Below are 54943 nucleotides of genomic sequence, written 5' to 3'. Positions count from 1 at the left end.
CACGCTTCGTCGACGTCCACGATGCCCTGGTAATCCTGCAGCGACAGCAGCAGGCCGCTGGTGGCCACGATCGGCGTGAACGAGTGCCCCGATCCGGAGCAGCGGACATGCTTGCCCTGCCGCGTCGCGGCATGCACCCGCTCCGCGATCTCGGCCTCGCTGGTCGGCGATGCCAGGTGCGCGGCCACGCACGACTGGTTGCCGACCCAGTTTCTCCAGAATCCGCCACGGGGAAGTTCCATCGACGTCGCTCCGGCGTTGTAGTCATGCCAAAGGTAGGCCGTCGAAACGCTTTTCACTATCGGATTTCGGCAAGTTAGGGTTTTGACGAGGCGGCGCCGGCACGGTTTTTTGACCGGCGTGCCAAGCGGCTACAATGAATCGATCCGGCCATCCCCTTCCCGCCCCCGATGACGCCGCCTGCCCACTCGAGCGATTTCTCCCGCGATCCGCTGTTCGCGCGCACGGTCGCGTTCTGCGCGTTCACCGACGTGGAGGAACAAGCGCGCTCGTTCGACGGCTGGAACATGAACTACACGCAGATCTCCGGCGGGCTGTTTCACGGCTCGTCGTCGATCATGTCGTTGGGCGGCATCAAGCTGCTGGTCGAGGATCTCGACAAGGTCATCCTGCAACAAGGCGCCGTGCCGTCGGAGCGGATCGCCGTGGCCGTGCCGCTGGAACTGGAAGGCCACGCGCGCCTGTGCGGCGAGAAGAGCGGGCGCGACAGCCTGCACGTGTTTTCGAGCCAGCCGGCATTCGAGTTCTATTCGCCCGACCGGCATCTGCTCGTGAATGTCGAGATCGAGCCCGAGAAACTGTCGACGCAGGCGCTGCGCACGGTGGCCGCGTCGCTGCGCGCGCAAACCCATGCGCCGGTGATCCCGATGGCGACCGGTATGGCCGACCATCTGCGCGACCTGCTGCGCCAGACGCTGGCCGCTGCGGCAAAAGCCACGCGCATCGACGACGTGGCGACGCAGGACCGGATCGAACTGCTCGAGCGCACCGTGCTGTACGCGATCTCGGAAGTGATGACGGCCGCCAGGCCGGACGCCGGCGCACAGATCGTGCGCCCGACGAAGTACTGGTCGCTGGTCAATGCGGTGCGGGAGCGGCTGCAGGACGCCTCGACCTGCCCGCTGTCGATCGCCGAACTGTGCGTGCAGCTCGGCGTCAGCCGGCGCACCGCGCAATACGCGTTCCACGATACGTTGAACCTGAACCCGATCGCCTACCTGCGGGCCGTGCGGCTGAATCACGTGCGCCGCGAGCTTCGGCTCGGCGACTCCGTGACGTCCGCCGCCACCAAGTGGGGCTTCTGGCACCTGAGCAGCTTTGCGCAGGACTATCGTGCGATGTTCGGCGAGCTGCCGTCGGCCACCGCGAAGCGCTACGCGCGCCAGGCCCGCTAGCGCCTGCCGCTCACCTTCCGGCAGCCGGTGCGAAGAATTCCGCACCGGCCGCCGCCCTGCCTGCTACGTCACTCGTCCTGCTGTTCCTGCTGCGCCTGCACCTGACGCTGCTGGATGAACTGCCGCACATCGCTCATCGTCACGCGGCCGGTGTGCTTCGTGTCGATCTCGTCGAAGTGCTTCGACACGAAGCCGAGACCGCTGCTCTGCGCCTGCGCCTTCGTCACGGCCGCGCCGTTGCTCAGCACCGTATTGGCGCCGAGCCGCGCGTCGACACGCTGCTGCGCCTGCTGCTGCAAGGTCGCGCCGGTCGACGGCAATACCGGCGCCGCCCGCGTGGCAGGAAAGAACGGACCGTCGACACCGCGCCCGCCGTGCGGCAGCTTCACCGGCGCCACCGCCTGTGGCGGCAACGCATAGGCACTGCTCGTCACGGCACCGAGGACGATCAACGGAAACATACGCCGCATCAATTTGATTAGGGACATGATCACTCGCATTCAATGGATGAACAGAGGGTTCCTTTGACAAGGAGTCCGTCGCTCAGCGTCGCTCAAGGGGCCGCCGCCAGCGTCGCCGCGGCTGTCGCGGCTGTCGCGCCCGGTGCGCTGCCGGTCGGTACGCTGGGCGGGTTTTCATCCGGCCACGGCGGCGGCAGTGTGTGCAGCGTCAGCGCCGTCGGAATCCGCGCGCCCTTGTAGAACGTCTTCAGGTCCCGCTTCATCTGCGGACGGGCGACGTCGTCCAGGTAGGTCATGTGGCCGCCCTGGAAGAAGTTCACCTGCAGCTTCGGATTCAGGCCCTTCACCGTCTGCAGCCGCGCGAGTTGCTTCTCGGTGTTGAAGAACGGCGTCGCGAGATCGTGGAGGCCATTCTCCGCGAGCACGCGAAGCTTCGGGTTGAGCTGCAGCGCACCGAGCAGATCGGGGATCGTATCGGGCATCGGCTGGCCGTCGTGCGTGAAGTCCCAGACGCCGATGATGTTGTCGTTCAGTGGCAGGTAGGTCGCATTCGGTGCGGTGTAGCCGAGGTAGTCCGGCATCTGCGTCGCGAGCGCGTTCGTGAACGGCTGCGAAATCAGGATGTCGGACGGGTCGCCGTCGTTCTGCAGCCGCGGATCCGAGTTCGGCAACGACACGCGTCCGTCATACCGGCCGATCGTCGTGCCGGGCAGCAGGCTCGTGCCGAACGGATTCGCGTTGAAGTAGCCGCGCAGCGCCTGTTGCGTGAGGCTCGACGGGATCGACCACAGCCTGAGCGTCGCATCGCTCGGGAACACCGGCGTGCCGAGCGCATCCGGAATGCCGAGCTGGCTCAGCACCCACGACTGCGAGTACTTCTGCAGCTGGTTGTAGATCAGCGTCGTGAACAGTTCCGTCTGCAGTGCGTACAGATCCGGGTTCACCGGTGCCGGCGAAACCTGGTTGAAGTACGCCGCGACCGCCGCATAGCCCGGCAGGTAGCCGGCCACGGTATCGGTTTCGAGCAGCAGCCCCTCCGTCGACTGCGTGATCGCCACGGCTTCCACCGCGTCCGCGAAGTAATTCAGGATTGCCGACTGCAGCACGATGCCCGTCAGGTGCACGCCGGCCGATTCGAGCGCCAGCGCGAGCATGTCGGTACGCGGCGTGCCGTACGACTCGCCGTACAGGTAGATCGGCGACGTGCTGCGGCTGTTGACGTTCAGGTAGCGCTGGATGAAGTCGCGCATGATGTTCACGTCCGCATCGGAACCCCAGTACTTCTGGTTGGTGTTCGGCAGCACGGCTTCCGACAGCCCGGTGCCGGGCGGGTCGATGAACACGAGGTCGGTGGTGTCGATCAGGCTCTCCGCGTTGTCGACGAGCGGGTAGTTCGGCCAGTTGCTGCCGAACAGCGGATCGGGCGTGGCCACGCGGGTCGGCGCGAACGAGCCGAGCCGCAGCCAGATCGACGACGAGCCGGGGCCGCCGTTATAGACGAACGTGACGGGGCGCGGCTTGCCGTTGGTGCTCGGCGCGGTGTACGCGACATACGACATCGACGCTTCCGCATTGCCGTTCGCGTCCTGCGCGGTCAGGTGGCCGGTGGTCGTCGTGTAGTTGACGGACGTGCCGCCGTTTTTCCACTGGTAATGCATGACGGCCGCTTGCTCGGACACCTGCGCGGGCGCGAGGCCGTCGGTCGCGTTCATCGAATACGCGACCAGGTCGACGTAAGGCTGGTTGGCCGGCGTCGGGCTACCGGCTGCTTGTTGCGCGCCGGCCTGCTGGCTGGCGGTGGCCTGCGCGAGGCTCGATGCGCCGACGGACGACGAATCGTCGCCGCCGCATGCCGCGAGCGCCAGCGTCATGACGGTCAATGCACCTAGCCCGGCCCACCGGCCGTGACGGCCACGGCGGCTGCCGGTACAGCTCCTGTCTGGTTTCATCTCTGTCCTTTGATTCGGATACCGCTTCACAAAGGCCGCCAATGCCTGCGAAACGCGCAGGCCGACCCGCCACTCGCGTTGCACGGTCGGCAGTCGGCGGTTGGGGATTGGACTTCTAAGAGACTGAACTTGATACAGACACAGCAAACTGCCGGCGAGAATGGTGCTTGGACGCCCCCTGCAGTCTGGACAACTTTTGTATAACCAAAATTTACGACAACACAAAAATAGGCGGTGCTGCGCCGCGTTGTCAAAGATCATTCGGATATTAAAAATCCCGCAATGATGCTAACGGCGGACAGTGTCTGGCAATTGAAAGAGAACGGGATTATTCGTTTAATGAACGCCTTGCCGGCAATAATCCGCTGGATATCCAGCCTTTCTCGTACAACCAGGAATCCTTTCCTGCATGGATGCCACGTCTTGAAAGCCTTCAGATCGCCGGAATTTTTCTTTCATTTTAATTATTCGCGATCGATTAATGCGGCGCGATGGCACGCATAGTCCGTCACTCGATGACTCGATTCACTTCAATCATGCTTCAATCGATGTTTTTATCCGCGCTGCACGATCCATAAAATACCGATTCCGTTAATTCGCGAAATTTTGACGGAACTATTTACCAGAATCAAGCCGGCTTTACCGGATGAAGCGAAGCGCGGCGTGCAGCCTCGCCGCACGCCGCGCCTCACCCGTGTTCAATCCGCGTTCAATCCGCCATCAATGCCCGCCGCCCGGCAGCGCGATATCGATCAGCACCGGATCGTGATCCGACGAACGATACGCATCCGGCGCATAGAACGTCTTCTGCTGCTCCGCCGATTTGTACGCGAGCGTGTACTGCAGCGCGAGCGGCTCGTCCGCGTTGATGTGCCATTCGTGCACGGCCTTCACGTGCGACGCGAGCGGCAGCGTCGCGAGCGCGTGATCGAGATAGCCGGCTTCGCCGTTGTACACGTAGCTGTACGCATTCGCGCCGATCCAGCGCGCGACGAGGTTGCGGTAGCCGCGCGCTTCGAGCGTGCGGATCGGGTCTTCGTACGTGTAGCTGTTGAAGTCGCCGATCAGCAGCACGCCCTGGCCCGCGACGCCCGTCGGGTTGCCGGCGAGCCAGTCGGCCACCTTCGCCGCCGCGCGCGTGCGCGTCGGGTTCCAGCAGCCCTGGCCGTCGCCCTGGTCGAGATCGTCGTTCGTCGCGTCCGGGCAGTTCTTCGACTTCAGGTGGTTGACCGCGACCGTCAGCGACTGCTTGTTGCCGCCGGTCAGCCTGAACGACTGCGCGAGCGGCTGGCGGTTCTTGTCGTCGATCGCGAGCGTCGCCGCGCGGCCGACCGGTTCGACCTTGCGGCTGTCGTAGATCATCGCGACCGTGATCGCATCGCCGCCGAGGCGCGACACGCCCGGATCGACGACGCGCCACTGATTGCCGAGCTTCGCCGCGAGCTGGCGCACCGCGCTCAGTTCGCCGTAGCCGTTGTTCTGGATTTCCATCAGGCCGATCACGTCCGCATCGATCGCCTTCAGCGCGCTGACGATCTTCGCTTCCTGGCGCTGGAATTCCTGGTCGTTCTTCGCGCCGCGGTTGTTCGGATCGTCGAAGCCGCCGCCGAGACCGTTGCCGTTGAAGTAGTTCAGGACGTTGAACGACGCGACACGCAGGTTCGATTTCGGATCGCGCGCCGGTGCGCGGGTGCGCGGGTTCGTGCGCGCGTCGAATGCCGGCGCGGCCGCACCCGGCAGCGGTTGCACGCGCCATGCGCCGTAACGCACTTCGAGCACGCCTTCGACGTCGCGCACCGTGTAGCCCGCGCGCAGCGTATTCGCGGCCGACAGGCCCGGCGCCGGATACGGCACGGTCGCGGGGTTCTGCTTGTTCGAGCCGTCGTCGAGGACCAGGCGGTTGCGTGCGTTCGCATCGATCTGCGTCTGCGCCTGCGCGGGCGGCACGACGCTCGTCGGCGTGCGCAGGCGGCCGTTGCTGAGCATCACGCTGCCGTAGCGGCCGAGTTCGTAGTTGTCGGTGACGTTCAGCGTCTGCGGCAGGCGCACCCGCATCCCTTCATACGCGGCGAACGCGTTCGGGCTGTCGACCGGCAGCGTGAGCGTCGCGGGCGTGACGGTCTGGTTGTTCGCGCACACCGCGATCGCGCCCGACAGCGTGAGTTGCGTCTGCCCGTATTTCTCCTCGACCTTGCCCGTCACGTGCACGAGATCGCCCGCTGTCGCACGCACTTTCGGCGCGTAGACGAACAGGCCTTCGGACACCCCCGGCTGGTTGCGGCGCTGCGCGTCGGCCTGCTGGACGAAGAAGCCGCCGAAGCCGTCCGTGCCGCCGAAATCGGCGGTGACGACGGCTTCGATCGACACGTTCTGGCCGGCGAGCGGCGACGGCGCGCCCGGCCCCTGGATGTCGGCGATCGGCGTCGTGCTGCCGCCGCAGTTCGGGCTGACGGGTGCGGCCGTGGCGGCGAAAACCGGCGCGGCAAGCGTCGGAAGCAGCAATAGCGGGGTGAGGAGGCGGATTGTCGAGCGCATGACGGGGAATCCCGGTTGTGAGGGTGGCGAAAGCTTAGCGGCGCTCAATGACAGTTTTTGGTAATCGAAAGACAGGCCGATGTAATTGTCGTTATCGCGCCGCGATCGCCATCGAGCACGCATTTACGCGTGAAAAAGCGGGGGAGTCGTCTGATGAAACTCCGCCGAGCCCTTGGCGATTCCCCCGCGAGCCCTCACTGCCGCAGCGTCGCGCCGTCGCGCTACGCCGTGCCCGGCAACGCGCTCGACACGAGCACGGCTGCGACCATCAGCACGCCGCCGAGCACGACCGCCTCCACCCGCAACACGGTGCCGAACCGTTTCAACGAGCCGGCCGGCAGCGCGGCCGCCGGATCCTTCAGCGCCGCCAGCAACTTCGGCATCCCGAAGAAGCGGTTGTGTCCGCCGAGCGCCGCCGCGATCAGCACGAGCGCGAGCTTCAGCAGCAGGATCTGCCCGTACGTCGACGCGAGCAGGTTGCCGGGCGTATCGACGCCGCGCCAGCCGTTGTACGCGCCGGTCGCGAACAGCACGATCAATGCGTAGGTCGACGCATCGGAAAGCGACTGCACGAACGACGCCCCCGTCGCGCGTTCGCTCGCCGGCATGCCGGCGAGCCGCGGCATCACGCCGAATGCCGTCACGAGCACGAGCCCGACCCACGCGCTGATCGCCAGCAGATGCAGCCAGTCGACCCACACCGGCACGCTGAACAGCCCGGCATCCACCGGATGCCCGCCATTGCTGCGCGCGAGCGCGACGCAGGCAAGCGCGGCCCCTATCGCGAACGGCACGCGCGTATCGTTCGCGCGCCTGACGAACGACAGCACCACGACGACGAGCATGAACACCGCACCGGCCAGCCACGCATGACCGAACCCCGTGCCCGCGAGCATCGCGCGGACGGCCGGCCCCGCTTCGCGCAACGACACCTCGCTCATCAACGCGCAGTGCGCCCAGAACGCGGTGACGCTCGCGACCAGCGACACGACGGACGCGATGCGCAGCGTCGCGACGAGCCGCCGCCCGATGCCGTGCTGCCATGCCGACGCGCCCCGCGCGAGCCAGTGGCTGCCGAGCAGCGCACCGACGACGACGGCAAACCCGGCGTTCTGGATCGCCACCGACACGAGCCGCAGGAGACCGACGAAGCCCTCGTTCACCCCTTCACCCTGAACGTATAGGTGCCCTTCGTGCGATGCGCGTCGGCCGTCATCGCCACCCACTGCACCGTGTACGCGCCGGGCGCGAGCTTCGGCATCGCGACGGTCATCACACGCGGGCTCGCCGCATCGACCTTCGCCTTTTCCTGCGTGACGGCATTGCCGTTCGCATCCGACACCTTCACCGAGCTGAATGCCGGCTCGAGATCTTCGTTGAAGGTGAGCCGCAACGTGTCGGGCGCCGTGTCGACCGTGCTGCCCGTCGCCGGTGCGGCGCTTTCCAGCTTGCCGTGCGCGGAGGCCGCGACCGGTGCGGCCGCGAGGATCGCACCGGTCGCGACGATCGCGGCCAGCCGGGTCAGGTTCGTGATCTTCATGTTCTCGCTCCGCGTCACGGCTTCTTCAGCTCGACGACGGTCAGCGCGCCGTCCACGTCTTCCGCGACGAAGTCGACCCTGTCGCCCGCCTTGACCTGCGACAGCATCGCCGGGTTCTTCACCTTGAACACCATCGTCATCGCGTCCATCCCGAGGTTTTCCAGCGGGCCGTGCTTGATCGTCAGCTTGCCGGCGGCCGTGTCGACCTTGCGGATTTCACCGTGCGACATGCCCTGCTTCGCCGCGGCTGCCTGCTTCGCGCCGCCGCTCATGTCCATGCCGGCCATGTCGCCGGCCGCGTACGACGCGGCGGAAAACGCCAGCGCACCACCCATTGCCATCGAAACCAGTCCCTTCTTCATCATGTCGACTCCCGAGTCAATGAAACGAAACCGGCGGCCGCACCGCGCAGCCGCCGCATGCTGCTCAGCCGTCCGGCAGTTCGCCGGTGTACTCGTACGCGACGGTGCCCTTCGGATGCCGGAACCAGCCCGGATCGCGATAGTCGTTGCGGCCGAGCCCCTGCCGCACCTTGCAGACCGTGAACATGCCGCCCATCTCCAGCGGCCCGAACGGGCCCGTGCCCGTCATCATCGGCAGCGTGTTGTCGGGCAGCGGCATCTCCATGCCGCCCATCGCGCCGCCCGTGCTGCCCATCGCCATGTAGTCGGGCACCAGCTTGCCGATGCGCTGCGCGAGATCCTTCTGCGGCACCCCGATCAGGTTCGGCACCTGGTGGCCCATCGCATTCATCGTGTGATGCGACTTGTGGCAGTGGAACGCCCAGTCGCCCGGACGATCGGCGGTGAACTCGATCGCGCGCATCTGGCCCACCGCGACATCGGCCGTCACTTCCGGCCAGCGCGCGGCCGGCGGAATCCAGCCGCCGTCGGTGCCCGCGACTTCGAAGCTGTAGCCGTGCAGGTGGATCGGATGGTTCGTCATCGTCAGGTTGCCGAAACGAATCCGCACCCGGTCGCCCGCGCGCACCGGCAGCGGATCGATGCCCGGAAACACGCGCGAGTTGAACGTCCACATGTTGAAGTCGGTCATCTCGTTCACGCGCGGCGTGAAGCTGCCCGGATCGATGTCGTAGGCGGCGAGCAGGAACACGAAGTCGCGATCGACCGGCATCGTGCCGCGGTCCTTCGGATGCACGATGAACATGCCCATCATCCCCATCGCCATCTGCACCATCTCGTCGGCGTGCGGGTGATACATGAACGTGCCGTGCGATTCGAGCTGGAACTCGTAGACGAAGGTCTTGCCGGGCGGGATATGCGGCTGCGTGAGGCCGCCGACGCCGTCCATCCCGTTCGGCAGCCGCAGCCCGTGCCAGTGGATCGTCGTGTGCTCCGGTAGCCGGTTGGTCACGAAGATGCGGACCTTGTCGCCTTCGACGGCCTCGATCGTCGGGCCCGGCGACTGGCCGTTGTAGCCCCACAGGTTCGCGTTCATGCCGGGCGCCATCTCGCGCACGACGGGCTCGGCCGTCAGGTGGAATTCCTTCCAGCCGTTCTTCATCCGCCACGGCAGCGTCCAGCCGTTCAGCGTCGCGACGGGCGTGTACGGGCGGCCGTTCGGCGGCACGAGCGGCGGCTGCGTGCCGGTTTTCGCCATCGTGGGCGCTTCGGGCAGCGATGCGGCGCCGGCCTTGCTGACCATCGCGGCGCCCAGCAGCGCGGCGCCCGAGCCGCTGAGAAATTGTCGACGGGACACCATGTCAATGACCTTCCTGATGCGTTTGCGTCGCGGGCGCCGGTTGCGCCGCGGGCGTGGACGCCGGCTGCGGCGCAGCGTCGGCGTTTGAAGTGGATTCGGGCTGGGTGGATTGCGCGGCGTGCGGCACGGCGCCCTCGGACGGCAGCCGGCCCCCGACCGCCATTTGCAGATCGGTTTCGGCAAGCCAGTAGTCCTTCAGCGCATCGATGTAGCCGTTGACCGCGCCGACCTGTTCGCGCGCATCGGCCAGCAGCTCGAACACGCTCGCGAGCATCCCGTTGTAGCGCAGCAGCAGCTCGTCCGAGATCGTCTTGCGCAGCGGCACGACTTCGTCGCGATAGTGCGTCGCGACGTCGTAGCTCGTCACGTACGCCCCATACGATTCGCGCACTTCGGAGCGCGCGTCGATGGCCGTCTTCGCGAGCCGGTTCGCCGACTGCATGTAGACGGCCTCGGCCCGCGCAACCTTCGCGCCGCCCCAGTCGAACAGTGGAATCTCGACGCTGATCTCGTAGCCGTGCTCGTGCCCCTTGCCGGTCTCGTAGTTGTTCACGTAGCCGAGCTCGACCGCATTGACGAAGCGCGTCGCCTTGCTGAGGCCGAGCGACGACGCAACGCCCTGCGTCTGCAGCTTGGCGGCCTGGATGTCGAAGCGGTTGCTCATCGCGAACCGTTCGAGATCGGGCAGGTTCGGCCGCGCTTTCGGCAGGTCGGGCAAGCGCTCAGGCAGCGCGTACTGCGTGCGTTCGCCCCACAGCCCCATCGCGCGCGTGAGCTTCTCGCGGGCAGCGACGGCCTGCTGGCGCGCCTTCGCATGCTGCGCGACCGCATCGGCATGGAACGCCTGTTCGCGCGCGTAATCGAGGCGGCTGAAGTTGCCGGCCTGCCGCATGCGCAGCGCGAGTTCGGCAGCCGCGCTCCCGGCATCGCGCACCTGTTGCGCATAGTTCGCGGCCTGCTCGGCAGCGACGGCCTCGACATACGCGCGGCGCGCGTCCGCTGCCACCTTCAGCATCGCGTCGGCCGTTTCGAGCTGGGTCTGCTCGAAGCGGCGGCGTTCGATGTTCGTCGCGAGCGGCATCGTCAGCAGCGCGAACACGTTCGCCGAAAACGTGCGGCCGAGGGTCAGCTCGCCGTCGCCGGCGCGTGTGCGGCTGAACGCGAAACGCGGGTTCGGCAGCCGGCCGGCCTGGACGAGATCGGCCTCCGACAGCCCCAGTTCCGCGTACGACGCCTGCAGGCCACGGTTGTTCAGCAGCGCGACCTGCACCGCGTCGTCCATCGACAGCGGCCTGGCCAGCAGTTCCTTCGTGCGCTTGTCGACGGCTTCGCGGTCGGCGTCGGTCCTGACCACGACCGCGTCTTTCCCGATGCGTTCCGACGCGGCGGTCGACACCGCGTCGAAGCCGCCGTCCTTCGAAAACGTCGTGCACCCCGCGAGGAAGGCCAGCACGGCCGCAGCCGCGCCGATCCTCGGCGATATCGCAAGCATCGTCATTGCGCGGCCCCCCCGTGCATCGAATGGGTACCGCCGCCAGTCGCGCGACCGGTCGTGCGTCCCTTCGCAGGCCGTTCCATCACGTCGCGGTTCAGTTGTTTCCAGCCCGGGCCTTCGTCGTCCCGATACGGCCGGTAGCCGTCGAATGCGGACGTCACGGTGACGTCCGGCACCGATGCGGCGGCGTCCGCCGGATCGGGCAGCGTGGTTTGCGCAGGCGCGAGCGACGGCACGAGGGCCGCCGCGCCAAGCAGCGCCGCAGTGATCAATCGCATGAATGGGTCTCGTCGTGAGTCGCCCGGCGGCACGGATGCCGCCGCCGGAGCGGATTGCAGAGCGCGGCCGGTCGGGGCCGCGGGCAGGGTCTAGACGAGCATCCGGCGCGGCGGCCTGTCGATGCCGCCGGTCAGGAACGACACGACCACGGCCGCAGGCGGGGACGACGCGATCGCCACGCGGATGTCCACCGCAGCGGATACCGCGGGTATGCCCGACATGCCGGCGCCGAAGCAGCAGGACACGCACGCGGAACACGACGGCGCATGCCGGGCGTGGCTGCCCGCGTCGCGATGGCCATCCTGCGCGACCGGCATCGTGTGCGACGCCTCGTCCGCGTACGGCGCGACAGCCGCCGTGCACGGCATCGACACGGTCGCGAACGACTGGATCGGCAGGCTCAGCGCCAGCAGCACGACGACGAGGAATTTGCGCCAGTACGACATGGATGCGGAATCAGGCAGGCAACGACCGGATAGGCCGGCGCAGCGCCGCGACGGCGCGCTCCGGGGACACGACGGCCGCAGCTTATCGCCGCCGCGGTGACGACGACATGGCCGAAACATGACCGGGGTTTCATGAAATTTCCGTCATCCGGTGGTCATCTTTCGCGCACGCACGGCGCCGTAAGCTCACGCGTTACACTGACCGGCTGGAATCACGGATGAATCACGGACAGCCTGCCTCACCATGCGGATACTGATAGTCGAAGACGAACCCAAGATGGCGTCGTACCTCCGGAAAGGGCTGATGGAGGCGAGCTACACGGTCGACGTCGCGGAAAACGGCAAGGACGGGCTGTTCCTCGCGCTGCACGAGGATTTCGATCTCGTCGTGCTCGACGTGATGCTGCCGGAAATGGATGGCTTCGAGGTGCTCCGGCGGCTGCGCGCGCAGAAGCAGACGCCCGTGCTGCTGCTCACGGCGCGCGAGGCGATCGAGGACAAGGTCGCCGGGCTCGAGCTGGGCGCCGACGACTACCTGCTCAAGCCGTTCGCGTATGCCGAGTTCCTCGCGCGCATCCGTTCGCTGCTGCGGCGCGCGCCGCGCAACGTGCGCGACATCCTGCACGTCGCCGATCTCGAAGTCGACCTGATCCGCCGCCGCGTGCGGCGCGCCGACACCCGCATCGACCTGACCGCGCAGGAATTCGCGCTGCTGCAGCTGCTCGCCGAACGCGAGGGCGAGGTGCTGACACGCACCTTCATCACGTCGCAGATCTGGGACATGAATTTCGACAGCGACACGAACGTCGTCGATGCGGCGATCAAGCGCCTGCGCGCGAAGATCGACAACGCGTACGACAGGAAGCTGATCCACACGATCCGCGGCATGGGCTACGTGCTCGAGGATCGTTCGTGACGCGCCACCCGGCCTCGTATTCGCTGCTGCAGCGCCTGACGCTCGCGTTCGCCGTCGTTGCCGCGCTCGTGTTCGCGCTGACCGGTGCGTACCTGTATCGCTCGCTGTCCGCCGAGCTGACGCGGCGCGACGACATCGAGATCTCCGGCAAGCTCAACCAGTTCCTGCAGCTCGCGCACGCGAGCGGGTCGATCGCCGCGCTGCGTGCCGATCCGGCCGTGTTTCATGAGGTGCTGCTGTCGCATCCGGGCGTCTATCTCGGCATCTACGACGCGCAGAACCGTGCGCTCGTCGAGCATTCCGACGAAGCCGGCAACACGCTGGCGTCGGTGATCGCCGCGCCGCATCCGGCCAGTGCAGCCGGTACCCCGTTCATGTGCGCGCCGCCCGGCATCGGCACGTCGCGCTGCGTGTATGCGCGCGCAACGCTGCCGTCCGGCGACGCGATCCAGGTCGCGCTCGCGCGCACGGCGACCGATCGCCAGTCGCTGCTCGAAAGCTATCGCGTCGACATCTGGCTCGCGGCGGCCGCCGGCGCGCTGCTGGTCGGCGCGCTCGGCTACGCAGTTGCGTCGCGCGGCCTGCGCCCGGTCGAGAGCCTCGGCCGGCAGACGTCGCGCATCGAGGCGCACAACCTGAACGCGCGGCTCGACGCGCGCGGCGGCCCGGTCGAGCTGCGTGAACTCGCGACCTCGGTCAACCGGATGCTCGACCGCCTCGAACGTGCGTTCGTGCGGCTGTCGCAATTCTCGTCCGATCTCGCGCACGACATGCGCACGCCGCTCGCCAACATGATCAGCTCGTCGCAGGTCACGCTGTCGCGCGCGCGCACGACCGAGGAATACGAAGCGCTGATCGATTCGAACATCGAGGAATGCGAACGGTTGCAGCGGATGATCGAGAACATGCTGTTTCTCGCGCGCACCGACAATGCGCGGCAGCACCTGAAGACCGCCGAGCTCGACGCGGGCAGCGAGCTGCGCCGGCTCGCGTCGTATTTCCAGGCGCTGGCCGACGAAGCCGGCGTGCGCATCGACGTGCACGGCGAAGCGCCGGTCGTCGCCGATGCAACGCTGTTCCGGCGCGCGGTGAGCAACCTCGCGTCGAACGCGCTCGAACATGCGGAAGCCGCGTCGACGATCGAGCTCGCGGTTTCCGCACAAGCCGGTTATGCGGTCGTCGAAGTCACGAATCGCGGCGCCGCGATTCCGCCCGAACAGGTCGAACGGATCTTCGAGCGCTTCTACCGCATCGATTCGTCGCGGCACGGCGCGGCGCGCAACGCGGGGCTCGGGCTCGCGATCGTGAAGTCGATCATGGAGCTGCATCGCGGCAAGGTCGAGGTGACCAGCCGCGACGGGTGCACGACGTTCGCGCTTTATTTTCCGCGCGGCACGGACCGTTAGACCGCTCGCGGCCTTCCGGCTAGCGATCCTGCGCGGCGCCGAACGACGTTCGAATGCAGGCGAGCAGCACGATGGTCGCCGCACTGAACACGGCCCCGGCGTAGAACGTGGCCGCAGCGCCCACCCGATCCCACAGGATGCCGGCGACGACACTCGACACGAGCGTCACCACGCCGCCGAGCAGGTTGAATACGCCGAACGCCGTCCCTCTCAACTCGGCCGGCGCGACATGCGCGACCATCGTCGCGAGCAGCCCCTGCGTCATCCCCATATGGAGCCCCCACAGCGCGACGCCGACGAGTACGGCGCCCCAGTGCGTGCCGTGTGCAAGCACGAGATCGGCGGCGATCAGCAGGACGAGCCCGGCCGCCATCAGCTTCTTATGGCTCGTCGTGTCGGCGAGCTTGCCGAACGGGTAGGCCGACAACGCGTACACGACGTTCATCGCCACCATCACGAGCGGCACGAGCGCGACGGGTACGCCGCCGCCCATCGCGCGCAGCACCAGGAACGCCTCGCTGAAGCGGGCCAGCGCGAACATGGCGCCCACGGCGACGACCCACCAGTAGCGGGCGCCGAGCTGCGCGACGACATCGCGGCGGATCGGGTTGACGCGCGGCTCGCCCGGCGCGCGCGCCGGCTCGTCGATACCGAACGCGAGCAGCGCCACAGCCAGCACGCCGGGGATCACGGCCAGCCAGAATGCGAGGCGGAAGTCGTCGTGCCACGCCAGCATGATGATGACGGCCAGCAGCGGTCCGAGGAATGCGCCCACCGTGTCGAGCGACTGCCGCAGCCCGTAGGCGGCGCCGCGCAGGTGGACCGGCGTGACGTCGGCCACCAGCGCATCGCGCGGCGCGCCGCGGATCCCCTTGCCGATCCGGTCGACGATTCGCGCCGTCACGACGACGCCGATCGTCGGCGCGAGCGCGAACAGCGGCTTGCTGAGCGCGCCGAGCCCGTATCCGGCGACCGCCAGCCATTTGCGATTGCGCAGGTAGTCGCTCAGCGTGCCGGAGAACACCTTCACGACCGGCGACGTCGCCTCGGCGATCCCCTCGATGACGCCGATCGCGGTCGCGCTCGCGCCGAGCCCGGCCATCAGGAACATCGGCAACAGGCTGTGGATGATTTCCGACGATACGTCCATCAGCAGGCTGACGCAGCCCAGCACCCAGACGCTGCGTGGAATCTGGCGAAGAATGCCGGTCGGCGATTCGGTCTGCATGGGCTGCCCCCGGTTCAGGCGTCCTGACGCTGGATGCCGATACCCGTCATCCTACTGCCGGCCCGTGACGAGATCGCACGTTCCGGTTGTCGCGCGCTCGCCTTCACTCCCCCGGCTCGCGCCGGATCTTCGCTTGCCGGCGCGTGCGGTCGTTCAGTATCTGGTGCCGGCGATGGTCGGTCATCTTCCTCCAGTCGCGCGCCTCGTCGCGCGTGCGCAGGCAGCCCACGCAGAATCCGGTGCGGCCGTCGAATGCGCACAGCTCGATACACGGCGATTTCACGGCCACGGTCAGGCCGCCTTCGCCGGCGCCATCACTTCGACGGTCACGTGAGAAACGCCGTCGAAGCGCGCGACGAGCGCATGGTAGAAGCGCGCATCACGCGCCGCGTCGGCGGTCTCGACCGACACGATCGCGCTCATGTGGCCTGGGCCGACGCGCCACACGTGAAGGTCGTTGACCTTGTCGCCCAGCGCCTCGATCGCATGGCGCACGCGCTCCGCCAGCTTGCGATCGACGTTGACGTCGAGCAGGATGCCGCCCGTATCGCGCATCAGCCCGTACGACCAGTTCGCGATGACGAGCGCGCCGATGATGCCCGCGAGCGGATCCATCCAGACCCAGCCGAAGGCGCGTGCGAGCAGCAGGCCGACGATGGCCAGCACCGACACGGCCGCGTCGGCGATCACGTGAACGTAGGCCGACCGGATGTTGTGGTCGCGATGGGCCACCGCGCGCGAACCGTGATCGTGATCCGCGTGATGGTCATCGTCGTGATCGTGGTCGTGGTCATGCCCGTGATGATGACCGTGCCCGTGGCCATGCCCGTGGTGGTGATCGCCGCTCAGCAGCCACACACTGGCGAGGTTGACCGCGAGCCCCAGCACGGCAATCGGAATCGCTTCGCCGAAATGAATGGGAACGGGAGACAGCAGACGCGCAATCGCCTCGTAACCGATCAGGATCGCGATCATCGCGAGCACGATCGCGCTCGTGAATCCGGCCAGGTCGCCCAGCTTGCCGGTGCCGAACACGAAGCGCGGATCGTCGGCATGCCTGCGCGCATAGGTATAGGCCAGTGCGGCGATCAGCATCGCGCCCGCGTGCGTCGACATGTGCAGCCCGTCGGCGACGAGCGCCAGCGATCCGAACAGCGTGCCGCCGACGATCTCGGCCACCATCATCGCCGCGCACAGGCCGATGACCAACCATGTCTTCCGTTCGTTCTGCTCGTGCGCAGCGCCGAGAAAGATGTGATCGTGCCCCGCGCCAAACGCGTCATCCGTGAAATTGCGCATGCTCGCCCCGATTACTTGAAATAGCTGTGCACCACGTCGATCAGCTGCTCGGTCGCGCTGCCTTCATGCGCATCCGGCCCGTGCGCATCGACCAGATGCTCGCGGATGTGGTCTTCCAGCACGACGGCCAGCAGCCCGTTCATCGCGCCGCGGCAACTCGTGATCAATTGCAGGACTTCGTTGCAGCCGCGCTCTTCCCCGAGCGCGCGCTCGATGGCCTCGACCTGGCCCTTGATCCGGCGCACGCGGTTCAGCAGCTTCTGTTTTTCACGAACGGTATGACTCATCGATGACTGACTCCTGCATAGGGAGGGGGAGTATATATCCGGAAGGCTTTCCCTATAGGGGAGAGGGGTATTTTTCCCATTGACAGGTTTTCGCCTCAGATACCCGTTTGACAGAGAGGGCCACCCCGCATGGTTCCGTACCGGCCCTCTTATATCTCGAGCGCCATCTGTCTATACCCGCCCTATCTTTCGCCATAAAGTGGGAGACGTTCCCGTACTTCCCACTGGTGCTCAATACCGATGGATCCCCATGGGCTCCTGCCTGCATAGGGTTGTTTAATCGTGCGCGGGCCAGGCCACATAAGGTGCTTTCACTGAATCCCGTTGCGCAGGGAGCGCGATGTGTTTCGGCGCTCGGATCAGCGCAGCGAAATCGGAATTCTCGCCGCGACCCAATCTATCGTGGTAGGTGGCATCGAGATCGTCCGCGTGCTGTCGTACGCATCCGATGCGTCGCGAAATTTCAGTGCCCAACCCAGGGAAACCGTCGTGTCATCGAGCGGCTGTACAGCGTTGAGGTCGTTGTTATAGATGTGTCTTGGGCTCGCAAGCCATTCTCGCGCAAGCTTGGCCGAGATTGGCCAGCCCATCTTATCCATCGCTTTGGGGATGTCCTGCAGATCGAACTCGGGCAGTTTGTCGGCTTGCTCTGCATCTCGAGGCTTATCGCTCGGTTCGGCGCTGCGAAGGGCTTCATTCACGGCGTGGAAGGCGTGTCGCATGTGCTCGGCGTGTCGGCACTGCTGCTGTCGCTGATCATCGTGCCGATCGCGACGGAATTGCCGGAGAAGGTCAACAGCGTGCTGTGGATCCGCCGCAGGAAGGACACGCTCGCGTTCGGCAACATCACCGGCGCGATGGTGTTCCAGGGCACGCTGCTGCCGGCGATCGGCATCATGCTGACGCCGTGGGAGCCGCGCCCCGAAGTGCTGACCGGCGTGATCGTCACGCTCGCGGCCGCGGCATGGCTGCGCGTCAATGCACGCACCCGCGGCCTCGCGATCTGGGCATTGCTCGCGAACGGCGCGGGTTACGCGGGGTATCTGTTCCTGACGCTGGCCCGCTGACCCCGCGCGCCCGGCATGCCGGGGCACGATGCCGGAGCCCCGGCGCGAACGAAGCCTCATCGCACCGGCCGCCGGCCAGCGGCTCAGATGCGCGTCTGGTTCACCCGCTGCGACAGTTGTTCGGCGCTTTCCTTGCGCTCGCTGTACCGGTCCGTCAGGTACGCGCCGACGTCGCGCGTCAGCAGCGTGAACTTGACCAGTTCCTCCATCACGTCGACGACGCGGTCGAAATACGCGGACGGCTTCATCCGGTCGTCGTCTCCGAATTCCATGAACGCCTTCGCGACGGACGACTGGTTCGGAATGGTCAGCATGCGCATCCAGCGCCCGAGCACGCGCATCTGGTTGACCGCGTTGAACGACTGCGATCCGCCACTGACCTGCATGACCGCCAGCGTCTTGCCCTGCGTCGGCCGTACCGCGCCGACCGACAGCGGAATCCAGTCGATCTGCGATTTCATCACGCCGGTCATCGCGCCGTGCCGCTCGGGCGAGCACCACACCATGCCCTCCGACCATTGCACGAGCTCGCGCAACTCGGCCACTTTCGGGTGATCGTCGGGCGCACCGTCGGGCAACGGCAATCCGGCCGGATTGAAGATCCGGACGTCGGCGCCCATCGCCGTCAGCAGCCGCGCCGCCTCCTCGACCAGCAGCCGGCTGAACGAACGCGCGCGCAACGACCCGTAGAGCAGCACGATGCGAGGCGGATGCGTCGACGGCGCGGCCGGCTGCAGCCGGCTTGCATCCGGTACGCGAAAGCGCGCGGCATCGAGTTGCGGCAGATCGTTCAGGCGCTCAGACACGCTTGCCCTCCGCATCGATCACGATTTCGCCGTCTTCCTTCGCGAACGGCCCCTTCTGCGGATCGGGCAGGATATCGAGCACCTGCTCGGACGGGCGGCACAGCCGCGTGCCCAGCGGAGTGACGACGATCGGGCGATTGATCAGCATCGGGTGAGCGGCCATGAAGCCGATCAGGTCGTCGTCGCTCCACTTCGGATTGTCGAGATCGAGCGTGTCGTAGGGTGTCCCCTTGCGACGCAGCACGTCGCGCACGGGCACGCCCATCGCCGCGATCAGCACGCGCAATGTCTCGCGGTCGGGCGGCGTTTCCAGATAAAGCACGACGCGGGGCTCGACGCCGGTGTTGCGGATCATCGCCAGCGTGTTGCGCGACGTGCCGCAATCGGGGTTGTGATAGATCGTGATGTCGGTCATTTCCGGATTCCTGAAGAATTTCACGCGCGCTCGTACCAGCCCTTCGACCGGTTGACGACGCGCACGACGAGCAGCATGACCGGTACTTCGATGAGCACGCCGACGACGGTCGCAAGCGCCGCGCCGGAGTGGAAGCCGAACAGGCTGATGGCGGCCGCCACGGCCAGTTCGAAGAAATTGGACGCGCCGATCAGCGCCGACGGACACGCGACGCTGTGCTTCTCGCCGACGATGCGATTGAGCCCGTACGCCAGCGCCGCGTTGAAGAACACCTGGATCAGGATCGGCACCGCGAGCAGCGCGATCACCAGCGGCTGCTTCAGGATCGCCTCGCCCTGGAACGCGAACAGCAGCACCAGCGTGGCCAGCAGCGCGGCGATGGACCAGGGGCCGATCTTCGCCATCGCCGCATCGAACGCCGCCTGCCCGTTCGCGAGCAGCCACCTGCGCCACGCTTGCGCGAGGAGCACCGGTATCACGATGTAGAGCACGACCGACGTGAGCAGCGTCGCCCACGGCACCGTGATCGCGGACATCCCCAGCAGCAGGCCGACCAGCGGCGCGAACGCGATCACCATGATGCTGTCGTTCAGCGCGACCTGCGACAGCGTGAACAGCGGATCGCCGCCCGTCAGCCGGCTCCACACGAACACCATCGCCGTGCACGGCGCGGCGGCCAGCAGGATCAGGCCGGCGATATAGCTGTCGATCTCGCCGGCCGGCAGCATCGGCGCGAACAGCTGCCGGATGAACAGCCAGCCGAGCAAGGCCATCGAGAACGGCTTGACGAGCCAGTTCACGACGAGCGTGACGCCGATCCCCCGGATGTGCTGCCGAACCTCATGCAACGCGCCGAAGTCGACCTTGACGAGCATCGGCACGATCATCACCCAGATCAGCAGCCCGACGGGCAGGTTGACCTGCGCGTATTCCATGCGGCCGATGCGCTGGAAGAGCCCGGGCAGCGCCTGGCCCAGCGCGATGCCGAGCACGATGCACAGCGCCACCCAGACGCTCAGGTAGCGCTCGAAGAAACCGATGGCGGGCCGGACCGCCGCGGCTGGCGACGGGGCAGCGTTCGAGCCGGTCATGTGCGATCCCCGCAGCAAGCGGGCGCCGCCGGCACGCCGCACGCAGCGCCGGCGCAGCAGTTCTCGGTCAGGAACCCGACGAGTCCGCTCATCGATTCGAAATTCGCCGCGTAATAGATGAACCGGCCGTCCTGGCGCGCGGTGACCAGTTCGGCATGCGACAAATCCTTCAGATGAAACGACAGGCTCGATGGCGACAACCCGATCTGCTGCGCGATTGCGCCGGCCGGTAGCCCTTCGGGCCCGGCCACGACCAGCGCGCGAAAGATGGCCAGGCGCGCTTCATGAGCAAGCGCGCCCAAGGCGCGCACGACGAGATTGGAGTCCATGGCGCAAAGGATAACGTCGTCATTTCAACATTTCAAGTATCGTTGAAATAAAGATGCCGGCTCGCTTTCGGGCTCCGTTCTCCCCGACTCGCGCAGTCGAACGCCGCCGGGCGACGCGCACCCGGCCCGAACGGATATTCACGTCGCCGGTGCAGCCGCCCGCCTCGCGGACGGGCGGCGCACCGGCACGCCGTCAGGTCAGGACGCCTTCACCAGCTTGACGATCGTCAGCGTGCCGTCGACCTTCTCGATCCGCACCTTGACCTTGTCGCCCGCATGCGCGTGCTCGAGCATCGCGGCGTCCTTCGCCTTGAACGCCATCGTCATCGGCGGCATCCCGACGTTCTCGAGCGCGCCGTGCTTCAGCGTGATCTTGCCGCTCGCGGCATCGACCTTCTTCACTTCGGCGTCGGTCAGCGCACCATTCGATTCGCTTGCGCCGCCCGACGCCATCTTCATGCCGGACATGTCCATGCCCGCCATGTCGCCGGCAGCAAAGGCGGGGGCGGCGAACGTGCCGATCGCAAGAACGGCGGCAGCAGCAACGGTGACGGTAATCAACTTCTTCATCGGGATTCTCCGGTTGGGATGGATGGCACGTTCGTGCCGTGAGGAACTGCATCGGAAAGCCGCACACGGCCCGCGCTTCGCGCATGACGGCGCTGAAGCAGGAGCCAGGCGGCGGGAATGACGAACATCGACAGCAGCGGCGCCGTGACCATGCCGCCGACCATCGGCGCGGCGATGCGCTGCATGACTTCGGAACCGGCGCCGTGCCCGACCATGATCGGCACGAGGCCGGCGAGCACGACCGCGACCGTCATCGCCTTGGGCCGCACGCGCAGCACCGCGCCTTCGCGGATCGCATCGAGCAGCAATGCATCGGTCAGCGGTTCGCCGGCGTCGAGCCGGCGCTGCAGCGCACCCTTCAGGTACAGCAGCATCACGACGCCGAATTCGGCCGCCACGCCCGCGAGCGCGATGAAGCCCACCGACGTCGCGACGGACACCGCATGGCCGAGCGCCCACACGAGCCAGAAGCCGCCGACGAGCGCGAACGGCACCGTCGACATCAGCAGCAGCGCATCGGCCGCCGAGCCGAACGTGAGGAACAGCAGCACGAAGATCACGACGAGCGTCACCGGCACCACGGTACGCAGCTTGGCCGCCGCGCGTTCGAGATACTCGAACTGCCCCGACCACGCGATCGAATAGCCGGGCGGCAACGCGACCTGCCGCGCAACGGCCTGCTGCATCGCGCGCACGGCGCTCTGCAGATCGGTGCCGCGGATGTCGACGTACACGTAGCCGGACAGTCGTGCGTTCTCGCTGCGAATCATCGGCGGGCCGTCGGCAATCGCGATGCGTGCGACGTCGCCGAGGCGGATCTGCGCGCCGCGCGCCGTGACCACCGGCAGTTGCCGCAGGTTCTCGACCGAATCGCGCACCTCGCGCGGGTAGCGGATGTTGATCGGGAAGCGCTCGCGCCCCGCGATCACTTCGCCGACGTCGTCGCCGCCGATCGCCGACGACACGACCGACTGGATGTCGGCCACCGACAGCCCGTAGCGCGCGGCGGCGAGCCGGTCGATGTCGACGTCGATGTAGCGGCCGCCGTTCAGCCGCTCCGCGAGCGCGGACGTGACGCCCGGCACGGGTTTCACCGCGGCCTCGACCTGCTTCGCGATCGCGTCGATCCCGGCCAGGTCGGGCCCGGAAATCTTCACGCCGACCGGCGTCTTGATGCCGGTGGACAGCATGTCGAGCCGGTTGCGGATCGGCGGCACCCACACGTTCGACAGGCCCGGCACCTTCACCGTCCGATCGAGTTCGTCGACGAGCTTCTCGGGCGTCATGCCGGGCCGCCATGCGCTGCGCGGCTTGAACCGGATCGTCGTCTCGAACATCTCGAGCGGCGCGGGATCGGTCGCGGTATCGGCGCGGCCCGATTTGCCGAACACCGTGTCGACTTCGGGCACGGTCTTGATCAGCCGGTCGGTCTGCTGCAGCAGCTCGCTCGCCTTGTCGGCCGAGATGCCCGGCAGCGCGGTCGGCATGTACAGCAGGTCGCCTTCGTCGAGCGGCGGCATGAATTCGCCGCCGAGTCGCGACAACGGCACGGCCGTCAACATGAGCGCGGCCACCGCGACGCCGATCGCGAACCACGGGCGCCGCAGCGTCGCCTCGAGCAGCGGCCGGTACAGGCGGATCAACACACGGTTGATCGGATTCGCGTGCTCGTGCGGAATGCGGCCGCGCACCAGATAGCCCATCAGCACCGGCACCAGCGTCACCGACAGCCCGGCGGCGGCGGCGATCGTGTAGGTCTTCGTGAACGCCAGCGGCGCGAACAGCTTGCCTTCCTGCCCTTCCAGCGAAAACACCGGGATGAACGACAGCGTGATGATCAGCAGCGAGAAGAACAGCGCAGGCCCGACCTCCGCGGCCGACGTCGCGACGAGCGCCCATCGTCGCGCCGGCGTGATCGGTTCGCCGGGATGCGCGTGGTCGTACGCTTCGAGATGCTTGTGCGCGTTCTCGATCATCACGATCGCCGCGTCGATCATCGCGCCGATCGCGATCGCGATCCCGCCGAGCGACATCAGGTTCGCGTTCACGCCCTGGTAGCGCATCACGATGAACGCGGCCAGCACGCCGAGCGGCAGCGACAGGATCGCGACGAACGCACTGCGCAGATGGAACAGGAACACCGCGCAGACGATCCCGACGATCACGAACTCCTCGATCAGCTTGTCCTTCAGGTTGCCCACCGCGCGCTCGATCAGCTGCGAGCGATCGTAGGTCGTGACGATCTCGACGCCGGGCGGCAGCGAACGCTTCAGGTCGGCGAGCTTCGCCTTCACCGCATCGATCGTGGTCAGCGCGTTCTTGCCCGAACGCATCACGACGACACCGCCCGTCACCTCGCCCTGCCCGTTCAGCTCCGCGATCCCGCGCCGCATCGCCGGGCCGACCTGGATGCGCGCGACGTCGCCGAGCAGCACCGGCGTGCCGGCGTCGTTCGTGCGCAGCACGACGTGCCGGAAATCGTCGAGCGTGCGCAGGTAGCCGGTCGAGCGCACCATGTACTCCGACTCGGCCAGCTCGACGACGGACCCGCCGGACGCCTGGTTCGCGTTGCCGAGCGCGTTCGCGACCTCCGCCTGCGTGATGCCGTACGCGCGCAGCTTGTCCGGATCGAGCACGACCTGGTACTGCTGCACCATCCCGCCGATGCTCGCGACTTCCGACACGTCCGGCACGGCCTTCAGCTCGAACTTCAGGAACCAGTCGTTGAGCGCGCGCAATTGCCCGAGATCGTGATGGCCGGTGCGATCGACGAGCGCATACTCGACCACCCAGCCGACGCCGGTCGCATCGGGCCCGAGCGAGACCGTGGCACCGGCCGGCAGCCGGCTCTGCACCTGGCTCAGGTATTCGAGCACGCGCGAGCGCGCCCAGTACGGATCGGTGCGGTCGTCGAACAGCACATAGACGAACGCATCGCCGAACGACGAATACGCGCGGACGGTTTTCGCGCCGGGCACGCCGAGCAGCGTGGTCGTCAACGGATAGGTCACCTGATCCTCGACGATCTGCGGCGCCTTGCCCGGATACGACGCCTTCACGATCACCTGCGTATCCGACAGGTCGGGCAACGCATCGAGCGGTGTCTGCCTGAGCGAATGGATGCCCCATGCGGCGATCAGCACGGTGGCGAGCAGCACGAGGAAACGGTTGTGGATCGACCAGCGAATGAGGCGCGCGATCATCGTTCGCCTCCCTGCGGTTCGACCTTCGTCAGCCGATAGCCGTCGTCGCCCTGCATGAACGCGAAGCGCACCGTCTGGCCCGGCTTCACGTCCGGGAACGCAGTGGCCGACGGCTTGCCGAACGTCATCGTCATCGCGCCCCAGCCGAGCGCCGGAACGGGCTGATGCGAGAACGTGATGTCGTCGGCCGTGACCTGCTCGACCTTGCCCGTCGTTTCGTAGGTTGGCGCCGCCTTCGGTGTGGACGCGGGCGCCGCCCCGCTTGCGCCGGTGCCGCTTTCCAGCCGCGGCAGCACGGACTGGAGGCTCGCCTCGGAATCGATCAGGAACTGCCCCGATGTGACGACCGTGTCGCCTTCGTTCAGCCCGCCGAGCACTTCCGTTTCGCTGCCGACGTCGTTGCCCGCCGTCACCGTCACCGGCTGAAGCCGGCCGTCGCCGTTCTTCACGATGACGATCGAGCGCTTGCCGGTCGCGATCACCGCCTCGGACGGCACGAGCAGGCGCGACACGGTCTGCCGCGCGGCGACCCGCACGCGCATCAGCATGCCGGGCGTGAGCTTCAGCGCGGCGTTGTCGATCTCCACGCGCGCCTGCAGCGTGCGGCTGCTCGTGCTGATGCCCGGCAGCACTTCGCGGATGCGCCCGGTGAAATGCTGCGCCGGGTCGCCCGCGAACGTCGCGTCGACCGACATCCCCGGCTGCACGGTCAGCGCGAGCGCTTCCGGCACTTCGACGATGAGCCACAGCGTCGAGAGTCCCGCGATCTTCGCAAGCGTCTGACCGGGCGCGACCATCGCGCCGTCTCGCACGTTCAATTCGCTGACGACGCCGGTCTCCGGCGCGGTCAGCACGACATGCGTCTGCGCGCGGCCGGTGCGATCGAGGTTCGCGATCATGCCGTCGGGAATCGACAGCGCCCGCATCCGCGCGCGCGAAGCCTCGAGCAGGCTGTCGTCCATCCCGCCGCGCTTGAGCGCGAGATATTCCTCCTGCGGCGCGAGCCAGTCGGGCACGAACAGCGACGCCACCGGCGCGCCCTTCGCGATGCGCTGCATCGGTGCGCGCGCATAGAGACGGTCGATGTAGCCGGTCACGCGCGACTGGACGACATCCGCGCGCGACTCGTCGAACTGCGTGGTGCCCACCGCATCGAATCCGGCCGCCGCCTGCTGCCGGCGCACGGTCGCATAGCGGATGCCGAGGTTCTGCTGCAGCCCCGGATCGATCCGGATGCCGGACGCGCCGCCGCCTTCGTCCGCGTAGACGGGCTGCAGCTGCATATCCATGAAGGGTGACTTGCCCGGCTTGTCGAAGTGCTGGTTCGGCACCATCGGGTCGTGCCAGTACAGCACCTTGCGGCCGGTCTTCGGGTCGGATTTACCGGGCAACGGCAACGGCGACGCCGACGCGGTGGTGTCCGTGGCCGTCGCGGCAGTCGCCGCATGGCGTGCGCCCGCGAAATAACCTGCGCCGAGCAGCGCAGCGCCGGCGAACGCCAGCACGGCCGCGCGGGCCAGTGTTTGCTTCGTCATGTCGTTCTCCTTTATTGCGCGGCGGCCAGCGTCGACGGCACGACCTGGTATTCGAGCTGGGCCCAGGTCTGCGACACCTCGCGCCTGAGGTCGAGCACCTGCAGTTGCGCATCCAGTTGCGCACGGCGCGCGGCGAACGTATCCGCGAGCGAGCCGGTACCCGCACGGTAGGCCGCGTTCGCCAGCTGCACGCGCTGGTCGGCGGCGGGCAGCAATGCGTCGCCGAGATTCGCGATGCGCGCACGACCGCTCGCGAGCGTCGCGGACTGCGTGCGGATATCGGCCTGCACCTGGCGCAGCGTGTCCTCGTACATCAGCCGCGCCTTCGTCGCGAGCGCGGCCTTCTCGGCGACGTCGCGGTTCTGGCGGTTCTTGCGATTGAGCGGCAGCGGGATCGTCACGCCGACCGACACCATGTTCGAATACGCGCCGCCACGCTGCTGGTACGCGACTTCCCATGTCCAGTTCGGGCTGCGTTCGCTGTTCGCGACGGCCGTATCGGCTTCGGCGACGGCGATATCGTCCGCAGCCGTGATGAGCACCGGCTGCGACGACCGCAATTCGTCCGGCGGCAACGACGACACGAACGACTCCGGCGCGGGCGGCGTGCCCGCGACGTCGTCGACCGGCACGGCGGTCCAGCGCGACAGCGTGATGAGCGCGGTCTGGTAGGCCTGCTGCGCCTTCAGCAACTGGTCCTGCGTCTGCGCGAGCATGGCCCGCGCCTGGACGACATCGGCCGCGCTCGCCTTCGCGCCGCGATACGACGCCTTCGTCGCTTCGAGTTCGTGGTTCATGTGATCGAGCAGCGCCTGCTGCAGCGCGAGCGCCTGCTTCGCGTAGACGGCGTTCAGCCAGGCCGTCGCGGTTTGCTGGCGCACGCTCGCGAGCTGCGCGAGATAGCCGGCGCGTTCGCGCCCGACCTGCTCGTTGGCGAGCGCCGATCGCAGGCGCCGCTTGTCGCCGGACACCCACTCCTGCTCGATGCCGATGCGGCGCATCGTCATGAAATCCTGGCCGACGGTGAAGCGCTGGCCGCCATTGACCGGCAGGTTGTCGATGCCGGCCTTGAGCATCGGATCGGGCAGCTGGCCGGCCTTCACGGCCGCTTCCGAACTGGCGCGCACGGAAGCCTGCGCGGCCTGCATCGACGCGGAATGATCGGTGGCGGACTGCAGCGCGGCATCCAGCGTGAAAGGCGGTTGCTGCGCGTGAGCCGCGCCCGCAACCAGCAGCGCCGCCCAAAGCACGGGCGCGCGCCGACGCACACGCCGCGCAAGCGACGTGCCGAAATGGAATGACATGGTTGAACCCCAACGACGGAATCCCATGGGAATTCCACGTCCTGATACAGGACGAACCTCACCGCGAATGCGGCGAACCTATCGGATCGGGATCAGTTGATGCGTGGAGGGCGCCACAACCCGTTCGGATCGCGGACCGGGAGGATTTGCGCGTAGTGGAACGCGACGGTGCTGGCGTATGCAGCGGGGCGACTGACTTCGGCGCGAGCGGCCGGATGATAGAGACTGCCGAACTGGCATTGCGCCGTCAGCTTGCAGAACATGCCCTTCGCTTTCGCATGGGCCTTGCCGGCGGACGACGACTTCATCGAATCGCAACCCGGCATGTCGGCGGACATGCCGGCGTCCGCTTCCATCGACATGCCCTGCTGCATCATCGGACATTCCCCGGCCAAGCCGCTGGCTGCCAGCCCGCTGATGGGCAGCACTGCGCAGAGCAGCAGCAGGATGATGGTCCGGAGGAATTTCATGGCGGGGATTATAGCGCGGGGATTTGCTGTGTGGCGGCACGTCGATGAAGCGGAACGACGCGCCGACTCCACGGCGCCGCCTGCTACCGGGAGAGCCCCTCCGCCTCCAGCACCGCCCGCACCGCCGGCCGTGCCCGCACCCGCTCGTACCACGCACGCAGATGCGCATACCGGGTCAGGTCGATATCCGCGTTGTACACCGACCGCATCCATTCCGCCTTGCCCCAGCCCGTCAGCGCGAACAGGTACGCATCGGCGACCGTGAACGTGTCGCCCATCAAGAACGCGTTGCCTTCGAGTTGACGGTCGATCCACGCGAAGCGGCTGTCGAGCTTCGTTCTCGCCGGGTCGACGTATTGTCCCGCCTGCACCGCGTACAGCAGCGGGATGAAGCCCTTGTGGATCTCGGTGCCGAGGAAGTTGAGCCACTCCATCAGCCGATAGCGCGCGAGCGTGCCGTAAGCGGGCGCGAGCCCCGCGTCCGGACGCAAATCCGCGAGATACTGCGCGATCACCGGCCCTTCGCGCAGCAGCGTGCGGTCGTCGAGCTCGAGCAGCGGCACGTAGCCGAGTTCGGTCACGTCGTAGTAATTTCGCCCGTCTTCAATGACATGCTTGCGCGCGTCGACCTTGACGACATCCGCGTCGATGCCGGCTTCGCGCAGCACGATGCAGATCGCCTGCGAACAGCTTCCGGGAGCGTGATAGAGCTTCATGCGTTTCCTTGATGGGTTGTCCATGTATCGATTCGCCGCGACGCGGGCGCTAATATCTCGCATCGGCGCAGGGCTGAGAAGACGGCAGTCGTTTGTGCCGTAGTCACAAAAAATTTACCGACCAGGATTCGGCACGATGAAAACGAGTGCGACAGGATGTTCCGTTGAAGAAGCGATGCGCCTGCTCGGCGGCCGCTGGCGGCTGCTAGCGGTGTCGTATCTGCTCGACGGGCCGCGGCGCTTCAGCGACCTGCGGCGCGACATGCCCGGCATCTCGCAACGGATGCTGACGCTCGACCTGCGCGCGCTCGAAGATGCGGGGCTCGTGCGGCGGACCGTCTATCCGGAAGTGCCGGTGCGGGTCGAGTACGACCTGACCGCCGACGGCGACCGGCTGCGGCCCGTGGTCGAAGTCATGCGCGAATTCGGGCTGTGGCTGAAGGCGCGCGATGCCGATGCGTCGTGCGAGGCCGGCGTGACACCCGGCGCGGCAGCCGCGATCGAAACGGCCGTCCATTCAACCCGATAACCCCTACCGCCCTTACGCAGGAACCCCGTTCATGGAACTTCACGCCACGATCGGCGCGGCAACGTCCGATCTCGACGACGACGAAAGCTTCGCCAACATCTACTGTCACGACGCCGAGCAGGACTATTGCTTCGCGCTGTCGCGCTTTCCGGACGACGCGCTGATTGAAGTGATGGTGCGCGACCAGATCAACGTGCGCGTCAAGGATCTGTCGGTGCGCCTGACGGACGACATGATCGACGTCGAACTCGAACCCGGCATCGCCGCGCGTCTCGACGGCCAGACGCGCTACGTGATCCATCTCGCACCCGGCCAGTACGATCCGGTCGCGCTGCGCGCCGCGCTGAAGGAGATCTTCGTCGGCAAGAACGGGTATCGGGACGACAGCGCGCGCGGCTAGGCAGCCGACGGCCCGTTCATCCTCGACCTTCGCTCCGACGCCTGCTCATGACGCGCTCCCCGCGACTCCGCCCGCTTCCCCGCATTGCCGCGACCGCGCTACTGCTCGCCGCCTGCGCATCGATCGCGCCCGCCGCGCACGCGGCCAAGCCGCTGCTCGCGTTCAAGGTCGACGACACCGTCACGGCCCGCGTCGAACGGGCGGACAACCAGCACATCACCGTGCGCTTCCTGCCCAGCGGCAAGACGCAAACGCTCGACGTGACCGCCGCCGACGAGGAAGGTCACTATCACCTCGCGTCGGACGACTACAACTTCGACGGCCACCGCGATCTCGCCATGCACGCGACGCTCGGCATGGTCAACGACAGCTACGGGATCTACCTGTACGACGCCGCGCGCCAGCAGTTCGAACCGCTGCACATGCCGGCGAGCAACATGCCGCATGGCAACTGCGACGACCTCGTCAACGTGGCAGCGAAACCGAAAGAGCGCACGCTGTACAGCTCGTGCCGCGGCGGCCCGATCTGGTACACCGATGCGTACCGCTTCGACAGTCACGGCAGGATGTATCTCTACCAGCGCAGCGAAGCTCTCCCGGACGATCTGCGTGACCTGCTCGACGGCGATTCGGGCCCGACGTCGATGCTGCTGACCTACGACGCGCAAGGCAAACGCGTGTCGCGCCGCCCTGATGCGTACGGCGGCGGCACCGTCACGTTCAAGGTGCGTCCGGCGCGCCTGCCGCTTCACGATGCGATGAACGACGCGCCCACGCGCCGCTACGTCGTCGCGGGCGACACGGTCGAACTGATCGACGCGAGCGCTGACGTCCAGTGGCTGAAGGTGCGGTATCGCAACCCGCACGCGGGGGCGGTACAGGGCTGGGTCAGCGCGACGGAGGCGATGGGCAATTGATGCAGGCGGCGGCGTGATCGCCGCCCAGCGGCCCGCGAAGCCGGCCGGCAGCAGGTAGCCCTGGCCCGGCGTGAACTCCTTGCGGTTGCCTTCGACGTCTGTCAGCGCGACCCGGCCCTCGACGAGCCACACGGCTTCGTCGGCCGCGGTTTCCGGAAACTCCACCGAGCCGACTTTCCCTTCCCGCCAGCCAATGATGTAGTTGCCGCTCTTGCCTTCCGCCGCGCGCCAATCGCTTTCGTCCATGCCGAAGTCGAGCTTCGTGAATTCGCCGATGCCTGCGCCGAGCGGCAGGATGTCCTTGATCAGTTTGGTCATCAGAATCTTTCGTCTCTCGATTGAAAAAAGCAGAGACAAAGTTACGCATTTACACTGCCCCGGTATGCTCCCTCCGGGGGGGGACAAGCGGTGTTTTCCGGGGCAAGCGGGTCGGCAGGACAACCGACGGTATTTCCCCCTATTGACGTCCGCCTCCGCCTAAACCCCTCGGAGGATTCCCACACCTGGCGATGCACGTCCGCATCGGAGAATGTTCTGCGCAGCGTTGGTATCCCGATCATGCTCGACACCACAGTCACTGCAAACCCACTCTCTTATTCGCAGCCCTGCGATACCTTTCGGCCGCGTCGTGCTGTCTTTCGACCCGCACGCCAAACAGGACTGGGTGGAACCGCTTTCGTCGACTTCCTCGAACGTGACTCCGTGCGCCATCGCCTTGTAACGGAGCTTGTTTCGGAAGGACGACCAGGCTGCGTCGTAGACGCTTTTAGCCATCCTGGTTCCGGCAAGTTTGGCGGCCGACACGTTGCCGACCGCGATGTAATCGAAACGCCGCACCAGATCGAGCGCGAGTTTGTGTTGGGAATCGGCACGGGCATTCGCGACCTTGGCGTGCAACTTCGCGATGTGCCGCTTGTGCTTTCGCGCCCGTTGCGCTTTCGCGAGCTTTTCCGCCGCTCGCTGGCCGAACCGATCGTTCGGCAGCTTCTCGCCCGTCGAAAGTGTGGCGAAGTCTTTCAAGCCGAGATCGATGCCGACAACGGAACGGATCGGGCGGGCCGGAACATCGGGCATCTCGATCACGATATTCAAGAACCAATTGCCGCGCGCATCCTGTGCAAAGTTGGTTCCGTCCTTGATCTTGCCTTCGGGAAGCGGGCGGCTATTGAACACGCGAAAGGTGTTGCCGGCAAAGCGGAACGCTTCGCCTTCGCGCTTCAGGTCGCGGCCCTTCAGCGGCACCCAGCCCAGCGATTTCCTGCCGCGATAGCGCAGGTAAGGGCGTCGATGCTGGCTGCGCGACTTCGCGTATTGCTCGCACGTTGCATTGATCGTTCCAGAGTGAATGCCGAGCGCCTTGCTGCTGCCGGTCGTGAGCACATTCAAGTCGAAACCCGTCGGCCACTTCTTGTTCCACTTGAGCGCGTGCTTCTGCATGTCATTGCAGAAGTTCCAGACGTAGTTCACCGCACGGCTCTGTATGCTAAGCAGTCCGTTGAGCGACCTCACGCGGTAGCGGTAGACAAGGATCATGCCGATGATCCTAACCCGTGGAAGAAGCTGCCTGTCAACAGCACTTCTTTCCTTCCCGCCATCCGCCCCGAAGGAAGTCCCCTTGGGGGAAATGGCGGGATCTCTCGGAGCAAATTCTGATGACGGTTTCAGCTGCAACCGCTAAAATCCCGCCCGCTTTTCACCGGGGAACCGCATGCTGCTCAACGTGAACCCCTTCCACCGCGACAACGACCGTTTCAACGTGTCGTTCAAGGCGCTGGGCGAGCTGATCGAGACGGTCGGCACGCCGCACTTCGTGCCGCGCCTCACGCAACTGCTCAATGAAGTGGTACCGCTCGACGTCGCGCACGTCGAACGCTCGCGCGTCGACGGTTCGATGCCCACCGGCTACCGATGCGAATGGATCGGCAGCAGCGGCATCGGCACCGAATCCACTGAAATCTCCGACGTGATGACGCTCTACTACGAGCGCTTTCTCGACAGCGACCCGCTGTTCGCGGGGCTGCGCGGCAAGACGGGCACGATGCTCGTCGTGCGCGACATCGCGGCGATCCCGCCCGGCGAATTCCGCCAGCGGCTGTTCGACGACGTGCATATCGGGCACGAATGCGTGCTCGCGCGCGGCACGCGCTATTCGCAGCATTCGATCGCGCTGGAGCGCGGCCGCGACCGGCCGCCGTTCACGCTCGCCGAGATGAACCGCTTTCGCAGCATCAGCGACGTGCTGTTCCCGCTGCTCGAACTGCACGCATCGACCACGGCCGTGCGGCGCGTCGCGCACCCGACGCCCGACGTCCATCCGCTCGCGCAGTTCGATGCGCGGATCGCGGCCGACGGCGTAAAGCTGTCGAAGCGCGAATACGAAACCTGCAAGCACCTGCTCTCCGGCAAGACCGTGCCCGAGACGGCCGAGATCCTCGGCGTGCGCGTCGCGTCGGCCGAGTCGTACGTGAAGCGCGCGTTCGCGAAGCTCGGCGTGCGCACGAAGCGCGAACTCGCCGCGTGGGGTTCGGCCGCCACCGCGTTCCCTTCCGCCGGCACACACGACGGCGCCGCGCCACCTGCCATCTCGCGCTGACGCGCCCCGGCCGCACCGCGCCGCGCGGCCGCGTTCGGTTGCGCCGCGTCGATGCGGCGGCGCTACTCGCATCGAAGCCCGTCGATGTAAACGTTGCGACTTCAAAATCTTCGCGCGGGCGTTCTCCTCTACCGTCGGCCGATCGCTTTACCTCAGAAAAAGGAGACGGCCCATGCCCCGCGAACTGAATCAACCGATGGGCGGCAACGAGATGCCGCGCTTTGGCGGCATCGCCACGATGATGCGGCTGCCGCAAGCCGACACGACCGACGGCCTCGACGTGTGCTTCGTCGGCGTGCCGCTCGAGCTCGGCGGCAAGTCGTCGCTGATCGTGCGCGACGACGCCGATCTCGACGTCGCGGTGTCGCTCGCGGTCGCGGTCGCGGTCGCGGTCGCGGTCGCGGTCGCGGTCGCGCAGCGTACGCGCGTCGAAGCGATGCTCCAGCACGGCATCGATGCGGGCGCACGCGTCGCATTCAGCGGCCGAGTGGCGGATGCCGGCGGCGACGGCTTCTTCATGGCGCCCGTCGTGATCGCCGAGCCGGCCGCCGACAACCCGCTGTGGACCGACGAAGTGTTCGGCCCCGTCGCGTGCGTGAAATCGTTCCGCACCGACGACGAAGCGATCGCGCTCGCGAACGACACGCGCTACGGGCTCGTCGCGACCGTCGTGACGCGCAATGCGGGTATCGCGAAGCAATTCCAGCAGCGCGTGCGCGCGGGGCTCGTGTGGATCAACGCGCCGCAGCTCATCTACCCGCACGTGTGCTGGGGCGGGTTCGGGCTCAGCGGAATCGGGCGCGAACTCGGCGTCGCGGGGCTGCGCAGCTACCAGGAACTGCGCCACGCGATGCGCGCGATCGACTGACCAGTGGGGCCATTCAGGCCGTTGGCGGCACCGTGTCTCGCGATACGGTGCCGTCTTTTTTGGGGAGGGTTGCGTGATTCGCCGCCCTGTTTCCGGGTCGCATCGATACGGAAACTCACGCGACGGCCACGCATTTTTTGACCTCGATCAAGAAAATCGCGCACATCGCCGCGCGCAAACGTGTGCCACGCGTGAATCACGCGCGATCCGTGGAATCACGGGTTCAGTCGTCCGGACGATCGCCGTTATTGCATCAACACCCGCCGATCGACGTCGTTTTGCAGCGAATCGGGACGACCGCCCGGATCGCCTCCGACACGCAACGATCCGTCGCGGGCATGGAACGGGACAGCCACACGTCCCGCTCGCTTTTCGACAACGGATGCAACAGCGCAAGTCGCGGACGAGGGAATCATGTTTGTAGCCATCGGGTGGATCGTCGTGATCGGGTCGGTGATCGGCAGTTTCGTCGGCGTGGGTGGCCATTTGCCGGCCTTGCTGCAACCGTTCGAGCTGCTGTGCATTTTCGGCGCCGCGCTCGGTGCGTTCGTCGTCAGCAATCCGGTCACGACGCTGAAGAAGACGATCAAGAGCCTGCCGACCTGTTTCAAGGGCGGCGGCTACACGAAGCAGCAATACGTCGAACTGATCGCGCTGCTGTACGAGCTGCTGCAGAAGGCGCGCCGGGACGGCATGCTGGCGCTCGAGCGCCGACGTCGACGCGCCCGAGCAAAGCCCGCTGTTCCAGAAGTATTCGCATGTGCTCGAAGACCATCACCTGCTCGACTTCATCGTCGATTATCTGCGGATGATGTCGAGCGGCAACGTGAACGTGCTGGAGATGCAGGACCTGATGGATGAGGAGCTGCATACGCACCACGCGGAGGCGTCGGTCGCGGCCAATGCGATCCAGAAGATGGCCGACGGCCTGCCCGCGTTCGGCATCGTCGCCGCGGTGATGGGCGTCGTGCATACGATGGGCTCGGTCGGCGCGCCGCCCGCCGTGCTCGGCAAGATGATCGCCGGCGCGCTCGTCGGCACGTTCCTCGGCATCCTGCTCGCGTACGGCTTCGTCGGTCCGCTCGCGGATCTGCTCAATGCGAAGGGCCGTGCCGCGGCCAAGCCGTTCCAGTGCGTGAAGGCCGTGCTGCTCGCGTCGATGAGCGGCTACGCGCCGGCGGTGGCGGTGGAATTCGGCCGCAAGGTGCTGTTCACGGCCGACCGCCCGAGCTTCAAGGAACTCGACGAGGCCGTGCGCGCGACGAAGTCGCCCAAGGCCGCGTAACGGAGGCGCCATGGCCGACAGTCGCTCCAATTCGTCGAAACAGGCATCGCCCGTCGTCGTGCGTCGCAAGAAAGGCGACGATCACGACGCCCACCACGGCGGCGCATGGAAAATCGCCTACGCCGATTTCGTCACGGCGATGATGGCGTTCTTCCTGCTGATGTGGCTGCTCGGCTCGGTTTCCAAGTACGACAAGCAGGGGATCGAGGACTACTTCAACACGCCGCTGTCGACGCTCCTCTCAGGCGGGAAGGACGCGCAGGCGCCGCGTCCGAGCGTCGTGCAGGGGGGCGGCCGCGACATGACGGACCCGGCGCCGGCGATCGATGCGAAAGCGCAACCGGTGCCGGCCAGTTCTCCCGCGGCACTCGCCAGCATCGTCGATACGCAAAAGCTCGAACGCCTGAAGGCGAAGCTGACCGCGGCGATTGCGCAAAGCCCGTCGTTGCGTGCGTACCAGGACCAGATCCGGATCGCGATCACCCACGAGGGCCTGCGCATCGAGATCGTCGATTCGCTCAAGCGCCCGATGTTCGCATCGGGCAGTTCGCGACCCGAAGGCTATGCCACCGCGATCCTCACCCAGATCGGTACGGCACTCGACGATGTCGAAAACCGCGTGTCGATCGCGGGGCACACCGATTCGACGCCGTATCCCGACGGCCCCGCGGGCTATTCGAACTGGGAGCTCTCCAGCGATCGTGCGAATGCCGCGCGGCGCGCGCTGGTCGCGGGCGGGTTGCGGGAAGAAAAGCTGCTCCAGGTGCGCGGGCTCGCGGATGTCCTGCCGCTCGACAGGAATGTGGCGGACGAGCCGACCAACCGCCGCATCAGCATCCTCGTGATGAACAATGCCGCCGAGCAGGCGTTCTTTCGGGACGGTGGCCGCACGACCGTGAACGAGACGGCCGGCGCCCGGGCCGCCGTGCTGCCGGCGGCGGTCACGCGGCAGCATTAGGCGCATTCGCGTTCACGAACGTCGGCCATGCGCACAGCCACCGCGCGCCTCCTCGTGCCCGACACAGTGGGCCTCGGCATCATGGCCGCGTTCGGAACGGCCGTGCGCAACATCGACTGACCAATCGGCCGCTCAGGCCGTCGACGGCACCGTGTCTCCTCCACGGTGCCGTCTTTTTCTGCGCACACGATATATTCCGTAGAATATATCGATACCTGCACTTCCGGAGATTCGCCATGCCCCGCACGCCGACGGATCGCGCCCCGCAGCGCGCCGCACGGGAACAGCCGCTCGCGCGCAAGATCCGCGCGCTCAGGCCGCTGTCGAGCGACGCGCGCGCGCAGCAGGTCACGGATGTCGTCGACGCGTTCCGGCGCCTGCGCGGCAGCGTCGTGCGCTTCATCCGGATGCTCTCGGCCGCATACGCGGAAGACACGCTGTCCGCCATGGGCTTTCGTGAGCTGCTGTCGACGCTCGAAGACGACGCCCGCACCGCCCGCTTCACACGCCTGCCCGAACTCGAACGGGCAATCGGCCACGCGCGCCGCCTCGAACGCACGCGCGACGACGTGTTCTCCGATTCGTTCAGCAACGACCCGGCCGCGATGCGCGATGCGGTCGCCGCGCTGGAGCGCGTCGACGTGCTGTTCGTCGGGCTGTGTGTCGAGTCCGTGATGGCGCGTCATGCGCCGGCATCCCGCTCCGTTTCGCCCGCGGCTCCGGCATCGGCCCCTGCCGCGCTGCCGCTCGCCGACCATTCAACCGCGCTCTGCTGACCGCGCCACACCGCGCTGCGCCGTGATTCCCCAGGAATTTCGATCGTTATATTCCGTAGTATATTTCGCGAATCTTTCGCGCATCCGTCTCCGGCTCGACCGTGCCGGACAGAGGTCAACATGCACGCTCCGCCCTTTCGCCTTGCCCGCACGGCGGATCTCTCGTCGCCTGGCGGTAACCTGCCCGCGGCAACCGGCACGCGGGCCGACACATGCTGCGCGCCGTCGCGCGCGCAACTGACCGAGCTGAAGCGCCGCGCGCGCCTGTCCGAGCTCGATGCGCACCTGCACTGCTCGATCATCGGCACCTGCCTGACCACGCACGAGCTGCGCAGGCTCGTGCCGAAGTTCACCGACCTCGACCGCCAGCACGCGACCGACCTCGACATCCATCATGCGGCCGTCGAACTCGCAATCGACGGCACGGCCGGCGCCAAGGCACTGCACAAGGCGCTCGACGAGCGCTACGCCGGCGCGATCCGCGCGTTCGACAGCGCGAAGGACGCGGACGAACTCCTCGCCCGCTGGAAGGAGGCCCTGAAGAGCGGCGACATTCCGCCTGCGTACTGGGCGCTGATGACGCATCCGCGCACGACGATGGGCGTGCGCCAGGCCGCGTTCGGCGACCTGCACATGCTGTCGCACCTGGTCGGCGCGGCCAATCGCGCCGATATCCGGCGGCTGGTCGCGCTGGAGGAAGAGAATGCGGCGCTGCACGCGAAGATCGAACGCCAGCAGGCGCGCCTGCATGACATGAGCATGCAGCGCGACGCGGCGCTGCAGGAACGGGATGCCTTCGCCGCGCGCCAGAACGCGCAGCCGCAGGCAGCCGAAAACGCATTGCGCGACGAAGTGCACGAACTGCGCGAAGCGCTGGCCGCGCGCGACGAACGGCTCGCGCTGCACACGAGCCGCCGCGAGGCGGCCGAGCAGCGGATCGCCGCGGAACAGGCGAGCGCTCGTGCGATGCGCGCGCGGCTCGACGACCTGATGGCGATGGTGAAGACGCTGCGCGCCGAAGCGAGCGCGATCGAACAGGCGGTGCAGGCGTCGGCGGACGATCCGGCCGAACGCGCGGCCGATCCGCTGTCGATCCTTCAGCGCACGCGTCTGGTGTACGTCGGCGGGCGCCCCGGCTCGAACCGCGCGATCAAGCGGATCGTCGCAACGGCGGGCGGCGAGGTGACGCTGCACGACGGCGGCATCGAGGATCGCAAGGGCCTGCTGGCCGCCGCGCTACCGGGCGCACACATGGTCGTGTTCCCGGTCGACTGTATCGACCACGATTCGATGAGCCTGCTCAAGCGCATCTGCGAGCGCCACCACATCGCGTACTACCCGCTGCGAACCGCGAGCGTCGCCAGCTTCGTCGAACTGATCGGGCGGCTCGATGCGCAGGCGCGCGATGTCATGGCGCGGGACGCCGCGACGGGCGACACGCCGCGCTTCTGCCTGCGGCACGGCTAAGGCCGGATTCGCTTCGCGTTTGTGCGCTCGGCCCGTCAGCGGAGCGGTACACGCCCGTAGTTAGCGTGACCGGGCCCCAGGCAAGCGCACCCTTCAGCGCCGCACCATTTTCGTGAGCGCGGCGATTTCGTCCGCGCAGGCTGCATAGGCCCGCTCCTCGATCCCGCGATAGAGACGGATGATCTCCTCGCCGACCGGCGTGAGCACGCTGCCGCCGCCGCTCTGCCCGCCATGCTCGGATACCGTCGCCGGCGATTTCAGCGAACGGTTCAACTCGTCCATCAGCAACCACGCACGCCGGTACGACATCTTCAGGCTGCGCGCCGCCGCCGAAATCGAACCGTGCTCGCGCACGGCTTCGAGCAGCGCGACCTTGCCCGGGCCGAGCGCGATCGTGTCGGCCTGCTGGATACGCATCCTGAACCGCACCTCAGGCTTGGGGTGTGCCGGAGTCTTCATGTTGACCTGCCCTTTGAACGATGCGGGCAAGCATACACGATGGCCGGTGCGACGCACGCCGGCCGCCTGCGCGCCGGCTCAGACCTCGAGCGCGCGCGCGACGATGCCGGCCAGCCGCTTCACGTGGCGCGATGCGGGCAGGATGTCGGCGCCGTCGCTCAGAACGCCGCTCAGAACCTGTGACGCAGGCCGATGCGCGTGACGAACTGCGTGTTCGCGCCCGCGTTGCCGATGAACGCCCCCGACGAGCCGATCTCGGCCTGCACCGGCACCACGCGGCCGTTGATCGTGTTGCTGCCCGACGCCTTCTGGTAGGCCGCGCTCACGTACACGTCCGTGCGCTTCGACAGCGCATAGTCGAGCGCGGCGTTGACCTGGTGCCACTTGCCGTCGAAGCGGCCGTCGAGCTTCGAGAACGTATAGCCGAGACCGCCGCTCAGGGCCGGCGTGAGCGCGTAGCGGCCGCCGATTTCGTAGTTGTTCAGCTTCGACGATTCGCCCGACAGCGGCACGAACTTCGTGTGCGTCCAGTTCGCCCACACGAGCGCCGCCGCGATCGCATAGCGCGCGCCGACGCCGACCGTCTCGAGGTCACGCAGCCCGAGCGTGTTGATGTTCGCGATGCTCACGCCGAACGCGGGCGTCGCGCCGTTCGGGAAACGAATGTTCGTGTACGCGGCACCGATGCCGAACGGCCCTTGCGCGTAGTTCGCGCCGAAGCTGTACGCGCTCGACGAACCCTGCGAACCGGTCGTGCCGGCCGTGGTCGGCGTGCCCGCGAACTGCGTCGAGTTCGAGAAACCGTACATCGCGCCGAACGTCAGGCCCGCGAAGTTCGCGCTCTGGAACTTCACCGCATTGTTGATGCGGCTCGACGTCAGCTGGTCGAGATCGTTGATGTGATACGCGTAGTTGCCGGCCGGCGTCTGGCTGCCCATCGAATAGTTCGCGCCGATGTAGTCGGTCGAGAACGCGTACTGGCGGCCGAACGTCAGCGAACCGATCCCGTTCTTCGACAGGCCGACGAACGCCTGCCGGCCGAAGATCGCGCCGCCCTGGCCGATCGTGCCGTCGCCGCTGCCGAAGCCGTTTTCCAGCACGAACAGCGCCTTCAGCCCGCCGCCGAGATCCTCGGTGCCGCGGATGCCCCAGCGGCTGCCCGACGCGACGCCGTCACCGTACTTGGCGAGCTTGCCGTGCCCGCCCGACGTCGCGACCTTGTTCGAATACGTGATACCCGCATCGATCAGCCCGTAGAGCGTGACGCTGCTTTGCGCATGTGCGGCGGTGCCGAACGTCCCGAGTGCGGCCGCGGCCACGATGGTCTTTTTCATGTTCCCTTCCTTTTGTTGTCGAGTTGTTGACGCGCGCGCCTGCGTCGCAGCGTGACGCGCGGCGTGTTGACGAAGAACCGGCTGATGAACGAGCGCAAGCCACGGGATCGCCGGACACGCAAACGCCTCATGCGCATGCACGATGTTCCGTCTCGATGCCGGTGTGGGCTTGCGGAAGCGGCATGCCATGGGGCGGCCGCTCGTGTTGCAGCGTCGAAAAGCATGCGCACCGGTTGCGCATGCCGCGACGACGCGTTGCTCCGGCGATGCAGGTCAGACGCTCTTCCGGCTTTCGTGGAGCAGATGGACGACGTAGCGCCTGACGACGCCACGGCCTTCGATATATCCGTCGGAATATATCGATTTGTCATGAAACGGTAAACGGTTATTCGGGTTCCCGTCGTCTTTCATCCACAGGCGATCGACTGCCACCCGGATCGACAACACGACGCAAGGCGGCCGGCATCGCACCGATGCCGGCACCGGGCCCACGCCGAAATCCAGCATAATCAGGCGGTTGAACGGGCGCCACAACCGGCGCGCGAACCCCGCACACGTTTGCGTCGCCGTCCGGTTCATGGCGTGCCCGCGTTACGCCGTCACGGAAGCCGCCCGTCTGTGCCGGGCTCGCGCGCGGCGAATTGTGTGGATGCAAAAGATCGAAGCAAGAACAAACTCGATGCGGCGGATATCGCGACGCCCCCGATCGCATCATGGCCCCCCCCCGCCGCCATCCCGCAGAAGACAGGACACCGACACATGGACCGAACCGAGCACATCAGCATCGAACAGACGAACGGGCTGCCCGCCGACGAACTGGACCGATGCGACTTCTCGTTCGACATCGCCTGGGAATTGAACGCGCCGTATCAGGACTTGCTCGATCTTCGCGCGCTGCCGGCGCGCCGCAAGCAGTACGGCTTCGATCCGGCCGGCTGGGCGGACGACGCGACCGGCAAGACGGCGCTCTTTCGCGCGACGGCCGGCGGCCGGCTCGCCGGGTTCGTGGCCATCGGCCAGAGCTGGAACGGGATGGCCGAGATCGCGGAGCTGGCCGTCGACCGCCACTGCCGGCGGCAAGGCATCGGGCAGTTGCTGCTGGCGGCCGCGGAATCGTGGGCACGCAGCCAAGGGTTCGGCTTCATGCGGCTGGAAACGCAGTCGAACAATGTCGCCGCGTGCAGCACGTATGCCCGCTCGGGCTTCGTGCTGGGCGGACACGATCGCCTGCTGTACGCCGGCGACGAGAACGAAGGTGAAGTGGCGCTGTTCTGGTACAAGGACCTGCGCGACGGGCAGACCGCACGGATCCGCACGGTCGACCCGGAATCGATGCGGCCGGTGCGCTGACGCGCCGCCGCCCCCGCGTCATGGCCGCGTCATTGCGGCATCACCTCCGCGTCGCGACGATGAACAGGCGCGGGAACGGCAGCAGCACGGAGCCGTCGGCGAGCGCCGGATAGCCGCCCGGGCCCGCGATCGCATCGCGATACTGCGCGAGAAACGCCGCGCGCTCGCCGTCGTCGAGCGCCGCGAGGAACGGCCGCAGCGCGCTGCCCTTGAACCATTCGACGACCGCGCCGGCACCGCCGCGCAGCGGGTGGTAGTAAGTCGTGCGCCACACGTCCACGCGCGAGCACAGCGGCGACAGCAGCGCGTGGTAGACACGCGCATCGAACCGCTCGGTGCGTGCCGCGCCCTTCAGCTTGTCCGCCCACGGCCCGGCCGCGGCGACCTCGCGCATCAACCGGTGCGCGGGTTCGTCGAGGTTGTCGGGCATCTGCACCGCAAGATGGCCACCCGGTGCGAGCCGGCCGACGAGCGCCGGAAACAGCGTGTCGTGCGCGGGTACCCATTGCAGCACCGCATTCGCGAGAATCAGGTCGTAGCCGCCGCGATCGTCCCATCCGGAAATATCCACGACATCGAAACGCAGGTTCGGCAGGCGCTTGCGCGCGGCGTCGATCATGTCCGCCGACGCATCGATCCCGTGAACCGTTGCGTCCGGCGCACGCGCGATCAGCGCCTCCGTCGAATTGCCGGGCCCGCAGCCGATGTCGATCGCGGTATGGATCGGCGTGTCCGGCACCGCGGCCAGCAGATCGCGGATCGGCCGCGTGCGTTCGTCCTCGAATTGCACGTACTGGGCGGCATATCGATCGAGTGGGGTCGTCATGTCGTTCCTCCTAGTCGGCGTGGACGGCCTTGCCCGCTCTGCACACGGGATGCCGGCGGCCGTCGATGCAACGCATTCTGCGATCGTCACGAAGTTCAGTAAAATGAATTTAATATCGTGATTGATTCAAAATTCTGATGAAAATCGATACGCTCGGTGTCCAGGCCTTCGTCGCGATCGCCGACGGCGGCAGCTTCCGGCAGGCAGCCGATACGCTCCACGTCACGCAAACAGCCATCACGCAGCGGCTGCGCAAGCTCGAAACCTTTCTCGGCGTCGCGCTCGTCGAGCGCACCACGCGCCGCACGACACTCACCGAAATCGGCCGGCGCTTCCTGCCGCAAGCGCGCCGGCTGCTGAACGAGCTGTCCGACGCGCTCACCGAAATTCGCGAAACCGGCCTGAGCCAGCGCGGCGACGTCACGATCGCGTGCGTGCCGACGGTCGGCGTGCAATACCTGCCGCGCATCCTGCGCGCGTTCTCCGCGCACCGTCCGCACGATCGCGTGAAGATCCTCGATCACGCGTCGGCGTCGGTGCTGCGGGCCGTGCTGCATCGCGAGGCCGAGTTCGGCATCGGCATCGCCGGCGACCAGCATCCCGAACTGGTCAACGTGCCGCTGACGCGCGATCCGTACGTGCTGGTATGTCGCGACGATCATCCGCTCGCGAAGCGGCGGCGCATTCGCTGGGCGGCACTGCAGCCGCATCCGCTGATCTTCGCCGGCGAAGTGAGCGGCAATCGCGGGCTGCTCGACGGCGCACTGAAGACGAGCGGCGTGTCGCTGTATTCGTTCTACGAAGTGCAGCGCAGCTCGACCGCGCTCGGGCTCGTCGCCGAAGGGCTCGGTGCAGCCGTGGTACCGAAGCTCGCGATCCAGAAGAATGCGTATCCGATGATCCGCACGATCGAGCTCGTCGAGCCGGCGGTGTCGCGCACGCTCGTGCTCGTCACCCGCAAGAGCGCGCAACTGTCGCCGGCCGCCCGTGCGTTGTACGACAGGATCGTCGAACAGGCGACACCCTGACGATAGTGTCAGGGGTGCGTCACGCCGCAGCGCCTTCGGGGTAGTATCGCCACACGCGGTCGCGACGACCGGTGCCTACCCGGCGCCGCACGCGTCATGCGACCGCTGCAACGGCCGTTCCTCCCCCCCCCTGCACGGAGCACTGCATGGCCTATCGCAACTACCACAAGCGCAAGATTGCAGACCGGGAACTCCATCCCGAAACCCAGATGATGTCGTACGGCTACGATCCGTTCCTGTCGGAAGGATCGGTGAAGCCGCCCGTGTTCCTCACGTCGACGTTCGCGTTCCGCACGGCCGAGGATGGCGCCGAATTCTTCGACGTCGTGGCCGGGCGCAAGCCTTCGCCCGAAGGCGAAAGCGCGGGCCTCGTCTACAGCCGCTTCAATCACCCGAACCTGGAGATCGTCGAGGATCGCCTCGCGCTGCTCGACGATTCCGAAGCCGCCGTCGTGACGTCGAGCGGCATGTCCGCGATCGCCGCGATCCTGCTGACGTTCCTGCGGCCGGGCGACTGCGTCGTCCAGTCCGTGCCGCTGTATGGCGGCACCGAAACGCTGATCTCGAAGTTCCTGCCCGAGTGGGGCATTCGCTCCGAAGTGATCGCCGACGGGCTGTCCACCAGCGCGATCCGCGCCGCGCTCGACGCGGCCGCGCAAAAGGGCCACGTGCGGATGTGCTACATCGAGACACCCGCCAACCCGACCAATACACTGTTCGACCTGGAAGGGCTGCGCGGCGAGATCGATGCATTCGAAGCACGCCACGGCTATCGCCCGCTGTCGGTCTGCGACAACACGCTGCTCGGGCCGCTGTACCAGAAGCCGTCGCGGCAAGGCATCGACCTGAGCGTGTACTCGCTGACGAAATACATCGGTGGGCATAGCGACCTCGTCGCCGGCGGCGTCACGGGCAGCCGCGACCTGATCACGAAGATCCGCTCGATCCGCAGCACGCTCGGCTCGCAGCTCGACCCGCACTCGTCGTGGATGATCACGCGCTCGATGGAAACGCTCGTGCTGCGCATGCAGCAGGCCGCGCGCAGCGGCAGCGCCGTCGCCCGCTGGCTCGCCGGCAATCCGCATCGCCCGGTGCGCGTGCTGCACCCCGAGCTCATCGACGATCCGGCCTACCAGGCCGTCTACCAGCGCCAGTGCAGCGGGCCCGGCTCGACGTTCGCGTTCATCCTCGACGGCGGCCGCGAGCAGGCGTTCAGGTTCATCAACCACCTGACGCTCTTCAAGTCCGCGGTCAGTCTCGGCGGCACGGAGTCGCTGATCTGCCATCCGGCGTCGACGACGCATTCGGGCGTGCCGGCCGATGCGCGTGCAGCGGCGGGCGTGTCGGAAGGGTTGATTCGCGTGTCGGTCGGGCTCGAACATCCGGACGACCTGATCGCCGACCTGTCGTACGCGCTGGAGCATTGCTGACGCGAGCGGTATGCGCCCCGTGCTGGTTCGCACGGGGCGGCTCCCTCCGGCGCGGGGCCGGCATTCAGTGACGCCGCCCGCGCCCGGACGCCGACGCCCGGACGCCGACGCCCGGACGCCGACGCCCGGACGCCAGCGTTCGCACCGCGCCATCGTGCTTGCCGCGCGACGCGAGCCGGCTGAACCGGGTCAAAGCACCTTGACCATGAACACCCGCGACGTGCCTTCCGGCTCGCACGGCACTTCGCCGAACGCTTCGTAGCCCTGCTTCCGGTAGAAATCCGGCGCCTGAAACGAGATCGTGTAGAGCACCGCACGCGCGCACCCGCGTCGTTTCGCTTCCGCTTCGGCCTCGCGCAGCAGCCGGCTGCCGAATCCGCCGCCGCGCAGCGATTCGGGCAGGTAGAACAGGTCGATGAAGAAGAGACCGAGCGACGTGCGCCCCGTCAGGCCGCCCACGATCTCGCCGGTCGCGGGATCGGTGACGTACACGTCGAGTGTCGCCGCGTCGGCACGCCCCGTCATCGCGTGATTGAATTCGCCGAGCTTGCGGCTGATGAAGTCGCGTGCGGCCGGCTGCTCGGTGTCGGTGAGCCGGATGGAAACGTCGGGTTGCGTAGTCATGGAGCCGGTGCGGTCGAGAAGAGGCGCCGCCGGGCATGCAACACCTGGGGCGGGAATCGTTCGACTATAGCGCGTCGCCCGGCATGCCGTGCCGACGCGTCCGCCACCGACTTCTTCACGTATCGCACGGCCAACCGACCGCGGTCGGGTCGCTGGTCTGCACAACGAGGTTCGCGCTCCCCGCGACGATCTCGCCGTCGCGGACGATCACCGTCGCGAACGGGCGGCCGCCCTCTTCCACGTTCTTCGTCGCAAGATCGATCGAGCGTTTCACAACATCCATGGCTGCGTCCTCGTTGAAACGGAATGGCGGGAACGTGCGCCGGCCGGCAACCGATGCACGTCGGGCGGAACCTGCGCGGCACCGCTGCCGCGGCGCCGCGCCGGCGTCAGAACGGCTTGGTCGGCAGGTACTTGCCGTCGAGCGTGATCACCGCGCGCGAACCGCCTTCGGGATCGTCGACCTTCTTCACATCGAGCCGGAAATTGATCGCGCTGATGATGCCGTCGCCGAACTTCTCGTGAACGAGCGCCTTCAGCGTCGTGCCGTACACCTGCAGCATTTCGTAGAAACGGTAGATCGTCGGATCGGTCGGCACGCGATCGTCGATGCTGCCGCGCAGCGGGATCGTCTGCAACAGCAGCACCGCATCGTCGTCGAGGCCGAGCTTGTCGGCGACGCTGCGCGCCGCTTCCGCCGGCAGCGCGTGCTGACCGAGCAGCGCGGCCGTCACGAACGCTTCGCTCAGGCCCGTGCCTTCGGTGAGCTGCGCGAACGACAGGTCCTTGCGCGCCTTCGCGAGCACGACGGTCTCCGCGAGCGCGTGGCGGGCAGTCTGACTGAGTTGGGACTGGATCATGGCAATTCCTCGTGGTTGGGTGGGAGCGATTCAAGCCGCGACGGGGAGCGTCGCGGGTGTGGCGCGGACCTCGGGATGGCCCGCCAGGGAGACGAACCGGCCGGTCGCGCCGTCGTAGGCGTCGATACAGCCCGATTCGATGTCGTAGACCCAGCCGTGCAGCGCGAGACGCCCTTCTTCGAGCGCGAGCCGCACGGCGGGGTGCGTCTTCAGGTTCGCCAGTTGCGCGACGACGTTCTCACGCACCATCGAGTCGATCCGCTCGCGTTCGCTGCGATGCGTGCGCGCCTCGTTCACGACGCGCGCCGAATCGGCGTAGCGCAGCCAGTGGCCGACGGCCGGCATGTGGTCCATGCACTCGCAGGTGGCAATCGCGGTCATCGCGCCGCAATCGGAATGGCCGCAGATCACGACGTCGGTCACGCGCAGCGCGGCCACCGCGTATTCGACCGACGCCGACACGCCACCCGGCTCGGGGCCGTACGACGGCACGATGTTGCCGGCATTGCGGATCACGAACAGGTCGCCCGGCTCGCGCTGCGTGACGAGTTCGGGCACGAGCCGGCTGTCCGAGCACGAGATGAACAGCGCCCGCGGGTTCTGGCTGCTCGCGAGATCGCGGAACAGCGCGGCGCGCTCCGGATAGGCGTCGCGCTGGAACTTCAGGAAGCCTTCGATGATGTCCTTCATCGTGTGTTCTCCGGTGTGGATGAAATCGATGAAGGGCAGGTTACGCCGGACTTCCAATAACGTAAAAGACTGATTTATGATCCAGTGGATAAGCTGGACTTATAGGAACCGCCATGCTGCTGCGTCATATCCACTACTTCCTGGCCGTCGCCGAGCACCACAGCTTCACGCGCGCGGCCGCCGCGCTGCATGTGTCGCAGCCCGCGCTGTCCCAGCAGATCCGCCAGCTCGAGGAGACGCTCGGCGCGCAACTGTTCGACCGCACCGGGCGCGTGACGCGGCTGACCGACGCCGGCGACGTGTATTTCCGCTATGCGCGGCAGGCGCTGCACGATCTCGCGGAAGGCCGGCGCGCGATTCACGACGTGCAGGATCTCAGCCGCGGCTCGCTGCGGATCGCGGTCACGCCGACCTTCACGAGCTATCTCGTCGGGCCGCTGGTCGAGACGTTTCACGGCCGCTATCCGGATGTGTCGTTGTCGGTGCGCGAGATGTCGCAGGAACGTATCGAGGCGCTGCTCGTCGACGACGAGCTCGATGTCGGCATCGCGTTCGACGAAGTGCAGACGGCGGATATCGAAGCGGAAACGCTGCTGGTCGAAACGCTCGCGCTCGTCGTGAACCGCGAGCATGCGCTCGCCGCGAAGCGCAAGGCTGGCCTGCGCGCGCTGCACGACGCGCCGCTCGTATTGCTCACGGCCGAGTTCGCGACCCGCGTGCAAACCGACCGCTATTTCCGCGAGCACGACGTGCGGCCGCGCGTGTTGATGGAAGCGAATTCGCTGGGGGCGGTGATCGAGATCGTGCGCCGCACGAACCTCGCGACGCTGCTGCCCGCGACGATCGCGACCGGGCACGACGAACTCGTCGCCATCGCGCTCGATCCGGCCGTCCTGCGGCGCACGGCCGTGCTGCTGCAGCGCAAGGGCGCGTACCGGAGCGCAGCCGCGCGCGCGTTCGTCGAACTGGCGCTCGCGCTGGGGAAAGGGAAAAAGGAAGGCGAACCACGCCCGGCGCGCCCCAGGACGGCCGGACGCTGAACGCCAGCGTTGCCCCGGACCGGGGCAAGCAATCGCGTCAGTTGTACCCGAGAATCGCCACCGCCGCGACGTCCGGCCGGTCGATCGTATTCCCGACGAGCGACGTCATCGGCTCCTGCAGCACGGCCTGATACGACGTCACGCGCGCTTCCTCGAGCACACCCGCGTCATCCGGTGCCGGCTCGTCGAATGCGGCATCGAAGCCGCTGTAAAACCCCGGTTGCTTCTGCGAAAAAGTCATCTCCACTCCTTTACCTGATCATGTTTTAGATGTTCTAACCGACTTGCTTCAATGCCGCCGCATGAACCGGCGAGCTGTCATGCGCAGCCTCCGATCGCGCCAGCTGCGCGCGCGTGCGCCGTGTGATGTGAATCACCGCGAACACGACCGGCGCGATCAGCAGGCCTTCCGCCAGTTCGGGATCGACCGGCAGGTTCATCACGTGCAGCGCCTTGAACGCCGCCGTCGCGAGCGACAGCACGTAGTACGAAATGGCCGCCACCGACAGCCCCTCCACCGCGTGCTGCAAGTGAAGCTGATTGCGCGCGGTGCGTTCCATGCCTGCCAGCAGGCGCGTCACGTCCTTTTCCTGCGCGAGGTTCACGCGCGTGCGCAGCAGGTCGACCGCCCGAGCGATCCGTGCGGCGATCTGCTCGTGGCGCGCCCATACGCTGCGGCAGGTTTCCATCGCCGGCGCGAAACGCCGCTCCATGAACTCGGCGATCGTCGGCATCCCTTCGATGCGCTCCTCGCGCAACTCGTGGATGCGCGCCAGCACGAGCTTTTCGTACGCACGCGACGCGCTGAAGCGCGCCCCCGATCCCGACAGCGATTCGACCCGCACCGCGAGATGCGTGAGCTTGACGAGCAGCGCCGCGTCGTCGCCGTCTGCGCCGTTCGCGTCCATCCGCTGCATCAATGCATGCAGCGCCGCATGGATCTCGTCGAGCTCGCGGCTCATCCGGCGCGCGACGGGCAACGCCAGCAGCGCCATCATCCGGTACGTTTCGATTTCATACAGGCGCTGCAGCAGCCGGCCGCCCTGCTCCTCGCGGAAATCCTCGTCGACGACGAGAAAGCGCATGAAGCCGTCGTCGCGCACGTGCCAGTCGCAGAACACCTTGCCGCCGCCGAGCACGTTGCTGCCGACGAGCGCGGGCCCGTCGATCCAGCGGCGCAGGTCGCCACACACGCGCCGCGCGGCGTCGCCCGTGAGCAACTCCATGCGCACCGCGACGAAGCGGATGCCGGCGAGCCGAGCGAACCACGCGGCCGGAATGCCTTCGATCGCGAGATCGTCGAAATAGCCGGTGTCGCGGCGCGGCGCGACGAACGTGAAGGTCGAGAATTCGGTGTGGCGCTCCCACTTCAGGTGCCAGCCGCTCGGCGACTGCACCGCGTAGTGCGTCGCGCCTTCGTGCGGCGCGGCGATGCCGGTATCGCGGCACAGCGCGTGCAGCAGCGTTTCGTGGATGTCGGGCTGGCCGTCCGCGTAGATCGCGTAATGCGTGAGCGACACGGCTTCGGCGAGCCGCAGGAACGGCCGGGCATGCAATTCCGCGGCCAGTGCGGCGCGCAACGGATGGTCCATCATCGATACACCACGCTTTCCTGTTCAGTCCTGCACGCCGGATCGACCGGCCCGGGCACCGCGCCGCCCTCGGGCGAAACGTCAGCGTGATCGCACTATGGCAGACACACAGCAACAATAAAAACGCATAATGCTGATCGTTACGTTCAGTTTTCCTGATACCCATGAAGATGCTCGATCACGACGTGCTGGCCACCGTCGTCGCCGTCGCGGAGACCGGCAACATGACCCGCGCCGCCGAGGCCGTGAACCGCTCGCAGTCGGCCGTCAGCATGCAGATCAAGAGCCTGGAAGACGCGATCGGCCGGCCGCTGTTCGTACGCAAGCCGCGCAGCATCGTGCCGACACGCGAAGGCGAGGTGCTGCTGGGATTCGCCAGACGAATGCTGGCGCTGCGCGACGAGGCGTGGGCGGCCGTGGTGCGGCCGGAAGTGACGGGTAAAGTCGTGATCGGCGTGCCGGACGACTATGCGTCGTCGCTGCTGCCGTCGGTCCTGAAGAAATTCTCGGCAACCTACCCGAAAGTCGAGATCCAGGTGATGGGGCTGCCGAGCAGCGCGCTCGCGCCGCTGATCAAGGACGGCACCGTCGATCTCGTCTGCGGCACGCGCATCAAGGGGCTGTCCGGCGACTTCATCCGCCACGAGCCGATGGCGTGGGCTGCGATGACGAACGGGCCGCGCGTGTGGGAAGAGCGGCCGCTGCCGATCGCGGTGTTCATGCCGGGCAGCGTCGCGCGCGAGAACGCGATCCGCAGCCTCGAGCGCGCGAAGGTGCCGTACCGCACCTCCTATGAAAGCCCGAGCCTGCTGGGGCTGCTCAGCATGGTCGAGGCCGGCCTCGCGGTCGCGCCGCTCGCGCGCTGCGCGATTCCCGCGCAACTGTCGATGCTCGGCCGCTCGCACGGGCTGCCCGACCTGCCGCCGCTCGAGCTGATCCTCGCGCGCAGCACCAAATCGAAGCGGCCGCCGTGCGACTTTCTCGCGGAACAGCTGATGGAAGACCTGCAGCGGCAGACGGGGCAAACCGGCGACGCGTGATCAGCGCATCGCGCCGAACCCGGCCGCGCCCAGCGCCGCGTTGACATTCGCGGCCACCGCATCGACGAGTGCTTCGAGCGTATCGCCGCGCACCTGCGTGTGTTCCGGAACGACGTGCTCCGTGCGTTGCCAGCCCCACTGCGCGCCCGACGCGACCGACAGCGTCGCGCCGAAGCGGTTGCCGTGGCGGCGGCCGAAAGTGCTCACGCGCTGCTCGGCCACATAGTCCTGTTCGGGCAGGCAAAGCCGGATCTCGACCGCGACCTGGTCGCGATCGTTGACGCGCGCGGCCGGGCTCACCGTCGCGGCGAACACCTTGCCGATCCGCCAGGTCACGCAGGTTTCCCACGCCGCGAGCGGCCCGCCGTCCGCGTCGACCCGCTCGGTGTCGACCGACCAATGATGCCTGTCGGGCACGACGATCGCCTGATGCAGCAGCACTTCAGCCACGCGCACCGTCGTCACGAGCTGACGCGCGAGCTGCTGGCCCGACGGCAGCGACGCCGTCCGCACACGGCGGCGTTCCGGCCGCGCGACAGGCACTGCTTCCATGAGGTCCATGCCCCCTCCGTATTCAGGATCGGCGCCGCGCACGCGGTGCCGCTCGCCTGTCCGCCGCCTGCGGGCGAACAGCACGGCGACCGGCGATCGGGCGGCGGATCGGACAAGCCATCGAGGAACGAGCAATAACCGTTCCCCGCTTCACCGCGCCTTCGGCCCGACGCGCAACCGGCGCGCGACCGGCCCGATCACCGCATCGGCCTGCTGCGCGATCAGCATGTGCAGCGTGAAATCCAGGTCTTCCGGCGCGATGTCGAAGTGCACGTGGACCACGTCGCGTACGGCGCGCGCGCTGACGACGTACACCCCGAGCGGGGAATGCAGCAGCGCCGCGAGCCGCGCGTGCGCGCGTTCGCCGGAGTCGGCCGTCAAAGTGACGGGCAACTGCAGGCGCGGGCGCGGCGGCGGGAACGGAATGACGTTGTTGCGTGCGCCGGCGCGCAACTGGCGGCCGGCGACATTGAAGGCAGGAACAGGATGAATGAAGGTCATGGCGCGGACGGGAGCCGTCTCGGCTGTTCGACACATCCCCAGCTTAGAAGAGACCGCATAAACGGCGTGCAAAAAAACACACCGCCGATGCAAAAAACGGCATACGGGGCACGACACGGCTTCGGGCATCGGCTGGCCGTGCGGCAGTCATTCACGCGCGGTGGCCGTGCGTCTCGTGCTGCGCCACAAGTTCTGACGCAGCCCGGTTCTCCATGCTTCACGCGGCACCCGCGCCGGTCGGCCCGAAGTGTCTTCGCCCGCTCGCAAGCGCAAGCCTGCCGGCGGGCTTTTCATGCGCGCCGCAACACGCGATCGGCCATTGCCGTCGAAGCCGGCAAAAAACGTACGATTGGCCCGTCAATCGTGATAGGTCAATGGACGACGATCCGTCGATACACTGTGACCCTCCGCGACGGCCGCCATCCAGCGACATGCTCGATGCCGGCCGTCGCCGCCATTGCGCACGGCCTGCCGCCTTCCACCCGCACCGCACGCAAACCGCCCATCCCCGAGGAGTGTCACTTGAAGCACTGGCGCCGCGCACTGTTCACCTTCGCCACCGGCCTTCTGGCCGCTGCGACTTCCCATGCCCGCCCGATCTGCACCGTCGTCGCCGACGCCGCCACCGGCCAGGTGCTCGTGCAGCAAGGCGACTGCGCGACGCGCGTGACGTCGGCGTCGACGTTCAAGGTGGCGATCAGCCTGATGGGCTACGACGCCGGCGTCCTGAAGGACGAGCACACGCCAACGCTCGACTTCCGCGCCGGCTACCCCGACTGGGGCGGCGCGCCGTGGCGCGAGCCGACCGACCCGGCACGCTGGATGAAGCTGTCGATCTTCTGGTATTCGGAACAGGTCGCGCAGGCGCTCGGTCAGGCACGCTTCCAGCAGTACACGAACGCATTCGGCTATGGCAACGCGGACGTCACCAGCAAGCAGGGCGAGCTGAGCGGCGTGATGGGTGCGTGGGCCAACTCGTCGCTGCAGATCTCGCCGCTCGAACAGGTCGCGTTCATGCGCAAGATCGTGCGCCGAACGCTGCCCGTCAGCGCGCACGCGTACGACATGACCGAACGCATCACGCTGCTCGACGCGCAGCCGGGCGGCTGGACCGTGCACGGCAAGACGGGCACGGGCTCGCCGGGCCTCAAGTACGACGGCGAGCATGCGTATGGCTGGTTCGTCGGCTGGGCGACCAAGGGGCCGCGCACGCTCGTGTTCGCGAACCTGATCCAGGACGACAAGCGGCAAACGCCGAATGCAGGCATCCGCTCCCGCGATACGTTCCTGGCGGCGCTGCCTGCCCTCGCCGAACCGGGCCGCCCGCAATGAGCACCGGCCCGCGCAACGCGCGGATCGACCTGCTGCGCGGCGTGTCGATCGTGCTCGTCCTGCTGCATCACTTCAACATCCCCTACTCGTTGCGCGACACGTCGCTCGCGCACGTATTCGGCTGGGATGCGGTGCATGCGGTGGCGCGCAACGGCAACTACGGCGTGACGATGTTCTTCGTGATCTCCGGCTACCTGATCACGTCGAATGCGCGGCGCCGCTGGGGCCACCTCGGCGCGGTCGACGTGCGCGCGTTCTACGTGTCGCGCGTCGCGCGCATCGTCCCGTGCCTGCTCCTGCTGCTCGCGCTCGTCAACGGCCTCGCGGCGGCCGGCGTGCCGATCTTCCAGAACCATGCGCCACAAGGCATCGCCGTGTCGTTCTGGCTCGTGAATCTCGCCTCGCTGACGTTCTGGATGAACGTGCTGATCGGCGCCTACGGGTGGGTCAACTACGCGCTCGGCGTGCTGTGGTCGCTGTCGGTCGAAGAGGTGTTCTACCTGTCGTTTCCGCTGTTGTGCATCGCGCTGCGCCGCGAGGCGCGGCTGGTCGCGTTCTGGGCGGTCATCGCCGCGATCGGGCCCGTGTACCGCTTCACGCACGCCGGCGACGAAGGCGGGTTCCTCTATGCGTACTTCGCATCGTTCGACGGCATCGCGATCGGCTGCTGCACCGCGTTGCTGGCCGAGCGCATGAACCGGCAGCGGCTGGCCGCACCGTTCGTGCAGTGGCCCGTCGCGGCAGCAATGGCCGCGCTCTATCTGGCCTGGCCGATCGCGGAAAGCCATGTCGCCGGCGTCACCGCGATGGCGCTCGGCACCGCCGTGCTGCTGATCGGCGCGCACGTCGGCGGCACGCGCGCGCATGGCCGCCTGCTCGCGCCGTTGCACCGGGCCGGCAAGCTCAGCTACGAGCTGTACCTGTTCCACCTGATCGTGCTCGGCGGCCTGCGCACGCTCTGGCCGCCATCGGCTACGCATGGCGACACGAAGCTGCTGTTGCTGATTGCGTATCTGCTGCTGTCGGCGGTGCTGAGCGCGGCGATCGCGCGCGGCTATGCGACACCGCTCGACCGTTTCATCAAGCGAATCGCGTCGCGGCCTTCAGCGCGCGTGCCGGACGGCGCGCGCTTCTAGCGTGTCATCGGCAACGGCTGCCGGTTAGCCGCGAAAAAACGGCCAGGGCCCGGCCGTATCGCTTGACGATACCGGCCGGCCTGACCGCGAGTCCCGCGTACGAACAGTCGAAATCGCCGATCAGTCGAGATAATCCGCGTATTCCTTGCGCGTATAGCTGGCGAGCGTCTGCCACGGCAAAGTAGCCCGCCGCGCGGCCGGCGCCGGTGTCAGCGTCAGCTTGCGCACGACGCGGCCGTCGGCGCTCCGGTACTCGACCGACAGCGGCGCCTGCAGCGTCTCGCTCCACAGGATCCGGTTCACGCCGCGCGCGCCGGGCGTGTCGACCGCCTGCTCGTACCAGCGGGTGCCGGGCGCGTCGCCGCGCGTCGCGACCGCGAGCCGCTTCAACTGCGACGGCGGCGTGACGTAGTACGCGTTGTCCCACGAACCGTCGAAGCCCGTGGTTTCGTACTCGGCCGGCGGCACGCTGACGACCGTCCGGTTCGACGCGTCCACGTACTCGATACGTGCCGTCTTGCCGTCGTACGTCACGTGCCGCGCGGCCGCCTGAAAGTTGAAATGCTTGTGGCCTGCGTGCGCGGCGGCCGGCTGCACGCCGGCGCGCTGCGGGGTCTCGCGCACACCGCCCGCGTCGTGGTCATGGTCGTGATCGTCGCCGTGACCGCCTGCCGCCGCGACGGGCAGCACGCGTTCGACCCAGACGTGCCCGTCGCGCCGCACCATCCGTTCGCGATACATCGTCGTGCGCGTCACGCCGTCGGCCGTCAGCGTGCGGCTCTCGTGCTGCAGCACGGCGTCGAGGTCCGCCGCTGCAAAGGCGGGCAGCGTCACCCACCCGCAGGCGAGCGCACAGAGTAGCTGGCGTTTCA

The 54943-nt window shown here is 67.1% G+C and carries 57 protein-coding genes and 4 pseudogenes (2 of these 61 only partly in view); 20 read left to right on the top strand and 41 right to left on the bottom strand.

All coding sequences use genetic code 11. The annotated features are described in order from the left end of the window. Positions 1-242: the 5' portion of a D-arabinono-1,4-lactone oxidase gene (locus G3N64_RS01590; protein WP_205782019.1), read on the bottom strand. 1006 nt of this gene lie to the left of the window's left edge; the window shows 242 of its 1248 coding nt (coding positions 1-242); the start codon lies at positions 240-242; its stop codon lies beyond the left edge, outside the window. A gap of 168 nt (positions 243-410) precedes the next feature. Between G3N64_RS01590 and G3N64_RS01585 the strand changes: the two genes are divergently transcribed. Beyond that, positions 411-1415 (top strand): helix-turn-helix domain-containing protein, encoded by a 1005-nt coding sequence (locus G3N64_RS01585; protein WP_205782018.1) that lies wholly within the window; start codon positions 411-413, stop codon positions 1413-1415. Between the two features lie 68 nt (positions 1416-1483). On the opposite strand, the gene G3N64_RS01580 is transcribed toward G3N64_RS01585, so the two are convergent. From G3N64_RS01580 to G3N64_RS01535, 10 genes are all read right to left on the bottom strand, one after another. Then, a complete protein-coding gene (locus G3N64_RS01580) occupies positions 1484-1903 on the bottom strand; it encodes a 2-oxoglutarate dehydrogenase (RefSeq protein ID WP_241020711.1) in 420 nt (139 codons plus the stop codon). Between the two features lie 65 nt (positions 1904-1968). Further along, positions 1969-3825, bottom strand: coding sequence for a peptidase S10 (locus G3N64_RS01575; protein WP_205782016.1), 1857 nt, complete (start codon positions 3823-3825; stop codon positions 1969-1971). 720 nt (positions 3826-4545) lie between these two features. Then, complete coding sequence (locus G3N64_RS01570) at positions 4546-6360, bottom strand: ExeM/NucH family extracellular endonuclease (protein ID WP_205782015.1); 1815 nt, start codon at positions 6358-6360, stop codon at positions 4546-4548. Between the two features lie 221 nt (positions 6361-6581). After that, on the bottom strand, positions 6582-7523 hold the full coding sequence (locus G3N64_RS01565; RefSeq protein ID WP_205782014.1) for a CopD family protein: 942 nt from the start codon (positions 7521-7523) through the stop codon (positions 6582-6584). Beyond that, positions 7520-7900 carry a copper homeostasis periplasmic binding protein CopC gene (gene copC / locus G3N64_RS01560; protein ID WP_205782013.1) on the bottom strand — a complete coding sequence of 127 codons (381 nt, stop codon included), beginning with the start codon at positions 7898-7900 and terminating at the stop codon, positions 7520-7522. Before copC ends, G3N64_RS01565 begins: the two co-directional genes overlap by 4 nt. Before the next feature lie 14 nt (positions 7901-7914). Further along, on the bottom strand, positions 7915-8262 hold the full coding sequence (locus G3N64_RS01555; protein WP_205782027.1) for a copper-binding protein: 348 nt from the start codon (positions 8260-8262) through the stop codon (positions 7915-7917). Between the two features lie 64 nt (positions 8263-8326). Beyond that, positions 8327-9622, bottom strand: coding sequence for a copper oxidase (locus tag G3N64_RS01550; protein WP_205782012.1), 1296 nt, complete (start codon positions 9620-9622; stop codon positions 8327-8329). Between the two features lies 1 nt (position 9623). Beyond that, a complete protein-coding gene (locus G3N64_RS01545) occupies positions 9624-11120 on the bottom strand; it encodes a TolC family protein (RefSeq protein WP_205782011.1) in 1497 nt (498 codons plus the stop codon). Further along, positions 11117-11395 (bottom strand): hypothetical protein, encoded by a 279-nt coding sequence (locus G3N64_RS01540; protein ID WP_205782010.1) that lies wholly within the window; start codon positions 11393-11395, stop codon positions 11117-11119. Before G3N64_RS01540 ends, G3N64_RS01545 begins: the two co-directional genes overlap by 4 nt. Positions 11396-11485: 90 nt before the next feature. Beyond that, the gene (locus tag G3N64_RS01535) at positions 11486-11842 is read right to left on the bottom strand and encodes a hypothetical protein (RefSeq protein ID WP_205782009.1); all 357 of its coding nucleotides are present in this window, start codon (positions 11840-11842) and stop codon (positions 11486-11488) included. Positions 11843-12086: 244 nt separating this feature from the next. Here G3N64_RS01535 and G3N64_RS01530 point away from each other — a divergent pair, with 244 nt between their 5' ends. Together G3N64_RS01530 and G3N64_RS01525 are read left to right on the top strand one after the other, a co-directional pair. Next, the gene (locus G3N64_RS01530) at positions 12087-12758 is read left to right on the top strand and encodes a heavy metal response regulator transcription factor (protein ID WP_205782008.1); all 672 of its coding nucleotides are present in this window, start codon (positions 12087-12089) and stop codon (positions 12756-12758) included. Further along, a complete protein-coding gene (locus G3N64_RS01525; RefSeq protein ID WP_205782007.1) occupies positions 12755-14164 on the top strand; it encodes a heavy metal sensor histidine kinase in 1410 nt (469 codons plus the stop codon). The genes G3N64_RS01530 and G3N64_RS01525 overlap by 4 nt, the downstream gene beginning before the upstream one ends. Before the next feature lie 19 nt (positions 14165-14183). Here the strand turns inward: G3N64_RS01525 and G3N64_RS01520 are convergent, their stop codons facing one another. The 5 genes from G3N64_RS01520 to G3N64_RS39545 all read right to left on the bottom strand — a co-directional run bounded on the left by G3N64_RS01520 (position 14184) and on the right by G3N64_RS39545 (position 17568). After that, positions 14184-15392 carry an MFS transporter gene (locus G3N64_RS01520; protein ID WP_205782006.1) on the bottom strand — a complete coding sequence of 403 codons (1209 nt, stop codon included), beginning with the start codon at positions 15390-15392 and terminating at the stop codon, positions 14184-14186. A gap of 103 nt (positions 15393-15495) precedes the next feature. Further along, on the bottom strand, positions 15496-15681 hold the full coding sequence (locus G3N64_RS01515; protein ID WP_205782005.1) for a DUF1289 domain-containing protein: 186 nt from the start codon (positions 15679-15681) through the stop codon (positions 15496-15498). A 2-nt stretch (positions 15682-15683) separates the two neighbouring features. Then, positions 15684-16691: a CDF family Co(II)/Ni(II) efflux transporter DmeF gene (gene dmeF, locus G3N64_RS01510; protein ID WP_205782004.1), complete on the bottom strand. Its 1008-nt coding sequence runs from the start codon at positions 16689-16691 to the stop codon at positions 15684-15686. Between the two features lie 11 nt (positions 16692-16702). Continuing rightward, a complete protein-coding gene (locus tag G3N64_RS01505; RefSeq protein WP_205782003.1) occupies positions 16703-16978 on the bottom strand; it encodes a metal/formaldehyde-sensitive transcriptional repressor in 276 nt (91 codons plus the stop codon). A gap of 359 nt (positions 16979-17337) precedes the next feature. Further along, on the bottom strand, positions 17338-17568 hold the full coding sequence (locus G3N64_RS39545) for a DUF6402 family protein (RefSeq protein ID WP_241020715.1): 231 nt from the start codon (positions 17566-17568) through the stop codon (positions 17338-17340). Between the two features lie 93 nt (positions 17569-17661). On the opposite strand from G3N64_RS39545, the pseudogene G3N64_RS01495 reads away from it, so the two are divergent. Beyond that, a pseudogene (locus tag G3N64_RS01495) lies at positions 17662-18045 on the top strand (sodium:calcium antiporter); the annotation flags it as partial. 83 nt (positions 18046-18128) lie between these two features. Here the strand turns inward: G3N64_RS01495 and arsH are convergent. The 10 genes from arsH to gstA form a co-directional block, all read right to left on the bottom strand. After that, on the bottom strand, positions 18129-18866 hold the full coding sequence (arsH, locus tag G3N64_RS01490; RefSeq protein WP_205782002.1) for an arsenical resistance protein ArsH: 738 nt from the start codon (positions 18864-18866) through the stop codon (positions 18129-18131). After that, complete coding sequence (gene arsC, locus G3N64_RS01485; RefSeq protein WP_205782001.1) at positions 18844-19266, bottom strand: arsenate reductase (glutaredoxin); 423 nt, start codon at positions 19264-19266, stop codon at positions 18844-18846. Before arsC ends, arsH begins: the two co-directional genes overlap by 23 nt. A gap of 20 nt (positions 19267-19286) precedes the next feature. Continuing rightward, the gene (arsB, locus tag G3N64_RS01480; protein WP_205782000.1) at positions 19287-20357 is read right to left on the bottom strand and encodes an ACR3 family arsenite efflux transporter; all 1071 of its coding nucleotides are present in this window, start codon (positions 20355-20357) and stop codon (positions 19287-19289) included. Further along, the gene (locus G3N64_RS01475; RefSeq protein ID WP_205781999.1) at positions 20354-20686 is read right to left on the bottom strand and encodes a metalloregulator ArsR/SmtB family transcription factor; all 333 of its coding nucleotides are present in this window, start codon (positions 20684-20686) and stop codon (positions 20354-20356) included. The genes arsB and G3N64_RS01475 overlap by 4 nt, the downstream gene beginning before the upstream one ends. 198 nt (positions 20687-20884) lie before the next feature. Continuing rightward, entirely contained in the window at positions 20885-21256 is a 372-nt protein-coding gene (locus G3N64_RS01470; RefSeq protein WP_205781998.1) for a copper-binding protein, read from the bottom strand. After that, positions 21253-24459, bottom strand: a complete 3207-nt coding sequence (locus G3N64_RS01465) for an efflux RND transporter permease subunit (protein ID WP_205781997.1) — start codon at positions 24457-24459, stop codon at positions 21253-21255. Before G3N64_RS01465 ends, G3N64_RS01470 begins: the two co-directional genes overlap by 4 nt. After that, entirely contained in the window at positions 24456-25994 is a 1539-nt protein-coding gene (locus G3N64_RS01460) for an efflux RND transporter periplasmic adaptor subunit (RefSeq protein WP_205781996.1), read from the bottom strand. The genes G3N64_RS01465 and G3N64_RS01460 overlap by 4 nt, the downstream gene beginning before the upstream one ends. 11 nt (positions 25995-26005) lie before the next feature. Next, the gene (locus G3N64_RS01455; RefSeq protein WP_205781995.1) at positions 26006-27298 is read right to left on the bottom strand and encodes a TolC family protein; all 1293 of its coding nucleotides are present in this window, start codon (positions 27296-27298) and stop codon (positions 26006-26008) included. 92 nt (positions 27299-27390) lie between these two features. Further along, entirely contained in the window at positions 27391-27768 is a 378-nt protein-coding gene (locus G3N64_RS01450) for a hypothetical protein (protein WP_205781994.1), read from the bottom strand. 83 nt (positions 27769-27851) lie between these two features. Beyond that, positions 27852-28484 (bottom strand): glutathione transferase GstA, encoded by a 633-nt coding sequence (gstA, locus tag G3N64_RS01445; RefSeq protein WP_205781993.1) that lies wholly within the window; start codon positions 28482-28484, stop codon positions 27852-27854. 136 nt (positions 28485-28620) lie between these two features. Here gstA and G3N64_RS01440 point away from each other — a divergent pair, with 136 nt between their 5' ends. The 3 genes from G3N64_RS01440 to G3N64_RS01430 are packed head-to-tail and all read left to right on the top strand — an operon-like array spanning position 28621 to position 30330. Then, positions 28621-29013 carry a helix-turn-helix domain-containing protein gene (locus G3N64_RS01440; protein WP_205781992.1) on the top strand — a complete coding sequence of 131 codons (393 nt, stop codon included), beginning with the start codon at positions 28621-28623 and terminating at the stop codon, positions 29011-29013. A 31-nt stretch (positions 29014-29044) separates the two neighbouring features. Beyond that, a complete protein-coding gene (locus G3N64_RS01435; RefSeq protein ID WP_205781991.1) occupies positions 29045-29413 on the top strand; it encodes a hypothetical protein in 369 nt (122 codons plus the stop codon). A gap of 47 nt (positions 29414-29460) precedes the next feature. Continuing rightward, the gene (locus G3N64_RS01430) at positions 29461-30330 is read left to right on the top strand and encodes a hypothetical protein (protein ID WP_205781990.1); all 870 of its coding nucleotides are present in this window, start codon (positions 29461-29463) and stop codon (positions 30328-30330) included. Between the two features lie 24 nt (positions 30331-30354). Here G3N64_RS01430 and G3N64_RS40350 read toward each other — a convergent pair. Both G3N64_RS40350 and G3N64_RS01425 read right to left on the bottom strand, forming a co-directional pair. Next, positions 30355-30648: pseudogene (locus G3N64_RS40350) on the bottom strand (cupin); the annotation flags it as partial. 159 nt (positions 30649-30807) lie between these two features. Continuing rightward, positions 30808-31863, bottom strand: coding sequence for an RNA-guided endonuclease TnpB family protein (locus G3N64_RS01425; protein ID WP_205781989.1), 1056 nt, complete (start codon positions 31861-31863; stop codon positions 30808-30810). 175 nt (positions 31864-32038) lie between these two features. Here G3N64_RS01425 and G3N64_RS01420 point away from each other — a divergent pair, with 175 nt between their 5' ends. The 6 genes and pseudogenes from G3N64_RS01420 to G3N64_RS01395 all read left to right on the top strand — a co-directional run bounded on the left by G3N64_RS01420 (position 32039) and on the right by G3N64_RS01395 (position 38277). After that, positions 32039-32923, top strand: a complete 885-nt coding sequence (locus tag G3N64_RS01420; protein WP_205781988.1) for a helix-turn-helix transcriptional regulator — start codon at positions 32039-32041, stop codon at positions 32921-32923. A 295-nt stretch (positions 32924-33218) separates the two neighbouring features. Next, positions 33219-33791, top strand: a pseudogene (locus tag G3N64_RS01415) (aldehyde dehydrogenase family protein); the annotation flags it as partial. A gap of 414 nt (positions 33792-34205) precedes the next feature. After that, positions 34206-35076: pseudogene (gene motA, locus G3N64_RS01410) on the top strand (flagellar motor stator protein MotA). Positions 35077-35086: 10 nt separating this feature from the next. Further along, a complete protein-coding gene (motB, locus tag G3N64_RS01405) occupies positions 35087-36034 on the top strand; it encodes a flagellar motor protein MotB (RefSeq protein WP_205781987.1) in 948 nt (315 codons plus the stop codon). Positions 36035-36270: 236 nt separating this feature from the next. After that, positions 36271-36810, top strand: coding sequence for a hypothetical protein (locus G3N64_RS01400; RefSeq protein WP_205781986.1), 540 nt, complete (start codon positions 36271-36273; stop codon positions 36808-36810). A gap of 120 nt (positions 36811-36930) precedes the next feature. After that, complete coding sequence (locus G3N64_RS01395) at positions 36931-38277, top strand: DUF2325 domain-containing protein (RefSeq protein ID WP_205781985.1); 1347 nt, start codon at positions 36931-36933, stop codon at positions 38275-38277. 93 nt (positions 38278-38370) lie between these two features. Here the strand turns inward: G3N64_RS01395 and G3N64_RS01390 are convergent, their stop codons facing one another. From G3N64_RS01390 to G3N64_RS01380, 3 genes are all read right to left on the bottom strand, one after another. Beyond that, positions 38371-38736, bottom strand: a complete 366-nt coding sequence (locus tag G3N64_RS01390) for a winged helix-turn-helix domain-containing protein (protein ID WP_241020710.1) — start codon at positions 38734-38736, stop codon at positions 38371-38373. Positions 38737-38906: 170 nt separating this feature from the next. After that, positions 38907-40070, bottom strand: coding sequence for a porin (locus G3N64_RS01385; protein ID WP_205781984.1), 1164 nt, complete (start codon positions 40068-40070; stop codon positions 38907-38909). Positions 40071-40343: 273 nt separating this feature from the next. Then, positions 40344-40649: a hypothetical protein gene (locus G3N64_RS01380; protein ID WP_205781983.1), complete on the bottom strand. Its 306-nt coding sequence runs from the start codon at positions 40647-40649 to the stop codon at positions 40344-40346. 180 nt (positions 40650-40829) lie between these two features. Between G3N64_RS01380 and G3N64_RS01375 the strand changes: the two genes are divergently transcribed. Further along, the gene (locus G3N64_RS01375; RefSeq protein WP_205781982.1) at positions 40830-41420 is read left to right on the top strand and encodes a GNAT family N-acetyltransferase; all 591 of its coding nucleotides are present in this window, start codon (positions 40830-40832) and stop codon (positions 41418-41420) included. 40 nt (positions 41421-41460) lie between these two features. On the opposite strand, the gene tam is transcribed toward G3N64_RS01375, so the two are convergent. After that, positions 41461-42246, bottom strand: a complete 786-nt coding sequence (gene tam, locus G3N64_RS01370; protein WP_205781981.1) for a trans-aconitate 2-methyltransferase — start codon at positions 42244-42246, stop codon at positions 41461-41463. A 137-nt stretch (positions 42247-42383) separates the two neighbouring features. On the opposite strand from tam, the gene G3N64_RS01365 reads away from it, so the two are divergent. Next, positions 42384-43274 (top strand): LysR family transcriptional regulator, encoded by an 891-nt coding sequence (locus tag G3N64_RS01365; protein WP_205781980.1) that lies wholly within the window; start codon positions 42384-42386, stop codon positions 43272-43274. A 146-nt stretch (positions 43275-43420) separates the two neighbouring features. After that, complete coding sequence (locus tag G3N64_RS01360) at positions 43421-44704, top strand: cystathionine gamma-synthase family protein (protein WP_205781979.1); 1284 nt, start codon at positions 43421-43423, stop codon at positions 44702-44704. Positions 44705-44893: 189 nt separating this feature from the next. Here G3N64_RS01360 and G3N64_RS01355 read toward each other — a convergent pair whose 3' ends face one another. The 4 genes from G3N64_RS01355 to G3N64_RS01340 all read right to left on the bottom strand — a co-directional run bounded on the left by G3N64_RS01355 (position 44894) and on the right by G3N64_RS01340 (position 46878). Beyond that, positions 44894-45328, bottom strand: coding sequence for a GNAT family N-acetyltransferase (locus tag G3N64_RS01355; RefSeq protein ID WP_205781978.1), 435 nt, complete (start codon positions 45326-45328; stop codon positions 44894-44896). Between the two features lie 115 nt (positions 45329-45443). Beyond that, positions 45444-45611 (bottom strand): hypothetical protein, encoded by a 168-nt coding sequence (locus G3N64_RS01350; protein ID WP_241020709.1) that lies wholly within the window; start codon positions 45609-45611, stop codon positions 45444-45446. A 106-nt stretch (positions 45612-45717) separates the two neighbouring features. Next, positions 45718-46188 carry a cyanase gene (gene cynS / locus G3N64_RS01345; protein ID WP_205781977.1) on the bottom strand — a complete coding sequence of 157 codons (471 nt, stop codon included), beginning with the start codon at positions 46186-46188 and terminating at the stop codon, positions 45718-45720. Between the two features lie 30 nt (positions 46189-46218). Further along, entirely contained in the window at positions 46219-46878 is a 660-nt protein-coding gene (locus G3N64_RS01340; RefSeq protein WP_205781976.1) for a carbonic anhydrase, read from the bottom strand. A 113-nt stretch (positions 46879-46991) separates the two neighbouring features. Here G3N64_RS01340 and cynR point away from each other — a divergent pair, with 113 nt between their 5' ends. Further along, positions 46992-47918, top strand: coding sequence for a transcriptional regulator CynR (gene cynR / locus G3N64_RS01335; RefSeq protein WP_205781975.1), 927 nt, complete (start codon positions 46992-46994; stop codon positions 47916-47918). 37 nt (positions 47919-47955) lie between these two features. On the opposite strand, the gene G3N64_RS01330 is transcribed toward cynR, so the two are convergent. Together G3N64_RS01330 and G3N64_RS01325 are read right to left on the bottom strand one after the other, a co-directional pair. Further along, complete coding sequence (locus G3N64_RS01330; RefSeq protein ID WP_205781974.1) at positions 47956-48159, bottom strand: hypothetical protein; 204 nt, start codon at positions 48157-48159, stop codon at positions 47956-47958. Between the two features lie 34 nt (positions 48160-48193). Beyond that, on the bottom strand, positions 48194-49513 hold the full coding sequence (locus tag G3N64_RS01325) for a DUF3422 domain-containing protein (protein WP_205781973.1): 1320 nt from the start codon (positions 49511-49513) through the stop codon (positions 48194-48196). Positions 49514-49674: 161 nt separating this feature from the next. Here G3N64_RS01325 and G3N64_RS01320 point away from each other — a divergent pair, with 161 nt between their 5' ends. After that, positions 49675-50550 (top strand): LysR family transcriptional regulator, encoded by an 876-nt coding sequence (locus tag G3N64_RS01320; RefSeq protein WP_205781972.1) that lies wholly within the window; start codon positions 49675-49677, stop codon positions 50548-50550. On the opposite strand, the gene G3N64_RS01315 is transcribed toward G3N64_RS01320, so the two are convergent. Continuing rightward, positions 50551-51111, bottom strand: coding sequence for a hypothetical protein (locus tag G3N64_RS01315; protein ID WP_205781971.1), 561 nt, complete (start codon positions 51109-51111; stop codon positions 50551-50553). Between the two features lie 141 nt (positions 51112-51252). Beyond that, on the bottom strand, positions 51253-51603 hold the full coding sequence (locus tag G3N64_RS01310; RefSeq protein WP_205782026.1) for a hypothetical protein: 351 nt from the start codon (positions 51601-51603) through the stop codon (positions 51253-51255). A 522-nt stretch (positions 51604-52125) separates the two neighbouring features. Here G3N64_RS01310 and blaOXA point away from each other — a divergent pair. Together blaOXA and G3N64_RS01300 are read left to right on the top strand one after the other, a co-directional pair. After that, a complete protein-coding gene (gene blaOXA, locus G3N64_RS01305) occupies positions 52126-52935 on the top strand; it encodes an OXA-1043 family class D beta-lactamase (RefSeq protein ID WP_205781970.1) in 810 nt (269 codons plus the stop codon). After that, complete coding sequence (locus G3N64_RS01300; RefSeq protein WP_205781969.1) at positions 52932-54071, top strand: acyltransferase; 1140 nt, start codon at positions 52932-52934, stop codon at positions 54069-54071. Before blaOXA ends, G3N64_RS01300 begins: the two co-directional genes overlap by 4 nt. A 120-nt stretch (positions 54072-54191) precedes the next feature. Here G3N64_RS01300 and G3N64_RS01295 read toward each other — a convergent pair whose 3' ends face one another. After that, positions 54192-54943 carry the 3' portion of a hypothetical protein gene (locus G3N64_RS01295; protein WP_205781968.1) on the bottom strand. It continues 1 nt past the right edge of the window, so 752 of the gene's 753 nt are visible here — the last part of the coding sequence; only part of the start codon is in view: it crosses the right edge, with 2 bases visible at positions 54942-54943; the stop codon is at positions 54192-54194.

The sequence above is a fragment of the Burkholderia sp. Ac-20344 genome (assembly GCF_017104975.1).
GTDB lineage: Bacteria > Pseudomonadota > Gammaproteobacteria > Burkholderiales > Burkholderiaceae > Burkholderia.
Note: the sequence above shows the minus strand (reverse complement) of the source record. Positions and strands in the feature narration are given on the sequence as shown.

What these genes read in the sequence shown, in the direction of transcription:
- G3N64_RS01585 (WP_205782018.1), top strand. Translation starts at nt 411, where the DNA reads ATGACGCCGCCTGCCCACTCGAGCGATTTCTCCCGCGATCCGCTGTTC.
- G3N64_RS01580 (WP_241020711.1), bottom strand. Translation starts at nt 1,903, where the DNA reads ATGTCCCTAATCAAATTGATGCGGCGTATGTTTCCGTTGATCGTCCTC.
- G3N64_RS01575 (WP_205782016.1), bottom strand. Translation starts at nt 3,825, where the DNA reads ATGAAACCAGACAGGAGCTGTACCGGCAGCCGCCGTGGCCGTCACGGC.
- G3N64_RS01570 (WP_205782015.1), bottom strand. Translation starts at nt 6,360, where the DNA reads ATGCGCTCGACAATCCGCCTCCTCACCCCGCTATTGCTGCTTCCGACG.
- copC (WP_205782013.1), bottom strand. Translation starts at nt 7,900, where the DNA reads ATGAAGATCACGAACCTGACCCGGCTGGCCGCGATCGTCGCGACCGGT.
- G3N64_RS01555 (WP_205782027.1), bottom strand. Translation starts at nt 8,262, where the DNA reads ATGAAGAAGGGACTGGTTTCGATGGCAATGGGTGGTGCGCTGGCGTTT.
- G3N64_RS01550 (WP_205782012.1), bottom strand. Translation starts at nt 9,622, where the DNA reads ATGGTGTCCCGTCGACAATTTCTCAGCGGCTCGGGCGCCGCGCTGCTG.
- G3N64_RS01545 (WP_205782011.1), bottom strand. Translation starts at nt 11,120, where the DNA reads ATGACGATGCTTGCGATATCGCCGAGGATCGGCGCGGCTGCGGCCGTG.
- G3N64_RS01540 (WP_205782010.1), bottom strand. Translation starts at nt 11,395, where the DNA reads ATGCGATTGATCACTGCGGCGCTGCTTGGCGCGGCGGCCCTCGTGCCG.
- G3N64_RS01535 (WP_205782009.1), bottom strand. Translation starts at nt 11,842, where the DNA reads ATGTCGTACTGGCGCAAATTCCTCGTCGTCGTGCTGCTGGCGCTGAGC.
- G3N64_RS01530 (WP_205782008.1), top strand. Translation starts at nt 12,087, where the DNA reads ATGCGGATACTGATAGTCGAAGACGAACCCAAGATGGCGTCGTACCTC.
- G3N64_RS01520 (WP_205782006.1), bottom strand. Translation starts at nt 15,392, where the DNA reads ATGCAGACCGAATCGCCGACCGGCATTCTTCGCCAGATTCCACGCAGC.
- dmeF (WP_205782004.1), bottom strand. Translation starts at nt 16,691, where the DNA reads ATGCGCAATTTCACGGATGACGCGTTTGGCGCGGGGCACGATCACATC.
- G3N64_RS01505 (WP_205782003.1), bottom strand. Translation starts at nt 16,978, where the DNA reads ATGAGTCATACCGTTCGTGAAAAACAGAAGCTGCTGAACCGCGTGCGC.
- G3N64_RS39545 (WP_241020715.1), bottom strand. Translation starts at nt 17,568, where the DNA reads ATGGGCTGGCCAATCTCGGCCAAGCTTGCGCGAGAATGGCTTGCGAGC.
- arsH (WP_205782002.1), bottom strand. Translation starts at nt 18,866, where the DNA reads ATGCGGAGGGCAAGCGTGTCTGAGCGCCTGAACGATCTGCCGCAACTC.
- arsC (WP_205782001.1), bottom strand. Translation starts at nt 19,266, where the DNA reads ATGACCGACATCACGATCTATCACAACCCCGATTGCGGCACGTCGCGC.
- arsB (WP_205782000.1), bottom strand. Translation starts at nt 20,357, where the DNA reads ATGACCGGCTCGAACGCTGCCCCGTCGCCAGCCGCGGCGGTCCGGCCC.
- G3N64_RS01475 (WP_205781999.1), bottom strand. Translation starts at nt 20,686, where the DNA reads ATGGACTCCAATCTCGTCGTGCGCGCCTTGGGCGCGCTTGCTCATGAA.
- G3N64_RS01470 (WP_205781998.1), bottom strand. Translation starts at nt 21,256, where the DNA reads ATGAAGAAGTTGATTACCGTCACCGTTGCTGCTGCCGCCGTTCTTGCG.
- G3N64_RS01465 (WP_205781997.1), bottom strand. Translation starts at nt 24,459, where the DNA reads ATGATCGCGCGCCTCATTCGCTGGTCGATCCACAACCGTTTCCTCGTG.
- G3N64_RS01460 (WP_205781996.1), bottom strand. Translation starts at nt 25,994, where the DNA reads ATGACGAAGCAAACACTGGCCCGCGCGGCCGTGCTGGCGTTCGCCGGC.
- G3N64_RS01455 (WP_205781995.1), bottom strand. Translation starts at nt 27,298, where the DNA reads ATGTCATTCCATTTCGGCACGTCGCTTGCGCGGCGTGTGCGTCGGCGC.
- G3N64_RS01450 (WP_205781994.1), bottom strand. Translation starts at nt 27,768, where the DNA reads ATGAAATTCCTCCGGACCATCATCCTGCTGCTGCTCTGCGCAGTGCTG.
- gstA (WP_205781993.1), bottom strand. Translation starts at nt 28,484, where the DNA reads ATGAAGCTCTATCACGCTCCCGGAAGCTGTTCGCAGGCGATCTGCATC.
- G3N64_RS01440 (WP_205781992.1), top strand. Translation starts at nt 28,621, where the DNA reads ATGAAAACGAGTGCGACAGGATGTTCCGTTGAAGAAGCGATGCGCCTG.
- G3N64_RS01435 (WP_205781991.1), top strand. Translation starts at nt 29,045, where the DNA reads ATGGAACTTCACGCCACGATCGGCGCGGCAACGTCCGATCTCGACGAC.
- G3N64_RS01430 (WP_205781990.1), top strand. Translation starts at nt 29,461, where the DNA reads ATGACGCGCTCCCCGCGACTCCGCCCGCTTCCCCGCATTGCCGCGACC.
- G3N64_RS01425 (WP_205781989.1), bottom strand. Translation starts at nt 31,863, where the DNA reads ATGATCCTTGTCTACCGCTACCGCGTGAGGTCGCTCAACGGACTGCTT.
- G3N64_RS01420 (WP_205781988.1), top strand. Translation starts at nt 32,039, where the DNA reads ATGCTGCTCAACGTGAACCCCTTCCACCGCGACAACGACCGTTTCAAC.
- motB (WP_205781987.1), top strand. Translation starts at nt 35,087, where the DNA reads ATGGCCGACAGTCGCTCCAATTCGTCGAAACAGGCATCGCCCGTCGTC.
- G3N64_RS01400 (WP_205781986.1), top strand. Translation starts at nt 36,271, where the DNA reads ATGCCCCGCACGCCGACGGATCGCGCCCCGCAGCGCGCCGCACGGGAA.
- G3N64_RS01395 (WP_205781985.1), top strand. Translation starts at nt 36,931, where the DNA reads ATGCACGCTCCGCCCTTTCGCCTTGCCCGCACGGCGGATCTCTCGTCG.
- G3N64_RS01390 (WP_241020710.1), bottom strand. Translation starts at nt 38,736, where the DNA reads ATGAAGACTCCGGCACACCCCAAGCCTGAGGTGCGGTTCAGGATGCGT.
- G3N64_RS01385 (WP_205781984.1), bottom strand. Translation starts at nt 40,070, where the DNA reads ATGAAAAAGACCATCGTGGCCGCGGCCGCACTCGGGACGTTCGGCACC.
- G3N64_RS01380 (WP_205781983.1), bottom strand. Translation starts at nt 40,649, where the DNA reads ATGAACCGGACGGCGACGCAAACGTGTGCGGGGTTCGCGCGCCGGTTG.
- G3N64_RS01375 (WP_205781982.1), top strand. Translation starts at nt 40,830, where the DNA reads ATGGACCGAACCGAGCACATCAGCATCGAACAGACGAACGGGCTGCCC.
- tam (WP_205781981.1), bottom strand. Translation starts at nt 42,246, where the DNA reads ATGACGACCCCACTCGATCGATATGCCGCCCAGTACGTGCAATTCGAG.
- G3N64_RS01365 (WP_205781980.1), top strand. Translation starts at nt 42,384, where the DNA reads ATGAAAATCGATACGCTCGGTGTCCAGGCCTTCGTCGCGATCGCCGAC.
- G3N64_RS01360 (WP_205781979.1), top strand. Translation starts at nt 43,421, where the DNA reads ATGGCCTATCGCAACTACCACAAGCGCAAGATTGCAGACCGGGAACTC.
- G3N64_RS01355 (WP_205781978.1), bottom strand. Translation starts at nt 45,328, where the DNA reads ATGACTACGCAACCCGACGTTTCCATCCGGCTCACCGACACCGAGCAG.
- G3N64_RS01350 (WP_241020709.1), bottom strand. Translation starts at nt 45,611, where the DNA reads ATGGATGTTGTGAAACGCTCGATCGATCTTGCGACGAAGAACGTGGAA.
- cynS (WP_205781977.1), bottom strand. Translation starts at nt 46,188, where the DNA reads ATGATCCAGTCCCAACTCAGTCAGACTGCCCGCCACGCGCTCGCGGAG.
- G3N64_RS01340 (WP_205781976.1), bottom strand. Translation starts at nt 46,878, where the DNA reads ATGAAGGACATCATCGAAGGCTTCCTGAAGTTCCAGCGCGACGCCTAT.
- cynR (WP_205781975.1), top strand. Translation starts at nt 46,992, where the DNA reads ATGCTGCTGCGTCATATCCACTACTTCCTGGCCGTCGCCGAGCACCAC.
- G3N64_RS01330 (WP_205781974.1), bottom strand. Translation starts at nt 48,159, where the DNA reads ATGACTTTTTCGCAGAAGCAACCGGGGTTTTACAGCGGCTTCGATGCC.
- G3N64_RS01325 (WP_205781973.1), bottom strand. Translation starts at nt 49,513, where the DNA reads ATGATGGACCATCCGTTGCGCGCCGCACTGGCCGCGGAATTGCATGCC.
- G3N64_RS01320 (WP_205781972.1), top strand. Translation starts at nt 49,675, where the DNA reads ATGAAGATGCTCGATCACGACGTGCTGGCCACCGTCGTCGCCGTCGCG.
- G3N64_RS01315 (WP_205781971.1), bottom strand. Translation starts at nt 51,111, where the DNA reads ATGGACCTCATGGAAGCAGTGCCTGTCGCGCGGCCGGAACGCCGCCGT.
- G3N64_RS01310 (WP_205782026.1), bottom strand. Translation starts at nt 51,603, where the DNA reads ATGACCTTCATTCATCCTGTTCCTGCCTTCAATGTCGCCGGCCGCCAG.
- G3N64_RS01300 (WP_205781969.1), top strand. Translation starts at nt 52,932, where the DNA reads ATGAGCACCGGCCCGCGCAACGCGCGGATCGACCTGCTGCGCGGCGTG.